The sequence below is a fragment of the Butyrivibrio sp. FCS014 genome, assembly GCF_000526935.1.
Classification (GTDB): domain Bacteria; phylum Bacillota; class Clostridia; order Lachnospirales; family Lachnospiraceae; genus Butyrivibrio.
This window is the reverse complement of sequence record NZ_JAHA01000006.1, coordinates 1-57,516: the sequence shown is the minus strand read 5'-3', so window position 1 is coordinate 57,516 and position 57,516 is coordinate 1. Positions and strand designations below refer to the sequence as shown.

At 47.0% G+C, this 57,516-nt stretch carries 60 protein-coding genes and 2 pseudogenes (1 of these 62 only partly in view); 11 read left to right on the top strand and 51 right to left on the bottom strand.

The window, feature by feature from the left end:
- The 4 genes from T456_RS0104065 to T456_RS0104050 form a co-directional block, all read right to left on the bottom strand.
- A protein-coding gene (locus T456_RS0104065; RefSeq protein WP_024865035.1) for a class I SAM-dependent DNA methyltransferase crosses the window boundary here: on the bottom strand, window positions 1-297 show its beginning. 561 nt of this gene lie to the left of the window's left edge; 297 of the gene's 858 nt are visible here — the first part of the coding sequence; it begins with the start codon at window positions 295-297; the stop codon falls past the left edge of the window.
- A gap of 27 nt (window positions 298-324) precedes the next feature.
- A complete protein-coding gene (locus T456_RS0104060; RefSeq protein ID WP_024865034.1) occupies window positions 325-843 on the bottom strand; it encodes a COG2426 family protein in 519 nt (172 codons plus the stop codon).
- An 89-nt stretch (window positions 844-932) separates the two neighbouring features.
- A complete protein-coding gene (gene hisC, locus T456_RS0104055; RefSeq protein WP_024865033.1) occupies window positions 933-1,991 on the bottom strand; it encodes a histidinol-phosphate transaminase in 1,059 nt (352 codons plus the stop codon).
- A gap of 14 nt (window positions 1,992-2,005) precedes the next feature.
- Window positions 2,006-3,652, bottom strand: a complete 1,647-nt coding sequence (locus tag T456_RS0104050; RefSeq protein WP_024865032.1) for a spermidine synthase — start codon at window positions 3,650-3,652, stop codon at window positions 2,006-2,008.
- A gap of 68 nt (window positions 3,653-3,720) precedes the next feature.
- Between T456_RS0104050 and T456_RS0104045 the strand changes: the two genes are divergently transcribed.
- Entirely contained in the window at window positions 3,721-3,969 is a 249-nt protein-coding gene (locus tag T456_RS0104045) for a hypothetical protein (RefSeq protein WP_024865031.1), read from the top strand.
- A gap of 147 nt (window positions 3,970-4,116) precedes the next feature.
- Here T456_RS0104045 and T456_RS19130 read toward each other — a convergent pair whose 3' ends face one another.
- The 20 genes from T456_RS19130 to T456_RS0103945 form a co-directional block, all read right to left on the bottom strand.
- Window positions 4,117-5,655 (bottom strand): carbohydrate-binding domain-containing protein, encoded by a 1,539-nt coding sequence (locus T456_RS19130; RefSeq protein ID WP_242835866.1) that lies wholly within the window; start codon window positions 5,653-5,655, stop codon window positions 4,117-4,119.
- Window positions 5,656-5,792: 137 nt separating this feature from the next.
- On the bottom strand, window positions 5,793-6,923 hold the full coding sequence (locus T456_RS0104035) for an FAD:protein FMN transferase (protein ID WP_242835865.1): 1,131 nt from the start codon (window positions 6,921-6,923) through the stop codon (window positions 5,793-5,795).
- A gap of 39 nt (window positions 6,924-6,962) precedes the next feature.
- Complete coding sequence (locus tag T456_RS0104030; RefSeq protein ID WP_024865028.1) at window positions 6,963-9,524, bottom strand: PEP/pyruvate-binding domain-containing protein; 2,562 nt, start codon at window positions 9,522-9,524, stop codon at window positions 6,963-6,965.
- Window positions 9,525-9,771: 247 nt separating this feature from the next.
- Window positions 9,772-10,434 carry a methionine ABC transporter permease gene (locus T456_RS0104025; RefSeq protein WP_330369683.1) on the bottom strand — a complete coding sequence of 221 codons (663 nt, stop codon included), beginning with the start codon at window positions 10,432-10,434 and terminating at the stop codon, window positions 9,772-9,774.
- Between the two features lie 70 nt (window positions 10,435-10,504).
- Window positions 10,505-11,479: a methionine ABC transporter ATP-binding protein gene (locus T456_RS0104020; RefSeq protein WP_024865026.1), complete on the bottom strand. Its 975-nt coding sequence runs from the start codon at window positions 11,477-11,479 to the stop codon at window positions 10,505-10,507.
- Between the two features lie 84 nt (window positions 11,480-11,563).
- The gene (locus T456_RS0104015; protein ID WP_024865025.1) at window positions 11,564-12,496 is read right to left on the bottom strand and encodes a MetQ/NlpA family ABC transporter substrate-binding protein; all 933 of its coding nucleotides are present in this window, start codon (window positions 12,494-12,496) and stop codon (window positions 11,564-11,566) included.
- Between the two features lie 141 nt (window positions 12,497-12,637).
- A complete protein-coding gene (locus tag T456_RS0104010; protein WP_024865024.1) occupies window positions 12,638-13,540 on the bottom strand; it encodes a LysR family transcriptional regulator in 903 nt (300 codons plus the stop codon).
- A gap of 70 nt (window positions 13,541-13,610) precedes the next feature.
- Entirely contained in the window at window positions 13,611-14,801 is a 1,191-nt protein-coding gene (locus tag T456_RS0104005; protein WP_330369682.1) for a PLP-dependent aspartate aminotransferase family protein, read from the bottom strand.
- A 4-nt stretch (window positions 14,802-14,805) separates the two neighbouring features.
- Window positions 14,806-15,978 (bottom strand): MalY/PatB family protein, encoded by a 1,173-nt coding sequence (locus tag T456_RS0104000; protein ID WP_024865022.1) that lies wholly within the window; start codon window positions 15,976-15,978, stop codon window positions 14,806-14,808.
- A 137-nt stretch (window positions 15,979-16,115) separates the two neighbouring features.
- On the bottom strand, window positions 16,116-17,057 hold the full coding sequence (gene cysK, locus T456_RS0103995; RefSeq protein ID WP_024865021.1) for a cysteine synthase A: 942 nt from the start codon (window positions 17,055-17,057) through the stop codon (window positions 16,116-16,118).
- 110 nt (window positions 17,058-17,167) lie between these two features.
- Window positions 17,168-17,749: a carboxymuconolactone decarboxylase family protein gene (locus T456_RS0103990; protein WP_024865020.1), complete on the bottom strand. Its 582-nt coding sequence runs from the start codon at window positions 17,747-17,749 to the stop codon at window positions 17,168-17,170.
- 15 nt (window positions 17,750-17,764) lie between these two features.
- Entirely contained in the window at window positions 17,765-18,472 is a 708-nt protein-coding gene (locus T456_RS0103985; protein ID WP_024865019.1) for an amino acid ABC transporter permease, read from the bottom strand.
- Window positions 18,469-19,179: an amino acid ABC transporter permease gene (locus tag T456_RS0103980; protein ID WP_024865018.1), complete on the bottom strand. Its 711-nt coding sequence runs from the start codon at window positions 19,177-19,179 to the stop codon at window positions 18,469-18,471. Before T456_RS0103980 ends, T456_RS0103985 begins: the two co-directional genes overlap by 4 nt.
- 14 nt (window positions 19,180-19,193) lie before the next feature.
- Entirely contained in the window at window positions 19,194-20,036 is an 843-nt protein-coding gene (locus tag T456_RS0103975; RefSeq protein ID WP_024865017.1) for a transporter substrate-binding domain-containing protein, read from the bottom strand.
- 14 nt (window positions 20,037-20,050) lie between these two features.
- On the bottom strand, window positions 20,051-20,806 hold the full coding sequence (locus T456_RS0103970; protein ID WP_024865016.1) for an amino acid ABC transporter ATP-binding protein: 756 nt from the start codon (window positions 20,804-20,806) through the stop codon (window positions 20,051-20,053).
- 5 nt (window positions 20,807-20,811) lie between these two features.
- Window positions 20,812-21,135: a thioredoxin family protein gene (locus T456_RS0103965; RefSeq protein ID WP_024865015.1), complete on the bottom strand. Its 324-nt coding sequence runs from the start codon at window positions 21,133-21,135 to the stop codon at window positions 20,812-20,814.
- A 114-nt stretch (window positions 21,136-21,249) separates the two neighbouring features.
- On the bottom strand, window positions 21,250-21,876 hold the full coding sequence (locus T456_RS0103960) for a GDSL-type esterase/lipase family protein (RefSeq protein WP_024865014.1): 627 nt from the start codon (window positions 21,874-21,876) through the stop codon (window positions 21,250-21,252).
- A gap of 228 nt (window positions 21,877-22,104) precedes the next feature.
- Complete coding sequence (locus tag T456_RS22320) at window positions 22,105-22,323, bottom strand: hypothetical protein (protein ID WP_155838017.1); 219 nt, start codon at window positions 22,321-22,323, stop codon at window positions 22,105-22,107.
- 310 nt (window positions 22,324-22,633) lie between these two features.
- On the bottom strand, window positions 22,634-23,986 hold the full coding sequence (locus tag T456_RS0103950) for an MATE family efflux transporter (RefSeq protein WP_024865013.1): 1,353 nt from the start codon (window positions 23,984-23,986) through the stop codon (window positions 22,634-22,636).
- A gap of 21 nt (window positions 23,987-24,007) precedes the next feature.
- Window positions 24,008-24,700, bottom strand: a complete 693-nt coding sequence (locus T456_RS0103945; protein WP_024865012.1) for a hypothetical protein — start codon at window positions 24,698-24,700, stop codon at window positions 24,008-24,010.
- Between the two features lie 153 nt (window positions 24,701-24,853).
- On the opposite strand from T456_RS0103945, the pseudogene T456_RS24035 reads away from it, so the two are divergent.
- From T456_RS24035 to nadE, 3 genes and pseudogenes are all read left to right on the top strand, one after another.
- Window positions 24,854-25,279, top strand: a pseudogene (locus tag T456_RS24035) (adenylyltransferase/cytidyltransferase family protein); the annotation flags it as partial.
- Between the two features lie 96 nt (window positions 25,280-25,375).
- Window positions 25,376-26,590 (top strand): nicotinate phosphoribosyltransferase, encoded by a 1,215-nt coding sequence (gene pncB, locus T456_RS0103940; protein ID WP_024865011.1) that lies wholly within the window; start codon window positions 25,376-25,378, stop codon window positions 26,588-26,590.
- A 283-nt stretch (window positions 26,591-26,873) separates the two neighbouring features.
- Window positions 26,874-27,623 carry an NAD(+) synthase gene (nadE, locus tag T456_RS0103935; RefSeq protein ID WP_024865010.1) on the top strand — a complete coding sequence of 250 codons (750 nt, stop codon included), beginning with the start codon at window positions 26,874-26,876 and terminating at the stop codon, window positions 27,621-27,623.
- Window positions 27,624-27,961: 338 nt separating this feature from the next.
- On the opposite strand, the gene T456_RS0103930 is transcribed toward nadE, so the two are convergent.
- On the bottom strand, window positions 27,962-29,239 hold the full coding sequence (locus T456_RS0103930; RefSeq protein WP_024865009.1) for an O-acetylhomoserine aminocarboxypropyltransferase/cysteine synthase family protein: 1,278 nt from the start codon (window positions 29,237-29,239) through the stop codon (window positions 27,962-27,964).
- A gap of 146 nt (window positions 29,240-29,385) precedes the next feature.
- Here T456_RS0103930 and T456_RS0103925 point away from each other — a divergent pair, with 146 nt between their 5' ends.
- Window positions 29,386-30,231, top strand: coding sequence for a mechanosensitive ion channel family protein (locus tag T456_RS0103925; protein WP_024865008.1), 846 nt, complete (start codon window positions 29,386-29,388; stop codon window positions 30,229-30,231).
- A 12-nt stretch (window positions 30,232-30,243) separates the two neighbouring features.
- Here the strand turns inward: T456_RS0103925 and T456_RS0103920 are convergent, their stop codons facing one another.
- The 7 genes and pseudogenes from T456_RS0103920 to T456_RS0103895 form a co-directional block, all read right to left on the bottom strand.
- Window positions 30,244-31,590 (bottom strand): hypothetical protein, encoded by a 1,347-nt coding sequence (locus tag T456_RS0103920; RefSeq protein ID WP_155838016.1) that lies wholly within the window; start codon window positions 31,588-31,590, stop codon window positions 30,244-30,246.
- Between the two features lie 20 nt (window positions 31,591-31,610).
- Complete coding sequence (locus T456_RS0103915; RefSeq protein WP_051464966.1) at window positions 31,611-32,849, bottom strand: hypothetical protein; 1,239 nt, start codon at window positions 32,847-32,849, stop codon at window positions 31,611-31,613.
- A gap of 249 nt (window positions 32,850-33,098) precedes the next feature.
- Window positions 33,099-33,164, bottom strand: a pseudogene (locus T456_RS24290) (zinc-ribbon domain-containing protein); the annotation flags it as partial.
- Window positions 33,165-33,182: 18 nt separating this feature from the next.
- The gene (locus tag T456_RS0103910) at window positions 33,183-35,459 is read right to left on the bottom strand and encodes a M4 family metallopeptidase (RefSeq protein WP_024865005.1); all 2,277 of its coding nucleotides are present in this window, start codon (window positions 35,457-35,459) and stop codon (window positions 33,183-33,185) included.
- Window positions 35,460-35,486: 27 nt separating this feature from the next.
- Window positions 35,487-36,020, bottom strand: coding sequence for a hypothetical protein (locus tag T456_RS0103905; RefSeq protein ID WP_024865004.1), 534 nt, complete (start codon window positions 36,018-36,020; stop codon window positions 35,487-35,489).
- Window positions 36,021-36,210: 190 nt separating this feature from the next.
- Window positions 36,211-37,692, bottom strand: coding sequence for a hypothetical protein (locus T456_RS0103900; RefSeq protein WP_024865003.1), 1,482 nt, complete (start codon window positions 37,690-37,692; stop codon window positions 36,211-36,213).
- 119 nt (window positions 37,693-37,811) lie between these two features.
- Window positions 37,812-38,798, bottom strand: a complete 987-nt coding sequence (locus tag T456_RS0103895) for a diaminopimelate dehydrogenase (RefSeq protein ID WP_024865002.1) — start codon at window positions 38,796-38,798, stop codon at window positions 37,812-37,814.
- A 188-nt stretch (window positions 38,799-38,986) separates the two neighbouring features.
- Between T456_RS0103895 and T456_RS21030 the strand changes: the two genes are divergently transcribed.
- A complete protein-coding gene (locus tag T456_RS21030; protein WP_024865001.1) occupies window positions 38,987-39,406 on the top strand; it encodes a LysM peptidoglycan-binding domain-containing protein in 420 nt (139 codons plus the stop codon).
- A 69-nt stretch (window positions 39,407-39,475) separates the two neighbouring features.
- Complete coding sequence (locus T456_RS0103885) at window positions 39,476-40,120, top strand: orotate phosphoribosyltransferase (RefSeq protein WP_024865000.1); 645 nt, start codon at window positions 39,476-39,478, stop codon at window positions 40,118-40,120.
- 94 nt (window positions 40,121-40,214) lie between these two features.
- Here the strand turns inward: T456_RS0103885 and T456_RS0103880 are convergent, their stop codons facing one another.
- The 3 genes from T456_RS0103880 to T456_RS0103870 form a co-directional block, all read right to left on the bottom strand.
- Window positions 40,215-40,472: a hypothetical protein gene (locus tag T456_RS0103880; RefSeq protein WP_024864999.1), complete on the bottom strand. Its 258-nt coding sequence runs from the start codon at window positions 40,470-40,472 to the stop codon at window positions 40,215-40,217.
- 66 nt (window positions 40,473-40,538) lie between these two features.
- Window positions 40,539-40,721, bottom strand: a complete 183-nt coding sequence (locus T456_RS0103875) for a hypothetical protein (RefSeq protein WP_024864998.1) — start codon at window positions 40,719-40,721, stop codon at window positions 40,539-40,541.
- The gene (locus T456_RS0103870; protein ID WP_024864997.1) at window positions 40,718-41,329 is read right to left on the bottom strand and encodes a hypothetical protein; all 612 of its coding nucleotides are present in this window, start codon (window positions 41,327-41,329) and stop codon (window positions 40,718-40,720) included. The genes T456_RS0103875 and T456_RS0103870 overlap by 4 nt, the downstream gene beginning before the upstream one ends.
- Window positions 41,330-41,456: 127 nt before the next feature.
- On the opposite strand from T456_RS0103870, the gene T456_RS0103865 reads away from it, so the two are divergent.
- Window positions 41,457-42,710, top strand: coding sequence for a sensor histidine kinase (locus tag T456_RS0103865; RefSeq protein WP_024864996.1), 1,254 nt, complete (start codon window positions 41,457-41,459; stop codon window positions 42,708-42,710).
- Here T456_RS0103865 and T456_RS0103860 read toward each other — a convergent pair.
- Together T456_RS0103860 and T456_RS0103855 are read right to left on the bottom strand one after the other, a co-directional pair.
- Window positions 42,707-43,378: a lysophospholipid acyltransferase family protein gene (locus T456_RS0103860; protein ID WP_242835863.1), complete on the bottom strand. Its 672-nt coding sequence runs from the start codon at window positions 43,376-43,378 to the stop codon at window positions 42,707-42,709. The two genes, T456_RS0103865 and T456_RS0103860, sit on opposite strands and share 4 nt — an antisense overlap.
- A 107-nt stretch (window positions 43,379-43,485) precedes the next feature.
- Window positions 43,486-44,619, bottom strand: a complete 1,134-nt coding sequence (locus tag T456_RS0103855) for an aldo/keto reductase (protein ID WP_024864994.1) — start codon at window positions 44,617-44,619, stop codon at window positions 43,486-43,488.
- Between the two features lie 202 nt (window positions 44,620-44,821).
- On the opposite strand from T456_RS0103855, the gene T456_RS0103850 reads away from it, so the two are divergent.
- Entirely contained in the window at window positions 44,822-45,859 is a 1,038-nt protein-coding gene (locus T456_RS0103850; protein ID WP_035801177.1) for a 5'-3' exonuclease, read from the top strand.
- 51 nt (window positions 45,860-45,910) lie between these two features.
- On the opposite strand, the gene T456_RS0103845 is transcribed toward T456_RS0103850, so the two are convergent.
- The 6 genes from T456_RS0103845 to T456_RS0103820 form a co-directional block, all read right to left on the bottom strand.
- Window positions 45,911-46,549, bottom strand: a complete 639-nt coding sequence (locus tag T456_RS0103845) for a cytidylate kinase-like family protein (protein WP_024864992.1) — start codon at window positions 46,547-46,549, stop codon at window positions 45,911-45,913.
- Window positions 46,550-46,581: 32 nt separating this feature from the next.
- A complete protein-coding gene (locus T456_RS0103840) occupies window positions 46,582-47,298 on the bottom strand; it encodes an ABC transporter ATP-binding protein (protein WP_024864991.1) in 717 nt (238 codons plus the stop codon).
- 58 nt (window positions 47,299-47,356) lie between these two features.
- On the bottom strand, window positions 47,357-48,115 hold the full coding sequence (locus T456_RS0103835; RefSeq protein WP_024864990.1) for an ABC transporter ATP-binding protein: 759 nt from the start codon (window positions 48,113-48,115) through the stop codon (window positions 47,357-47,359).
- Window positions 48,116-49,180 carry a branched-chain amino acid ABC transporter permease gene (locus tag T456_RS0103830; RefSeq protein WP_024864989.1) on the bottom strand — a complete coding sequence of 355 codons (1,065 nt, stop codon included), beginning with the start codon at window positions 49,178-49,180 and terminating at the stop codon, window positions 48,116-48,118.
- An 86-nt stretch (window positions 49,181-49,266) separates the two neighbouring features.
- Window positions 49,267-50,151 carry a branched-chain amino acid ABC transporter permease gene (locus T456_RS0103825; RefSeq protein ID WP_024864988.1) on the bottom strand — a complete coding sequence of 295 codons (885 nt, stop codon included), beginning with the start codon at window positions 50,149-50,151 and terminating at the stop codon, window positions 49,267-49,269.
- Between the two features lie 188 nt (window positions 50,152-50,339).
- On the bottom strand, window positions 50,340-51,500 hold the full coding sequence (locus T456_RS0103820) for an ABC transporter substrate-binding protein (protein WP_024864987.1): 1,161 nt from the start codon (window positions 51,498-51,500) through the stop codon (window positions 50,340-50,342).
- Between the two features lie 160 nt (window positions 51,501-51,660).
- On the opposite strand from T456_RS0103820, the gene T456_RS0103815 reads away from it, so the two are divergent.
- Window positions 51,661-52,185: a hypothetical protein gene (locus T456_RS0103815; protein ID WP_024864986.1), complete on the top strand. Its 525-nt coding sequence runs from the start codon at window positions 51,661-51,663 to the stop codon at window positions 52,183-52,185.
- Window positions 52,186-52,269: 84 nt separating this feature from the next.
- On the opposite strand, the gene T456_RS0103810 is transcribed toward T456_RS0103815, so the two are convergent.
- On the bottom strand, window positions 52,270-52,626 hold the full coding sequence (locus tag T456_RS0103810) for a hypothetical protein (RefSeq protein ID WP_024864985.1): 357 nt from the start codon (window positions 52,624-52,626) through the stop codon (window positions 52,270-52,272).
- Window positions 52,627-52,850: 224 nt separating this feature from the next.
- On the opposite strand from T456_RS0103810, the gene T456_RS0103805 reads away from it, so the two are divergent.
- A complete protein-coding gene (locus T456_RS0103805) occupies window positions 52,851-53,123 on the top strand; it encodes a hypothetical protein (protein WP_024864984.1) in 273 nt (90 codons plus the stop codon).
- A 65-nt stretch (window positions 53,124-53,188) separates the two neighbouring features.
- Here T456_RS0103805 and T456_RS0103800 read toward each other — a convergent pair whose 3' ends face one another.
- The 7 genes from T456_RS0103800 to T456_RS0103770 all read right to left on the bottom strand — a co-directional run bounded on the left by T456_RS0103800 (window position 53,189) and on the right by T456_RS0103770 (window position 57,421).
- Window positions 53,189-54,466: a chloride channel protein gene (locus T456_RS0103800; RefSeq protein WP_024864983.1), complete on the bottom strand. Its 1,278-nt coding sequence runs from the start codon at window positions 54,464-54,466 to the stop codon at window positions 53,189-53,191.
- Window positions 54,467-54,487: 21 nt separating this feature from the next.
- A complete protein-coding gene (locus tag T456_RS0103795) occupies window positions 54,488-54,820 on the bottom strand; it encodes an Hpt domain-containing protein (protein WP_024864982.1) in 333 nt (110 codons plus the stop codon).
- 11 nt (window positions 54,821-54,831) lie between these two features.
- Entirely contained in the window at window positions 54,832-55,404 is a 573-nt protein-coding gene (locus T456_RS0103790) for an EAL domain-containing protein (protein ID WP_081748980.1), read from the bottom strand.
- Window positions 55,329-55,718 (bottom strand): EAL domain-containing protein, encoded by a 390-nt coding sequence (locus T456_RS0103785; RefSeq protein ID WP_024864980.1) that lies wholly within the window; start codon window positions 55,716-55,718, stop codon window positions 55,329-55,331. Before T456_RS0103785 ends, T456_RS0103790 begins: the two co-directional genes overlap by 76 nt.
- Before the next feature lie 39 nt (window positions 55,719-55,757).
- Window positions 55,758-55,964 (bottom strand): hypothetical protein, encoded by a 207-nt coding sequence (locus T456_RS22315; protein ID WP_155838015.1) that lies wholly within the window; start codon window positions 55,962-55,964, stop codon window positions 55,758-55,760.
- Between the two features lie 795 nt (window positions 55,965-56,759).
- A complete protein-coding gene (locus T456_RS22310) occupies window positions 56,760-56,903 on the bottom strand; it encodes a hypothetical protein (RefSeq protein ID WP_155838014.1) in 144 nt (47 codons plus the stop codon).
- A gap of 2 nt (window positions 56,904-56,905) precedes the next feature.
- The gene (locus T456_RS0103770; protein ID WP_024864979.1) at window positions 56,906-57,421 is read right to left on the bottom strand and encodes a hypothetical protein; all 516 of its coding nucleotides are present in this window, start codon (window positions 57,419-57,421) and stop codon (window positions 56,906-56,908) included.
- Between the last annotated feature and the right edge of the window lie 95 nt (window positions 57,422-57,516).

Sequence of the window (57,516 nt, the reverse complement as noted above, 5' to 3'; positions counted from 1 at the left end):
ATCCGTTCCGATTATATCGTAGCCTCTCTTTGCCATCTCCAGGGTAAAACTTCCGGTGCCGCAGCCAAGCTCCACCACAAGATTCCTCTCCTGTTCAAGAGCTTCCTCGGAGTCCTCGGGAATTTCCGCATCCTGCCTTGCAGCGTCTTCGGCATCTGCCTTGTTTCCCTGCGCTATCGCGGGCTTGGATACCCCGTATTTTTCAATTATCCCTGCAACAAAATCACCCCATACGGCGTATGGGGTTTCATCCATGAATGTATCATATACAGCTGCAAAATCAGTATACTGTTCCATTCTCTATTCCTTTTCTTAATGTTTGCATCAGCCGGTGATTCCGAACCATGCTCCGAATCCCAGAGCGCATACAATGCTGACAATAACTGCTGCCAGAGCAATTCCGCAGATTACGGCAGTAACTGTCTTCTTGAAATCCATATCCAGGATGCTGGCTGCCAGTGTACCTGTCCATGCACCTGTTCCGGGAAGAGGGATTCCTACAAACAGCATCAGTGCAACAAACAATCCCTGTCCTGCCTTGGCCTGGAGCTTCTGTCCGCCCTTCTCGCCCTTCTCAAGACAGAAGGTAAAGAACTTGCCGATAACAGGCTTATCCTTGCCCCACTCAAGAACTTTTCTTGCGAAGAAGTAGATCAGCGGCACAGGGATCATATTTCCGATGGCGATAAGGATATATCCCAAAAGAAGATTAAATCCTGTTCCCGTGTGGTTGAAGGCGTAGGCAAAGGGAATTGCTCCCCTGAGCTCAATAAGCGGTACCATTGACACGATGAAAACTGTGATGTACTGGCCAATAAGCGACTCTTTAAAAAATGTAAGCATAAAACCCAAACTCCTAAACTAAAAAATTATACAAGATACAATCCTCTGTTCCGGCACAACCTGCGCCAATCACCGATCGCATCCATACCTTATCTGATCCCGGGCATTGCGGACAGCACCTCGATCATCCTGTCCATCTGCTCATCTGTTCCGATGGAAATTCGAAGATACTCGCTGATCCTGGGTGCATCCCATCGTCGCACTATTATACCATTTTCCCTCAGATAAGCAAAAATTTCTTTTCCCGGCACAGTCTTGTGCCTTGCGAACACAAAGTTGCTGCAGGAATCCCAGAATTCAAAGCCAAGGTCACGAAGCTGTCCCTTAACTCTCTCCCGGGTGGTGATGATTCTTTTGCATACATCCTTAAAGTACTCATCATCAGACAGTGACGCGGCGCCAAGCTCTATGGAAGGCCTGTTCATGGTGTATGAGTTAAAAGAGTACTTGGCATCCTGAAGGTACTTGATAAGCTTTTTGCTTCCGAAGGCATAGCCAATGCGCATTCCCGCCATAGCCCTGGACTTGGAAGTTGTCTGAACCACCAGAAGATTGTCATATTTATCAATAAGATCAAGGCAGCTTTCACCGCCGAAATCTATATAAGCCTCATCAATGATAACCACAACGTCCTGATTGTGCCTGATCACGTCCTCGATCATATCAAGGCTCTGAAGGATTCCTGTTGGAGCGTTGGGATTTGGGAAGATCACGCCGCCGTTCTCTTCGTAATAATCCTCTTTAACAATCTCAAAGTTATCATTCAGCGGAACCTGCTTGTAGGGGATTCCAAAGAGCTCCGCCCACACATCGTAGAACGAATAGGTAATATCCGGGAAAAGAACCGGCTTTTTTGAATTAAAGAATGTAAGAAAAGCCATGGCAAGGACATCGTCGGAGCCAACGCCAACGAAGATCTGATCCTCTGGAACCTTGTAATAGTCCGAGAAAGCCTTCACCAGCTTCGAGGCCGTAGGATCCGGATAGAGCCTGAAGTCGTCATAGTCAATGGCGGCAAGGCACTCCTTTACCGCAGGGGCCGGTGGATAGGGGCACTCGTTGGTGTTAAGTTTGATGATGTTTTTGATCTTGGGCTGCTCCCCGGGTGTATAGGGGACAACCTTTCTTACGTTATCTTCCCAGCTCATACTTTTCTCCTTCATCAAAGAAGATCCAGAAGTCCCTGGATTCCGTATTTGTTGTAGATATTCTTATAGTATGCCACTTCGTTCTTGATAATGGAATCAATCTGTCTCATTCCAAGAAGCTCAACCGGTGCCTTGTCATCCGTCATCACATGGCCGGTGGACTCGTAGGGCATGCAACCTGCGTTTACGCTTTCCATCATACCTCTTAAGGTGTCGTTTGTCTCCATCTGTGTATTATCGGAAAGTCTGTTCAGGAATTCGGAATTGTTTGTGGCAAAAAGCTCTCTGTTGGTGGTTCCCGGCACCTTTACGGTTACAACGTTGTCAAATACAGAACTGATGGTGTCTGCAAGATATGTATTGATGGTAGCTGCCTCTTTTCCCGAAGCATCATCTGTGCCCTCGCCCTGATTATACATGTTCATGTTTACCACCATGATTCCCTCAGGAGCAAGGTGGTCTCTGACCATGGTAAAAAACTCTGATGAAGACATCTGGAAGGGAATGGTTATATCCTGATAGGCATCAACCATGATGACATCGTAGGTTCCGTCAATTGCTGCAAGATAAGCTCTTCCGTCATAGGTTGCAACCTTTGTGTCAGCGGGAAGCTCGAAGTATTCATGAGCAAGGTCTGTGATCTTGTCGTCGATCTCAACCCCCTCCACCTCAATGTTGTCAAAGTAGTGGCTAAGCTGGGTTGCGTAGGTTCCGGAACCCATGCCGAGAATAAGTACGTTCAATTTTTCGCCGGCCTGCTCCTTCTCCTTGATTCCTGCCATGTAGGGAGCTGCCATAGCGTAGTCATAATACATGCCTGTAAGGGCGCCGTTCTTTACAAGAATGGACTGGACGCCGAAGAGCACGTTTGTGGACAGGTAGACTCTGTTGTCATCTTCTTTTACCTGAAGATAGTTATACACAGACTCGCCTTCATATGAGAGGTCTTTTTCCCAGAATGCAAAAGAGGTGCTGTGGCCGAAGATCATGCAAAGGATGAAGATAAACGCTCCGGCGATGACCTTTTTGGCGCCTCCCATGGGCGGGCTGACAAAATATACAATGGATAGGATAAGAAGAATTCCCGCAAAGATCAGGAATGTTACGGAAGTGCCCACCGCAGGAATTGAAATGAAGGTGGGAACGAAGGTTCCGATGATGCTTCCCACTGTGTTGAAAGCACCGAGAGTTCCGATGATGCGGCCGTTGTCCTCAAGGGAATCCGTGGTGTACTTGGCAAGGCTGGGGGTTACTGTTCCCAGAAGGAAAAGAGGGAATACGAAAACCACCATACATGCCGCAAAAGCCGCAATTATAAGGAAGTTGCTGTTGACTGCAAAAATCAGTACCGCTGAGATTCCGATGATGATGTATTTGCCAAGGACCGGTATTGCTGCGATCCAGAGGGCTGCGATGAGGATCCTGCCATAGAGCTTGCCCGGATCCGGGTCCTTGTCGGCTTTTCTTCCGCCGTAGATGTTGCCCAGAGCCATAGCAATCATGATGGTTCCGATGATGATGGTCCACACGATCTGGGATGAACTGAAGTAAGGAGCCAGGAGCCTGCTGGCTCCCAGCTCTACTGCCATTACCGACATACCTGCGAAGAACTCAGTCAGGTACAAAAACCATTTATTTTCCAATATCTTCTTGCGTTCCAAAATAACTATCCCCGACTTTCTTATATTGTGCCGTTTCCTTGTTTACACAGGGGTTTTAGAGATTCCCAGTGCAACAAAACAACTTGTACACAATCATATATCTTTTTGGGGAATTTCTCAAGGATGAACCGGGGGATTTTTTCGAGGATGAACTGCCGGATTTTCTTGATGATGAACTGCCGGATTTTCTTCGGAAAAGGGGGCTTACAGGTGGTTGTAATACTACTGGTCTCTATATGCAAGATTGGTATTACTTTTTAGCTGTTTCACGCTCTTTTCAAGCCTTTTCAGGTCCAAAAATAATACCAAGGGCTTGAAATAAAGCTCCTTGGTATTACTTTTGTAATACTATAAGGCCGGTTTTCGGCGTGTTGGTATTATTCTAGGTAATTTGACCGGGGGTACCGGGGTTACAGGATCAATTTTCTTTAAAAGATTATTAAAGGCTCCGCCATCGCGGCTCATCAGTTTCCACCGGTGGTCTGGCTGCCGGAAGTCTGGCCACCTTCAGTTGTTTGGCTTCCGGAAGTCTGGCCTTTAAAGCTGCCCCTTCCGCCGTGGCCGCCGCCAAAGCCGCCCTGAGGCATCTGACCACCCTCAGGCATCTGGCCACCCTCAGGCATCTGGCCACCCTCAGGCATCTGGCCACCCTCAGGCATCTGGCTGCCGTCAGGAGCCTGGCCATTCATGCCGCCGCGGCCACCGCCAAATCCGCCGCCTCCCATCATCATAGAGTTGGAAATCTCGGTCACTTCCTCACCGTTAACTGTCACTGTTCCGCCGTTAAGCTCTGCTCCCTTGTCAAAGTCGAATGCAAACTGCGCGGTGATGTCCACAGTTCCGCCATTGATATAGATATATCCGTTGGCATCAAGAGCATCCGTGTCACCGGATCCCATATTGATAGTTATATTGCCGCCGTTGATCTCGATCACTACGTCATAGGCTGTGCTCTTCTGGGTTGCATTTATTCCGTCATCGGAAGCCTCGATACTTATTGTTCCATCATTTATCTGCACATAGGTTGCTTCAAGGCCCTCGCCTGCCTTGATGTCAAAGGTTCCGCCGTCTATCATAAGGACTGTTGTTGCCTGGATTCCGTCGCTGTCTGATTCAATATTAAAAGTGCTGCCTGAGATGTAGATATATCCGAGAGTATTGTCATCTTCATTCTCCGCATGAATAGCATCCTTTGCGGTATCGATGTTAAAAGTTCCGTCGCTGATCCTTACAGAGTCGTTGGCCTCGATGGCATCTGATTCTGAAGTGATGTTGTAGGTTCCGCCTGTGATTTTCAGATCATCCTTACAGGAAATACCGTTGTCGGAAGAAGTGACATTAAGTGTTCCGACACCATTCAGAACCAGATCCTCTTTGGAATAGATGACCGCATCGGTGTTGGTCTCGCCGTCAGCTGTGAAGGTGCCCGTCACCTTAAGAGTATTCTCACTGTCTGTGGTCGTGACAAATACCTTGTCTGCACTCTTTACATAGATAGCAGGTGCATCCTCATTGGTAATTGATACTCCGTCCAGAACGATCTGGACTTTGTCTGTATCTGCTGCCTCGACAATGATTGAGCTGTCAGTGGCGGTTCCGCTTATGACATATACCCCCTCAGCGGTTATGCTGATGTTCTCACCGCTTGTAAGGGTAAGGCTCTTCGCATCAGTAAGATCTGCTTCCTGCTCAAGATCCCTGTCGCTGAAAAGATCCGAGGTATCAATCAGGGTTGATGAGGAAGCGGTAGCTGATGAAGATGAAAGATTCTTCTCGCTTTCGCTTGAAACGTTCTCCTTCGCCTCCTCGCTGCCGGTGCCTTCGCCTGTTTTCCCGGCCACATCGCCTCCTGCCTGTTCAGCTTCGTCTTCACTTGTCTGCTCTGTCTGCGAGCTCATAAGGCCGTCCACCGCATCAGTAAATTCACTTGCCGAGCATCCTGTAAGTAACAATGCAGCTATCAACATCGCTGCAGATTTTTTTATAAGATTCTTTTTCATCATGGTTGTGTCCCTCACTTTCTGATGCCATTATGGAACACCAACCTAAATCCAACTTAAAAGGAATCTAAAAAAAATAGAGCCGGCCAAAAATCCTGCCGACTCATCCTGCTATCACTATAAGCACTGCATTCCCGTACTCATCTCGTTATCACTGTTAGCTCAACATCGCCGTACTCCGCAGTAAGGCTAAAATCCTTCGCAAGTCCCTCTGTCACATAGACCTTTCTGTCCTTGGTAACAAACACCGCTTCAAAGTCATTGGACTCACGCCAGACTTCTGTAGCCTCATCCAGCCCCTTTACAAAAAGAGCCGTGGACATCCCGTCACATACAAGGCCATCCCTGCCTACCACGGTCACCGACTCAAGGCCGCTGTCAGCAGGCTTTCCGGTCTCCGGGTCCAGGATGTGCCAGTACTTTACGCCATTCTCCTCAAAGTATCTCTCATAGCCGCCGGAGGTTATTATGGCAACGTCATCTGCCTCAACAACTCCGAGCATTCCCGTGGTGCTGTCCTCAAAGGGGCTCTTCACCGCCACCTTCCACTTGTCGCCGTTTGGCTTTGTACCTATACACTGCACATTTCCGCCAAGATTTAACAGCGCGCTTGTAACTCCCATCTTCCTTAGCTCATCCGCCACATAGGTCCCGGTGTAGCCCTTGGCCACGCTTCCAAGATCCATCATGGCGCCCTCAGGGATTGTGACCTTTGCGCCGCCGGCCCCTACAGCATCTCCGTCGCCGGCCCCTACGTCATCTCCACCGACATCTTCCCCGGCAACTCCGCCGCCGGCCCCTTCCTTCTCCACAACGATCTTTCTGTAATCCACATTCGCAAGGAGCTTTTCAATCTCATCATCAGAAGGAACCCTGTATTCTCCCGTGGTAAATCCCCAGGCGCGAAGCACCGGATAGATCGAAATATCAAGCGCTCCCTCAGTCCTGTCGCAGACATCCAAAGCCCTTTCAATTATCTCCGAAACCTGCCCGGAAACCATCCCGGTTCCATTCTTATTAAGCTTCGCGATTTCGCTGCCCTCGTCTGTTACCGACAGCTCTTTTTCCAGAGCACGGATCATCTGCTCCGCCTGCAGAGTATAGTCCGAAGGGCCTGCTATCTCCAGCTCCATCACAGTGTCCATGGCGAACAATGTCGATGTATAAATACGAGAAGAAGGGCCCCCGCACCCTGCAAGCCCGAAGGCCAGCACCAGCGCAAAAAGCCCTGTGATCACTATGTTTCTTTTGGCGAGTATCCGTTTCTTCATAGTATCTACCATTATAGACCATTACGGCAGAATTACAATTTAGATCCTCGCGCACAACGTGGCCCCTTCATTCATGTCATGGTAGATGTAGATGCCGTCGGATGATACGTCATACATGCCCACGATGTCCTTAACTTCCGGGTCATCAAGCATATTGTCAAAAGAGCTAAGAATCCCCGTATCGTAACGAAGAGTCTTTTCGTTCTCAAAGATGGCGTTGTAGAGGATTCCCGATTCCACAAGGTCCTGGAAGAAATGGCTTCCATAGGAGAGCTCCGGGTTATAGCCCACCTTTGAATCCGCCACCTCGCAAACCGCGTCAAACTCACTTATATCCGAAAACGCCGTGGGAACCCCAAGTTCCGGGGAAGAGGTTCCTATCCTGCCCGGGACCATAAGAAGCATGTGCTTTCCTTTGCCACGCATCTGCCAGTTTATCCTGCCTATGGCGCCGGCCACCTTATTCTTGTCCTGATAGGGCATGCTGTAGTATTTTACCGGATCAACATATACGATGATATCCAGTTTTATAGCCCGTGATAATCCCATCGCGGAGCCCCTGCAATCGAAGAGAATCTCATCATGCTCGATATCGTCCGGAATCCTGACCTCCTCATTGTCCTGATATATCTGAAGGGGTCTGCACTGAAGGATGTTGATAACGTAATTGCCGCTCTCATCAAAATTGATGGTAAACTCTATATCCACGGGATGTTTGTACTCGTCCTGTATTGTGCTCATGATGTCCTTCATCTGGTTCATGAGCTCATCCTTTTTGACTATTCCAAGGCATGAGATGAACTGAATATCCCTGTCCTCGCCTCTGTCCCTGAACATCCTCTCGGTATCGGTGTCATGTTCCAATAGAAGGCGCTTTAAGTAAAAAGGCATCTCTTTTTCCACTTCTTCCAGCGACACCCTCTCAAGCTTTCTTGTGGAGCGGTTCATAAGCTCAAGTTTCCTCTGGGAGTACTGATGCCTCTCAATGGAATCTCTTGCGTTGGTGGCTGTGGGCTTATCAAGGCTCACAAGCCTGGGGTAGGATCCTTCGGTCCTGTCAACGGCCGAGGTTCCAAGGCCCATAACAAGCCGCAGCATACCGGCGGACTGATCGATGGATTCCATGAATTTATAGGGGCTGAAGGAATAACCAACTCCCGCAGCGCAGGGCATGTAGAACTCCCCGTAGTAGGACCCCGAAACCCTCTGTACCAGAAGGGCCATCTGCTCATCTCTGTCCTGAAGGCCGCGTCTTGAGCGATAATCCAGTGCCGAACGGCTCATGGTGCTGGCATATACCGTGCGGATCGCATTCTCAAGTTCTTCGACTCGCTGCTTCATCTCTCCCGAGTTGGAGCAGAACACCGACTCATACTTTCCCGCAAAAGCATTACCAAAGCCGTCCTCAAGAATTGAACTTGACCTAACGATAATGGGATCCTGGCCGTAATACTCAAGAAGTTTAACCAGCTGCTCCTCCATGCTTCTTGAAAATCTTCCCTGCAAAAGAAGCTCCGAAAACTGCTCAGCCACAGAGAAAAACTCCTCCCTGGTGCGCTGTCTGATCCGAAGATCCCAGAAATTGTTATCAACGATATAGGTATAGAAAACGTCCGAACCTATGTAAAAAGAATCATGGGGCTCAAGATATTCGTATATATCGGGGCGTCTTTTTTCAATTATCTTTCTGGCAAGGAGCATGCCGCAGGCCTTTCCGCCTATCATTCCGGTTCCTATCATTCTGTCCTTTACGGCAAAATAATCCTCCGGAGTAAACAGCTCTTTTACCATCTGACGCAGGCGCTCATCACGGGTCATCATTATATCGCACATGGTGGCACAATTTGCGCTGACGTCGCTCCCTGCCTGCCTCATCATCCTGGTAAGATCAAAGAACCGATCCCAGCTGTCCATGTTCTCGCTGTCGGAGGAGATGCCGCTTTTGCCAAGCACCTGATAGAACCGGCTTGCCATGACGCCATCCAGGATAGGCTTGAAATCCCCGGTATTGGGATCATAGAGCTGCGGAAGGAACATTGTCTCGGAGTATCTGTTCCAGACCTTATCCGGCCTTACATAGACATGCTTATCGTCGGAATAAACATCAAGAAACAGCTGTGTTGTGTCCCTTATTTTCGCGATGGCAAGGAAGGAATGCTTGCCTCTTATAAGAGGGAAAAAAGCCACCGTATCCAATATAAACAGATAAGGGCAGGTCACTCTGAAGAAATTCCCCATCATAAGGTCCGTGGCCCAGGCAGTCTGCAGCTCGGAAAGGCAGTCAAAAACATAGAAGGCATCCCGTCCTTCTTTTCTGATGATCTCATGAATCTGCACCGTGAAATTCTCAAACCTGTGGTTGAGTTCCACCTTGACTATCTTAAGCCCCTCCTGCTCTTCAAGAAGCGGCTCGTGGGTAGCAAATCTTATGTAGATGAGATTTCTTTTGTCCGCTATTGCCTGCTTGACATAGGGCTTTACAAAGAGCTTGAACTGCTCAAGGTTGTCCACCCTCCAGACCACATTATCCCCGAGACGGATGTTGTCAAAGACCTGATCCATCTGCGGTATTCCCGAACACACTCTGTCAAAAGCTGCCATAATCATCTCCCCTTTATTTCACGTCCAAACCATCCAATCGGGCAGGCTGATCGCCTGCCGGTCTTGTATCGCTTGACGGTCCTGTATCGCCTGCCGGTCCCGTGCAACAAAAAAGAGCAAAGAACGCCTAATATTCAAGCGCCTTTGCTCGTACTGTTATTATAACACTCTCCGCAGAATATGAACAAAAAACTTGCGAAGCCAACATTATTCCTGATTAGCCGGCTCTTTTCCCTGATATGCCGGATCAGCTCATCTTCTTGTACATGTGGTTGCCAAGCATCTGAATCAGCTGAACGAAGATGATCAGAATAATGGAGCAGACAATAAGGTAGTCCGTCTTGTACTGCTGATAGCCGTAACGGATGGCAATATCACCTACACCGCCGCCACCTACGGTTCCTGCCATTGCAGAGTATCCTACCAGCGAGATAACCAGAAGCACTATGCCGTTGAGCATCCTGGGAATGGACTCCTTAACGTAGACTCTCATAAGGATCTGGAAATTGGATGCGCCAAAGGACCTTGCCGCCTCAATGACACCGGGATTGGTCTCACGAAGACTGGTCTCAAACACCCTGGCAATATAGGGGATCGCAGACACGGTAAGAGGCACGATGGATGCCGTTGTTCCGATGGATTTTCCAACAACCATACGGGTAAATGGAATCAGGATAACCAGAAGGATAATGAAAGGGAAGCTCCTGAATACATTTACGATAAAGCTTAAGATCTCGTATACAATCTTGTTGGGCTTAAGGCCGTCAGGCGCTGTCAGCGTCAGAATGATAGCGGGGATAAAACCTATTATCACCGAAAAGAAGGTTGACCAGAACACCATATACAGGGTCTGGGTAAAAGCCTTCCATATAATTGCATGCATGCCGGTATTGGATAAAATTCCAGACATTTTAAAAACCTCCAGTAAAACTAATGTTCAAACTCTTGCAGTCACTGCAGATCCGCTTCGGGATAGCAGATCATCTCGGGATAACTTCCCAGGTAACATCCTTGGAATCAAGGAATGCACAGGCCCTCTCCAGGTCCTTCTCATCCATGTTAAGAACAAGGCTTCCGTATACGTCCTCCCTGAAGTCCTCGAGCTTGGCCCAGCAGATGTTGAAATCCGTGTGCAGCTCCTGTGACATCTGGGTAACGATGGGCCTCTGATTGCCCTCTCCAAAGAAAAAGAGCTTGAGATTGACGCCGGTGGACGGCAGCTTGTCGCTCTCCTCCCTGAGGAAGTCTCTGATTTCCCTCTCCTTGGGCCATACGAACAGCTGCTCAGGCTTGCCTACTGCAAGAACCTTGCCCTGGCTAAGGAAAGCCACTCTCTGGCAGATCTGCTTAACAACCTCCATCTGGTGAGTAACCACCACGATGGTGATGCCCATTTCCTTATTGATCTTCTGTAAAAGAGCCAGAATACCCTTTGTAATCTCCGGATCCAGGGCACTTGTCGCCTCATCGCAAAGAAGGATCTCGGGATTCAGCACCAGTGCTCTTGCTATGGCAACTCTCTGCTTCTGTCCACCTGAGAGCTCCCTTGGCTTTGCATGGACCTTTTCTTCCAGTCCAACGAGACTTATGAGTTTCAAAATCTTCTCTTTTGCCTCAGGGGTATTAGTGGGGATTCCCCAGAACTTCATGGGAAGCGCCACGTTCTGATATACATCAAGTCTCTCCAGAAGGTTGAATCCCTGGAAGATCATTCCCATCTTCTTCTGAATACGGCGAAGATTCTTCTTATCATCGATGTGAACAGGATTCTTGTTAACTGTGATCAGTCCGCCATCATAGGATTCAAGGCCGTTAATGCACCTAAGCAGGGTTGACTTACCTGCGCCCGACTGTCCGATGATACCAAAGATTTCGCCGTCCTCAATATCAATGGAGATATCCTTAAGTACCTCTGTTTTTCCAAATGTCTTTTTAACACTGTCAATTCTAATCATACAAATTCCACCGCTTACTATTGCTGTTAACATAAAATATGGCACGCCGCAACCGCAGCGTGCCATAACATTATACATTATTCATTACTGTGGGTCTACAAAAGATGTGATAACTGCTCCCTTGTAGGTTGCATCGATATAGTCCTGAACCTTCTGTGACTGAAGAGCCTTGATAAGAGCCTGTGTCTTCTCAGAGTTCTCATTGCCCTCTTTTACAACAAGGAAGTTTGTTCTCTTGATGGTGGTCTCCTCATCGAACTCCTCGATGTCAAGTGCAGGATACTGAGCGGGAAGGTCTGCCTCAAGAGCATAGTTTCCGTTGATGGTAGCTGCATCAAGATCGGGAAGTGAAAGAGGAAGGTTAGCTGCCTCAAGAGGTGTGATCACGTAGCCGTGAGGGTTAGCCTCTTTGTCGTTGGTAAGTGAATCCTCTGTATAGTTGTCATCTGTACCAAAGCCGCCGTTGGAAACAAGAAGTCCCTTCTGAACAAGAAGGTCTACACCTCTTGCGCCGTTATCAGGATCGTTGGGGATACCGATTGATGCTCCGTCGGGAAGCTCCTCAAGTGATGTGTACTTCTGTGAGTAGATACCCATGGGCTCGATGTGGATACCTGCAACAGCTGTCAGGTGAAGACCTGCATCAGCGTTCTGCTGGTTCATGTAACCAAGAGTCTGGAAATAGTTAGCATCGATCTCGCCCTGCTCAAGAGATGTGTTGGGAAGTACATAATCTGAGAAAACAACGGTGTTAAGTGTCCAGCCGTCCTCTGCAAGTACTTCTTTTACAATGTTATCAAGGATCTCTGCGTGGGGAACAGGTGTAGCACCAACTGTGATGGTCTTGTCACCGTCATCTGAAGCAGGTGCCTGGGCTGCTGTATCTGTGCTCTCTGTAGCCTCAGTTGTCTCTGCAGTCTCTGTTGTTGTAGCTGCTGCGCTGTCGCCGCAGCCTGTCAGTACGCCAAGTGCGAGAGTTCCTGCAAGCACAAGGCTTGTGATGATATTCTTTTTCATATTCTCCTCCTTTTACCGCTTCCGGAAATCCTGCCCTCCGCAAAACGGTATGTTTTTTATATTTAACTAATTTACACTTGCTTTTGCACCTTTGCAAGCAATAATCATCTATCGAGGGCTATAAGAAGTTCTTATTGCTGCTCAGGCTTCCTTGTGGGCTTCAAGTTTCTCCACAAAAGCCTGACCCATCTCACTTAATTTAGCGCCCTTTCTCTTGATATATCCGAAGGTCAGGGTCTCTTCCTCTTTAAGCTTGATGACCTTGATTCCCGATGAAGTCTCCCCTGCTCCCAGCATTGCAGCGCCAACGGCGTATCCGTCCAGTCCCAGCATCAGTTCAATGGAGGTCGCCCTCTCATTGGTGCTGATGATCTTCTTGTAGTCATAGGTTGCAAGAGCCTCTTCTCTATAATAGAAGGAAGTGTTGTCTCCCTGGTCAAATACCATGCAAGGATAATCGCTAAGATCCTCCAATGACAGCTCCTCCCTGTCAGCCAGAGGATGGTCGTGGCTTAAATACACGTAGGTATCACGGGAAAAGAGCTCGTGAAATTCCAGGGATGCATCAGCAAAAATCTTCTTGAAGGTGTTCTTGTTAAAATCCGACAGAGCGATGACACCAATCTCACTCTTCATGGTCTTAACATCCTCAATAACCTCACTTGTCTGGGTCTCTCGGATAAAGTACTGGTACTCCTCCACATCAAAGTCTCTTACTGTATCGATAAAGGCATCAACCGCAATGGTGTAATGCTGCATGGATACTGAGAATGTAGGGCGCTCGTTCCTGGCATTCAGGTACTTTTCCTCTACCTTCTCGAACTGCTCCACGGCATTTCTTGCATATGCAATAAAAGAGGCTCCTGCTGCCGTTGTCACAACACCGTTGTGAACCCTCTCAAAGATCTGGATGCCAAGCTCATTCTCCAGGTCTCTGACGGCACTTGAAAGGCCGGGCTGTGACACATAGAGTCTGTCAGCCGCCTTTCTCATGGAGCACTCTTCATCAATAGCTATAACGTATTTAAGTTGTAAGATGGTCATAGTTATTCCCCCGAACGTGTATGATTTATACAAAAATCATTTTGCATAAATATAACACAATATTCAAGGATTAACTATTCTCTTTTTCTGCAATGGCGAATACTCTGTTAAATTCACTGATAAGATCACCGATTCCCTCTATTCCGACAGACAGCCTCAAAGTCCTGGCATTTATTCCGTTGCGCTCAAGCACGTCCGCCGGAACATCAGCGTGGGTCTGGGTTATGGGATAGGTGATAAGAGTCTCTGTTCCCCCAAGGCTTTCCGCAAAATAGATCAGCTCCACATGATTGAGGATAGACCTGGCAAAACCCTCGCTGTCCACCTCAAAGGTCAGCATCGCACCAAAGCCTCTTGCCTGCTTCTTCATGATCTCGTACCCGGGATGTTCCTCAAGTCCGGGATAGATAACCTTTGTGACGTGCTTTTGGCGTTTTAAATACCTTGCCAGCTTAAGGGCATTCTCCTGAGCTCTCTCAAGACGCACAGCCAGAGTTCTTATTCCTCTTAAGATCAGGAAGCTGTCAAAAGGACTCAGCACCGCACCGGTGGTCTTATAGATAAAGCGAAGCTTCTCATCAAGAGCCTGATCCTTTACCACCAGGAATCCTCCCACGGTGTCGTGGTGGCCGCCAAGGAACTTGGTTCCCGAGTGTACCACGATGTCCGCTCCAAGATCCAGGGGATTCTGGAAATAGGGAGAAAGAAAAGTATTGTCCACCACCAGCAGTATCCCGTGATCTCTTGCAATCTTTGAAAGTTCACTGATATCCGTAACGTTCATCATGGGATTTGTCGGAGTCTCAAGATAGATCATCCTGGTATTCTCCTGAATGAGCGGCCTTACATCGTCTTTGCTTAAGTTGGCCGCTGTATATGTAAGTCCGTTCTTCCTGCTGATCTCGTTAAAGAGTCTTACGCTTCCGCCGTAGAGATCGCTGTCAATAATGAAGTGATCCCCGATCTGAAAAAGTTCCATCAGCGTCGCAATAGCTGCCATTCCGCTGGAAAAAGCTATTGCATCCTTGCCGTTCTCAAGATATCCCACGATTGACTCAAGCTGCTGCCTTGTGGGATTCTGAACTCTCGTATAGTCATAGCCGGTACTCTCCCCAAGTCCCGGGTGGGCAAAGGTCGCAGTCTGATAGATAGGGAAGCTCACCGCTCCGTACCTGTCCATCAGCTTTCTGTCCAACTGCTGACACTTTGTATCAATACTGCAGTTCATCTGAGTACATCTGTTGCAACCACTACAATCCATTTTTTCATCTCCCTGCTTCTTTTAATTGTTCCATAGCCTGCTCTAAGATCTTCCTCGGGCAGGCGATATTTATTCTCTCAAAAAGAGCTGACTCTTTTCCGAAGATTACTCCGGGATCAAGCCACAATTTTGCTTTATTTTCAATGAGTTCCTTAAGTTCCCTGCGATCATCCGTAACTTCCGAAAAATCAAGCCAGATAAGGTAAGTCCCCTCGGGCTCGATAAGCTTTACCTTGGGAAGGTTTTCCTTTAGGAACTGTCTCACATAATCAAGATTCCCCTTAAGATAGACAAGAAGTTCATCAAGCCACTGCTCCCCTTTGTCATACACCGACTTCGTTGCCAGAAGTCCCATGGCATTTGGCTGGCTGTAGCCTGAGCGCTCGTTCTCATCTCTGAAGGCCTTCCTTACATCCTCATTTGGAATGATGATGTTGGCCACCTGAAGTCCGGCAATATTGAAGGTCTTACTGGCAGAAGTGCCAAGCACCAGTCTTTCATGATACTTCTTATCAAGAGAGTAAAAAGATATATGCTCATGCCCGGGGTAAACGAAGTCGGAGTGTATCTCATCCGCAAAAATATACACGCCATGCCTGTCGCAGATATCAGCCACTTTCTCCAGCTCTTTTCCCGTCCAGACTCTTCCCACCGGATTATGAGGAGAACAGAGAAGATACAGCTTCACATCGTTTTCTACGATCTTCCTCTCGAAATCCTCAAAGTCCATCTCGTATCTGCCGTCTTTGCAGACCAGCGGGCTGTTTACAAGTTTTCTTTTGTTGGCGGTGATCATCTCGCTGAAGGGATAATACACCGGCTGCTGAATGAGGACAGCGTCCCCCTTCTTCGTAAGAGCCCTTATGGTCTGGGCTATCCCATAGACAACGCCGGGAACCACGATGATTTCCTCATTCCCAAACTCTATGCCGTGGCGCCTTCTGTACCAGTCCCTTACGGAAAAGAGATAGCTCTCATCCGGATCGGTATAACCGAAAACTCCATGCTGTGACCTTTTGACAATGTCTTCCACCACCTCATCGGGAAGCCTGAAATCCATATCCGCAACCCAGAGGGGAAGAAGATCGTCCCGTCCCTTGCGCTGCATGCCAAAGTCCCATTTGATAGAAGATGTGTTTTTCCTGTCGATGACCGAATCAAAATCGTACTGCCCCACGCCTATGACCTCCGCTTGAATATTTATTCATTATTCTACCCTAAATATGCTAATTGCTCCACAGCAAATGGGCCGTGGAGCAATTAATTGGATGTTATGAAAAAGGATTTACTTATGGCAAGTGCCTTATGGGCTAATTACTGCTCTGATGCAAAAAGAGGTGTTGACAGGTATCTGTCGCCTGAGTCGGGAAGAAGTGCAACGATTGTCTTTCCCTTGTTCTCTTCTCTTGATGCCAGAATTGATGCAGCTTTAAGGGCTGCTCCTGATGAGATACCTACCAGGATACCTTCTGATACGGCAAATCTCTTGCCCTCTGCAAAGGCATCTTCGTTCTCGATGGTGATGACCTCATCATAGATCTTGGTGTTGAGTGTATCAGGTACGAATCCTGCGCCGATTCCCTGGATCTTGTGAGGGCCCGCTGTTCCTGTTGAAAGAACAGGGCTGCTTGCGGGCTCAACTGCAACGATCTTGATATCGGGATTCTGTGACTTAAGGTACTCGCCTACACCTGTGATGGTTCCGCCTGTACCTACGCCTGCTACAAAGATATCAACCTTTCCGTCGGTCTGTTTCCAGATCTCGGGACCTGTGGTTGCTCTGTGTACTGCAGGGTTTGCAGGGTTTACAAACTGTCCAAGGATTACGGCTCCGTCAATCTCCTTCTCAAGTTCTTCGGCCTTGGCAATGGCGCCTTTCATTCCTTTGGCACCCTCGGTAAGTACAAGGTCGGCGCCATAGGCCTTAAGGAGATTTCTTCTCTCAACACTCATTGTATCAGGAAGGGTAAATATGGCTTTATATCCTTTAGCTGCGGCAACAGCTGCAAGACCGATTCCGGTATTTCCACTGGTGGGCTCTATGATTGTTGCGCCGGGTTTGATCTTTCCGCTCTTCTCGGCATCCTCGATCATTCCAAGGGCGATTCTGTCTTTAACTGATCCTGCAGGATTGAGGTACTCGAGCTTAGCCAGGATGGTTGCTCCTGTAACTCCTGCGTTTTTGCTGTAGCCGTTAAGCTTCAGTATAGGTGTTCCACCGATAAGTTCCAATGCGCTTTCTTTTATATCTGCCATGATATTTTTCCTCCGTATCAATTATTTTCTTTTGTTTTGATAAATGAATAATATCACGGTAAAAGTGCTTTGGAAATTAAGGAAAGCTTATCGGGAGAGTTAAGGTTTGCTTATGCCCCCTTAGCTGCTTTTTGAATATCAAGCTGCCTCTCCACATAGTGTCCCTCATGGAGATAATCATCAATGGCGGTTCCCACAATATTGTTCCAGTAGTTGTTGGCCAGGGTCAGAACTGCAGAGGTGATAAGAAGAACCAGTGTTTCCTCGTCATATCTCTTCTGAAGGGGCTCATATACGGAATCAGGAACATGATTGGGATCCTTTACAAGAGCTGCTGCAAAGTCAATGAGCTCAATCTCCTCATCGGTGAACTCAAAGTGATCAAAGTCTGTGATCCCCAGCTGATCCTCCAGTACCCACTTAAAATAATTACCGCAGATAGGGCACTCATTTCCGGAGGAGATAGCATATCCGAAAAGGATGTCAGCTCTTTTCCCAATCTTCTCTCTGAGCACCTTGCCTACAGCATAGGAGCCCTCTTCAAGTGAAGTAAAGGATACAACACTGTTAAGAAGTGTCTCCTTCATGTTTGTGATCCTGTAGCCCTGTGCCAGATGGTGATCGATGGCAGCCTGCTGCTCAGGTGTTGTGTTGTTTCTGTCGATTCTTGAAATAAGTTTCTTTCTTTCCATTTTTTCATTCTCCTCTCAAATTGTCTGTCCCATATGTCTTTTTGCATTTCTCTCTATTGCCAGAAATATCCGGGAAAAGAGTATGCTGAATACAATGTAGAAAAAACCAACCAGCACGTATGCTTCAACATATCTGTATCCGTACTCTGCCCGAAGCTTGGCTGCTGACATCATATCCACCACAGAGATGGTAAATACCACGGATGTCCCCTTTAAAAGAGCAAGTACAAAGTTAAAGTAGTTTGGAAGCGCAACGATTATCGCCTGGGGGATAATAATCCTTATGTAAGTCTGCCATCCGGTCATTCCCAGGGCTGTGGCGGCTTCCTTTTGTTTCATATCCACGCTGCTTAAGGCTCCTCTTACTATCTCCCCAAGGAAAGCCGCAGCGTAAAGTATAAGCGTAACTATTGCCACAGCATTGTTATTAAGATGTTTGATGCTTACTACCCTCATGCCATCGTGGAACATGTAGTTGATGGCTTTGGGTAGTCCGTAATAGACCAGGAAAAAAAGTACCACCAGCGGGATGCTTCTGAAAAATGAGTTATACACTGTGATGATCTGTGTGAGAACCGGAATCTTTCTGATCCTTGTCACTGCCAGCAAAAACCCAAGCATAAGTCCCACAGTAACGGGGATAAAGGTCAGGAGCATCGTCATTGGTATAGCCATGGCCACATATTTGATTGTGTCTAAAACAAATTCCCAACTGAAATTCATGCCGCCACTACCTTTCTTCCTCTTCCGAATCTTTTTTCCAGCTGACTGAAAATCACTGTAACCACACCTGCAAGTGCCCAATATATAAGAGCTGCTGCCAGATACATCTCAAAGGTCTTAACGTGTGCCTCGTTGGTATCGATCTGTCTGGCCTTCCCAAGAATGTCGTAGATTCCAAGGGTATAAACAAGAGCTGTGGCCTGGATTATGGACAGTACCGCACTGCTTAAGTTTGGAAGAATCACGAACAGTCCCTGGGGAACTATCACTTTAAGGAATCTCTGGATCTTTGTGTATCCGAGAGCCCATGCCGCTTCAATCTGCTCTTTTCTTATGGAATTGTAAGCGCTTCTGAACATCTCGCTTGAGGATATCCCCAGCTCCAGTGCCAGGGCTATCACTACAAAGGTCTGCTTGGACCATCCGTCAAGGCTTGCTCCCGTAAGACTCCCTACGATCTGGGGAAGTCCGAAATACACCACATACAGGAGTACTACCGTAGGTATTCCCCTCAGAATATCCGTAAGAAGCTTTAACACTTCCCGAAGCCATCTTGGCCCCGATACTTTACCAAAGGCGAAGATGAGCCCCAGCATCCATCCAAAGAACAGTGATATAAGCGTTATTGATATGGTAACCGGCAGTGCACCGATGATCTTCGGAAGATTATCCAGTATGAATTTAAGATCAAATGCATCTTTTATCATGTCTCTTTTCCCAATCAGTGTGCAATTGCAAATACGTCATAGCCAAAGGCTTCTTCGGAGAGCTTTGAAAGAGTTCCATTCTCCTTAAGAGTTGCCAATGCTTCATTTATTTTATCGCCGAGTTCTGCTTCTCCCTTATTTACAATGGGATAGGTGGGAACCACATCAATAGGATCTGTGATGTGCAGTCCTTCAACCGTCTCAGGTTTCTGAAGGTTGAATACAGGAATAAGGTCAACTGAGAAATCATATTCGCCGGACTGAATTGATGCAAAGAGATTAGCGTAACTGAACTCTGTGTTAAGCTCAAAGTCAAAGGCCTTGTCGGGATTTGCTTCATTCCAGTCGCCAAGTACGAATCTGATGCCGCCTGCAGCACTAGTGGGAGCTACTGAAAGTCCCTCATCGTAAGCCTGTGCAAGACTTGTTACGTTGGAATCTGTTCTCTGGATAATACCAACAGGTGTGTAGCCCATGTTGTTCTCAGGCATGTAATAGGTCTCGGTTCTTGCCTCTGTCTTGAACAGGGAGTTGATGCCTGCCTGGTAGGTTCCTGCCTGAACCCCGACATTCATGGTCTCTTTATCTGCAATCTCATAGGTGAATGTATAGTCCTCAAGGAGCTCATCCACTGCCTTGAACACTTCTACGTCATAGCCCTGGGCTACGCCGTCATCATCGGCATAGGTAATAGGGAAGAATCCGGGAGCTACAGCCACCTTGATCTGTCTGGGACCGGAAGCTGCATTGGCTGTCCCTGAGCTTCCGCATCCTGTAAGAGCCGAAACGGAAAGTGCTGCCACTGCCAATACTGCTGTTAATCTGCTTGCTGCTTTTTTGATGTTGTTCATTTTCATAATTTTCTCCTCCGTTAAATGTAGATCTGATAGTCCTGCGGAAAAAGAAATTGTATGAACTTCTTAGTCCGCTCTTCCTTCGGGTTACTGAAGATTTCCTTTGGCGTGCCCTGCTCAACTATGTGTCCCTCATCCATAAATACGATCCTGTTGCAAAGTTCTCTTGCAAACTCAATCTCATGAGTTACGATGAGCATCGTCATACCGTCTTTTGCGATGTTTCTGATGGTCTGCTGAACTTCCTTGGTAAGCTCCGGATCCAACGCCGATGTTGGCTCATCCAGAAGAAGTATTGACGGATCCATTGAAATGGCTCTTGCTATGGCGACTCTTTGCTGCTGTCCTCCGGACAACTGGCTCGGATAATGATCCTTCCAGTCCAGCATACCGACCTTTTTCAGTTCCTCTAAGGCCCTCTCCCGTGCCTCCTTTCTGCTTCTTTTCTTGACAATCACCTGAGCTTCCATAACATTCTCAAGTACTGTTTTATTATGAAAGAGGTTGTAGGATTGAAATACCATCCCACTTCTCAAACACAATCCGTGTATGTCCTTCTTTGAAGGGTTATCTGCATCAACCGTAAGGTCATCAATGGTAACTTTCCCTTTATCCGGGCGCTCCAGATAGTTTATGCATCTTAGGAGTGTGGTCTTTCCTGTTCCGCTGGGACCTATTATTGAAACAATCTCTCCGTTCTCGATTGTCAGGTCCACATTTTCCAGGACCTTGTTGTCGTTAAAGCTCTTACTTAATCCCTCGACTTTTATCATCCTTCTTACTCCTCATCTATGTTATCCAGGATCTCCAGGATACTTTTCAAAGATTTAAAACCGATGGTCTTTTTCTTTATCTGCCCGTTTCTGAAAAAGAAAAGTGTAGGTGCAGCCATGACTCCAAGTCTTCCTGCCAGTTCATTTTCTTTCTCAACGTTGGCTTTGTAGATCAAAACATCGCTTCGCTCCCGGCTTACTTTTTCAAGCTCTTCGGATAAAGCTATACAGGGGCCGCATCCATCGTTCCAGAAATCAAGTATTGTTATATGCGAACTGTTAATGATCTTCTCTTCGAATTCCTTCTCTGCAAGTTCCTGTGCCGGCATCTTTATTTCCTCCCTTGCGGCTCGTTTATGTTAGTTGCAATTATGCAAGCGGCAGTCTGATTTGTAAAAGACACTGATCTTATCGGTGGTTATAAGATATCTTTATATCCGGTATTAACTGATCACATTTTCCAGCTTTCTGTACACCACCTCTGCAAAGGCCCTGTGTCCCGCCTCATCCATGTGCTCATCGTCCACGCTGCTGGGCTTTACGTAGTCGGATGCTGCCAGGAATCTGGTGCCTCTTTTCCTTGCGATATCTCTGTAGACCTTCTTAAGTTCGCGGCTTGTCTCCACAGACCTTGCTCCAAACTCCGGGTCTTTTTCCGGCTTCCAGACATCGTCTCCAAGATGAATGGGCGAAACCAGAAGTATATTCTCAGGAGCCACATACTTTTCAAGAATGTCCAGGCACCGCTCTATGCCCTTGCCGATCACATAGGAGGAGGCATGGTAATAGGTCTTGCAGTCGTTGGTGCCAAGCATCAGTATCGCGCCGTCAATAGGATACTGGCTCTCAATAAGAGGCTCCAAAGAACCGCTTCCTTTTCTTCCGGGACGAAGCTCATCCTCAAAGACCGTGGTCCTGCCGCAAAGGCCCTCTTCCGCCACGCGGACATCCTCATATTTCTCTTGGAGAAGGCTGGTCCACCTTACTCCCCAGGGATATCTCTCCCGGGTCTTGGATCCGGGAACCAGGCCCCATGTATTCGAATCGCCGAATGCTAAGATCTGCTTCATATTGCTACCTCCGAAACTCACCGTGACGGTTCCATGACTTCGTTCCTTGGGTCCATTATCCATATACTTACCTGATTTGTATAAGACATGAACCTTATAGCTTGATATAAGTATTCCTTTTACCGGCCTTTTGGCGCATAAAAGAGCCCCGGGAGCGGAAGTCTTAGTACCAAAAAATGGTCCCAAAACTTTCGTCCCCGGGGCTCAAAACCCAAAGGTGCCAGTTCCTTATCTCTTTACATAGGTGAAGGTTGAGGCAACGCCTTTTCCTTCGTAGATGCCCTCAATGGCTTCAGGCAGGTCTTTCCTGGTGATAGCCATGTAGATGCCTTTTTTCTCAACGTTAAAGAATATCTTACCCTCGTAGGTGCCAACGGGGACGATTCTCGTTGGTGGTGCCGCTGGGTATGCTGCTGCGGACTTACAAGATTTCGATGATTTTGGCAAGGCGTTTCCGACGCATTTGTCTGTTATGGGGCTTTGCGTCGGTAGTATTTGTGAAATAACGTACAGAATTCAAGAAACGCAAACGCTATCCTGATAACCAGGTGTTCAAACATGCCATTTATCGATATAGCGTCAAGTTTTTGGGCTTTTTTACCGACTCAACCAGCTTATAGAATGCTTTGCGTCGGAGAGGACTCAATTCACATCAATTCACATTCCCCTCAGCTCACAATGCCCAATCACTTCCAATACAAGAAAAACCCCAATTCACGCTTGTAAAATAAAACCACTTTTGTAAATAGGGCGTTCGCTAAAACTTTCTGAGCTCGGTCCATGCCATGGGGACAGCCACAAACAGTGACAGTACATCTGCGCAGGCCTGTGCCATCTCAACTCCTGTGATACCCAGAAACTGCGGAAGGATCAGGATAAGCGGAATGAAACAATAGCCATTTCTGGCAGATGCCGTGATACTGGCTTTCACGCCCTTTCCTATGGACTGAAGCATCATATTGCTGATGACGATGGCTCCTGAAAGGGGCTGCGCCAGAGCCATGAATCTCAGGGCCTTGACTCCAACTTCCACCGCTGCGGGGTCTTTGGAGAAAAGAGCTATGATGGAAGGCGCAAATACGAAACAGATAATTCCAACGATTATCAGGAACACTGTGGATACCTTCACGCAGAAAGAGAAGCCCTCTTTTACCCTCTTTGTAAGGCCTGCTCCGTAGTTAAAGGAGCACATGGGCTGATAACCCTGACCGAATCCGATAAGGGCAGATCCCATCATAAGGAAAATTCTTCCTGCAACAGACATTCCTGCAATTGCGGCGTCGTAGCCAATAGCTCCCGCCGTCCTGTTAAGCAGAAGGGTTGAAATAGCAGCAAGTCCCTGCCTGAAAAGAGAGGGTGCACCGCCGTTTACCACCTCGAGAATGTAATGCCCGTTTATGTGAACGTTGGAGAGGCTCATCTTGATGTTCTCTCCCTTGCTTGTTCCTATAAGAAGAACAATGAAGCTGGTAAACTGTCCCATCACCGTTGCAATGGCCGCACCTCTGACCTCCATGTGAAATACCATGATAAGAAGCGGATCCAGTATCATGTTCATTACAGCGCCGCACATAAGGCCAACCATAGCGTAGACAGCGCTTCCCTGGAACCTGAGCTGGTTATTGATAACGAACTGGGCCATCATGAATGGCGCTCCAAAGAGGATGATCCTCATGTAGTCCTTGGTAAACTGCATGGTTGTAGGGGTTGCTCCAAGGAAATCCGCTATGGGCTCCACAAAGATATTTCCCACCACAGCAAACAGGATTCCCACAATAAGGGCCATGGCAAATCCCGTGGATGCCATCTCATTGGCCTCTTTGTGGTTACCTGCCCCAAGCATTCTTGAAAGGTAGTTGCCTGAGCCGTGGCCAAAGAAAAAGCCAAAGGCCTGGATTATTGCCATCACAGTAAACACCAGTCCTACCGAAGCAGTGGCTGCTGTATTTACCGCCGGATCACTTGAAACCCTTGCCACAAAAAAAGTGTCCGCTGTATTATAGATCGCCGTAACCATCATGCTGATGATCGTGGGCACCGAAAGCGAAAGTATCAGCTTCGGTACCGGCGTGGTTGTCATATATTCTCTTCTGTTTCCTGCCTGTGCCATTAATTAGTTTACTCTCTCTCTTTATTTATTCTCTGAATCTACCTCTTTGAAGGAAGGGAAGTTCATTATCATTTCCAGATATGCTCCGCATATCAGCTGCTCCTCTTCGGACTCCTCAGGATCATCGGGCTTTTGGTACTCCTTTAGTCCGTCTTCTCCCAGATACTTAGCTACTATATGCTCCTTAAAGGCATCCTTCTTAAAATCGAACATATCATAGTTATCCTTAAGCCACTTGGGGCTGCATCCAACGATCTTTTGACCTGATTTCAGGAACACCCCGCTCATTTCGTCTAAAACGTCCTGATTGCAGCTTATCATTATCTCATACCAGACAATATTAACAGGGTCATAAAACCAGTCTTCTAAATCCTCCGCCTCCCACAGGTCAAGACCCACCTCATATTCTTTATGATAATCTTTCCAGGACCCGAGCCAGCTTTGGCTATGCCTTGCTATATAGGTGAGCATTTTATGCAGATTATCTCTTATCGTCTTTTTACTGTCTTTGCCATAACAATAGAAATACGCAAGCAAAAGGCGGCGGAACGACTCAGATTCTTTTTCCGCAAATTCCTTCCAACCTGTCTTTTCTACGTCATTATTCTCAAACGCCTCACGAACAGCCCGGGAAAACTCCATAGTGGAATCAAATTCTCTGTCATCTGCAAATACAAGTTTTTCGTCATCTATAATGATCCTGGAATCGTTCATATACCTGCGCCTCCTATTATACTTAGCACACACAATTATAACATACAACCTTTAACGGTCCCTAGGGACGGATCATGGGACCATTTTATGAACCCCAGGGACCATTCAGTTGTGCTATAATGGGTAGAGTTTAGAAAGGAGTGACATTCTGCCATGGAGAATATCGGAATAGTTTTCGGGTGCTTCATACCTCTTCACAAAGGTCATGAATCCCTTATAAAAAGAGCTCTTGCGGAAAACGACCGTATGATCATCGCCGTGTGCGGTTATCAGGAAGATCGGGGCAAGGACTTCCTTCCCTTTACCGTAAGATACAAACTGGTAAAAGAGATGTTCCGTGACAACCAAAGGGTCACTGTAGGGATCATCGACGACAAGAAGATCGGTCTCGATGGCACCTTCACCCATGAGAACTGGGTGGCCTGGGGGAATGAGCTCTTTTCATCGGCAGGGATCGATCCTGATTCCGCCCATTTCAACTGGTATACCGGCGAGCCCTCCTATGTGGAGAAGCTCAGCGTCATCTATCCGGATCACGAATTCCACCTGGTGGACAGGCAGGTGATCAAGATGAGCGGCACTGAGATTCGCAGCGCTCCGGGAGTTCACGCCGACGATATTACCAGAGTATTTAAAGACTACCTGCGTAAGACAGGCAAACTTGAGGAGAATCCTATGAATCCAATTATTGACAGCTTACTTGAAACAGATCTCTACAAATTTTCCATGGGTCAGGCCATCTACCATAACTTCCCTGACTACACCACCACCTGGACCTTCAGATGCAGGAACAAGGACGTCAAGTTCACACCTGAGATGGTGGAAGAGATCAAGAGACAGATCTACCTTTACTGTGACCTCAACTTCACCGAAGATGAACTGAACTACCTTAAGTCCATCACCTGGTTTAAAAAATCCTACGTTGACTTCCTTCGTCTGTGGCATCCCCGCTATGAGGATTTCACCATAACAACAGACGCTGAGTGCGGCCTTGCCATCGAGACAAACGGAACCTGGCTCAACACCTCAATGTATGAGATCCCCACTCTGGCCATCGTCAACGAAGTTTACTTCAGAATGAATTATGATTATGACGAGCTGTTTGAATCCTTTGAACAGAAGCTGGATGAAAAGATAGCTCTTTTGACCGACGGAACATATAAACTTGGCGCCTTCAGTGAGTTCGGACTCCGCAGAAGACTCTCCGCAGAGGCTCAGGAGCTGGCTGTAATGAAGCTCAAGAATGCAAAACTTGACGGATCCGTATTTGTCGGCACTTCAAACGTTCTTTTGGCCAAAAAACTTGGCGTAAACCCTGTTGGCACCATGGCCCACGAGTGGATCATGTGCGTAGGCCAGGGCAACCACAAGCACAACCCCGCCTACTCCAACTGGTACGCTCTTGATTACTGGGTAAAAGAATTCGGAATCCTGAACGGAACCGCTCTTACGGACGCCATCACCACGGACTGCTTCCTGCGTGACTTCCAGCTGACATTCTCAACTCTTTTCTCAGGTGTAAGACACGACAGCGGAGATCCCATCGAGTGGGGCGAGAAGATGATCGAGCACTACAAGAGCCTCGGCATCGATCCTACCACCAAGACACTGCTGTTCTCTGACAGCCTTGATTTCAAGCGTGCCAACGACATCAACGCACACTTTGCCGGCAGAGCAAAGGTAGCCTTCGGAATCGGTACCTACATTGCCAACGACACCAAGGTTCCCGCACTTAACATCGTTATGAAGACCACTCGCTGCAACGGACAGGACGTAGCAAAGATCTCCGACGTTGAAGGCAAGGGAATGTGCAAGAACCCCAACTACGTAGATTACCTCCAGAGGTGCATCGACTGGAGAATGGAGAACGAGGAGCAGAGCACGAGGTGAGGTATTGACGAACCCGTGCGAGCCCTGGGTGAACACTTGGCGAGGTTTCATCGAGCCTAGTGAGAATCCCTGGAGCAGAGCACCAAGTGAGGTATTTTCGAACTCGGTGCGAGCCCTGGGTGAACACTTGGCGAGGTTTTTTCGAGCCTAGTGAGAATCCCTGGAGCAGAGCACGAGGTGAGGTATTGACGAACCCGTGCGAGCCCTGGGTGAACACTTGGCGAGGTTTCATCGAGCCTAGTGAGAATCCCTGGAGCAGAGCACGAGGTGAGAGGAGAATCTAATGATTGATCTAGAAAACTTTAACGCCAACGAACACATCGACAACATCACCGCCTGGATCCGCGAGTGGTTTGACAACAACGGTCCCAAGGCAAGCGCCGTAATCGGAATTTCCGGAGGCAAGGATTCCACCATCGTGGCAGCCCTCCTTGTACGGGCTCTGGGAAAAGAACGTGTGGTGGGAGTCATGATGCCCAACGGCGAGCAGAAAGACATCTCAGATTCCAGAAAAGTTGTGGAGTATCTGGGTATACAGAATTACACGGTAAATATCAAGGAAGCCTTTGACGGAGAGATGAATGCTCTTAAGGCCGCAGGCGTTGAGCCCGGCAATGATGCCATCATCAATACTCCTCCAAGGCTCAGGATGACTACACTTTATGCCATCGCCCAGTCCCTTCCAAACGGCGGCAGAGTTGCAAATACCTGCAACCGCTCCGAGGACTATGTGGGCTACTCCACCAAGTACGGCGATGCAGCCGGAGACTTCAGTCCCTGCTCGGATTTCCTTGTAAATGAGATGCTTCGCATCGGTGACGCCCTGGGACTTCCTTCAGAGCTCATCCACAAGACCCCTTCAGATGGTCTTTCAGGAATGTCCGATGAGGATAAGCTTGGATTTACCTATGACATGCTTGATAAGTATGTTCTTACCGGTGTTTGTGAGGATGAAGCCATCAAAGAGAAGATTGACAGACTTCACAGGCTTAACCTGCACAAACTGCAGACCATACCTATGTACCACAAGTAAATAAGGATCAAAATGGTCCCATGACTCCGTCCCCGGGTACCTCCGGAGAATCAGAGTTTTTTCACAACATAAATAAAGCTGTCGATGTGATTATCCCCAACGCCTTACTTCAGGGGTGACTCGCTTCGACAGCTTTTTCTATTGTCTAATCTGCAAATGTGCTTTCAAAAATGCCGGAAATAATACTATCGCCTGTCTATTTGGGCTTTGGTATTACAAAAGTAATACTATGGCGGGTATATAGGCGGACTGGTATTACCGACACCGCTAAAACTCGCCATATCCGCCGGAAAAGGGCTCAGAAATAATACCAAAGCCCATATATATGCTGCGTAGTATTATTTCAGCGCATTGGCGATATCCGCGATCAAGTCCTCCTTGTCCTCGAGGCCGCAGGACATACGTACAAGACCAGCAGGAATTCCGGCTGCAGCAAGCTGCTCATCGGTCATCTGGCGATGAGTTGAAGTTGCGGGATTCAGGCAGCAGGTTCTGGCATCGGCCACATGAGTCTCGATAGCAGCAAGGCGAAGCTTCTTCATGAAGCTCTCTGCAGCTGCTCTTCCGCCCTTAAGCTCGAAGGATACTACGCCGCATCCGCCGTTAGGCATGTACTTCTTTGCCAGCTCGTGATAAGGATCACTCTCAAGTCCGGGATAATTCACCTTTACAACTTCAGGCTGCTCCTGAAGGAACTTCGCAACAGCAAGTCCGTTCTCAACGTGCTTAGGCATGCGAACATGAAGGGACTCAAGTCCCAGGTTAAGAATAAAGGCATTCTGAGGAGACTGGATACATCCAAAGTCACGCATAAGCTGCGCTGTTGCCTTGGTGATAAATGCGCCCTCTTTGCCGAATTTCTCAGCATAAACAATGCCGTGATAGGACTCGTCGGGTGTTGTAAGACCCGGGAACTTATCGGCATGAGCCATCCAGTCAAACTTGCCGGAATCAACGATCGCCCCACCAACAGCGGCTCCGTGTCCGTCCATGTATTTGGTGGTTGAATGAGTAACGATATCAGCTCCCCACTCGATGGGTCTGCAATTTACAGGTGTAGGGAAGGTATTGTCTACGATAAGCGGCACGCCGTGTCTGTGTGCTGCTGCCGCAAATGCTTCTATATCAAGTACAGTCAGGGCAGGATTTGCAATGGTCTCGCCGAATACAGCCCTTGTGTTGTCCTTAAATGCCGCATCCAGTTCCTCCTGTGATGCATTGGGATCCACGAAAGTAACCTCGATCCCCATTTTTGCCATAGTCACTGCGATGAGGTTGAATGTTCCGCCGTAGATCGATGATGATGCCACAATGTGGCTTCCTGCCTCACATATATTGAACAGGGCAAAAAAGTTTGCGGCCTGTCCGGAAGATGTGAGCATACCGGCAGTTCCCCCTTCAAGAGCGGCAATCTTGGCAGCAACATGGTCGTTGGTGGGATTCTGAAGTCTGGTATAGAAATATCCGCTGGCCTCCAGATCAAAGAGCTTACCCATATCCTCACTGGTGTCATATTTAAAAGTAGTTGACTGGATTATGGGTATCTGCCTGGGCTCACCGTTGCCCGGGGTATATCCGGCCTGTACACATCTTGTTCCGATTCCCTGCTGATTCATTTTTTGTCCTCCATAAGCTAATTCTTTTCCATCAAAAGACCTGTGACTGGTCTTCACCACATTACTGTATTATACTAATATTAAGTATTAATAGCAAAAACATAGTTCTTTTCAGGAATACTCTTTTCAGAGCGAGGTTGATACATATGTCGGGAAGCAATGATTTCGTTTTCTCTCCATACGGTACAAATTCTTTGGAAACTGACTATTTAACCATTATAATAGCCGCTATTCTTATCCTAATAGCCTTTGCTTTCACCAAACTTGCATTCTGGCTTATCCGCAAGCGAAATGACAGCATTCACATTCAGTTCTCGGAAAAGTTATGCTACGTTCTTCTTACAATAATAGGTCTCATAGTGACCTTTGACTCCAGCGGTGCTACCAAAACTCTCCTTCAGGGAACTGCCATATTGACAGCGATAGTAGGTTTTGCCGCGCAGGATTCCATTAAGGACATTATTTCCGGATTTCTAATCTCCATGTACAGGCCCTTTAACACCGGGGACAGGATAGAGCTGGAATCCGGCATAAGCGGAGTTGTTGAGCAGCTCACCCTCGGACACGTTATCCTCAGAGACTACGGCGGAATGAGGATTCTGGTCCCCAACAGCCGGATCAACACCATGTATGTTAAGAACTACAGTGTAAACAACGGAGTCTGCTCAATACATCTCACCTTCCCAGTGAGCTACAATTCAGACGTTCAGAAGGTAAAAGAAGTAATACAGCAGGCCATAGTCTCAAGTTCCTATACTCTTCCCGCTGTTTCCAAAAACGGAGAGCATCGCTACAGCGACGTATTGTTTCTGGAAATGGCCGACAGTGCACTTCTTTTTAAGACCTGCATCTATTATCAGGCAAATGGTGCAACAGCCCTGGAAGTCAGAGATGATGTCACTTCCAAAGTCTGGGATGCACTTGCAGAGAACGGAATCGAAATTCCATACAACTACCTGAACGTGGTCATGAAAGAGGGAAAACAAGCATAAAGAAGCGAGGCGTCAATTGCCTCGCTTTTTTAGTTCCGTCCATCCCTGGGGATAATCCGTATCTCCCGCAGGTGCCACATAGAAGTCATCGCCGTTCTGGTATACCCCATCTGCCATTATGCTGGCAGAAAAGCTTCCTCCATCCTCCGTGGTGTAAGTATCAGTTTCTTTTATCACTTCAGTCCATTTTGAATTGGGATCAACCTGAGTCTGCTGCGCAACCTCCGATTTAAGATGCTGTTCCACCCAGTATGCTGTGATCTCCTCAAGCAGTTCCAGATTATTCTTCGTAACTATCTCATTGAGTTCCGCGCCCCAGGCAGCCTTCAGCTTTATAAAGTCTTCATGGAAATAGCTGTTGGCAAATACCGTCTCGAACACTTCTCTGTTCTCATCCAGGAGTTCCTGAGTAGGAGCTGCCATATAGCAGATGTAGCAGTTCTCCCAGGTGGTCTGATAGTAGTCGACGGTGGCATCATGTAGGACCACGTTGATACCGTCTCCGGCACTCAGAACATCAAGATAGATGGTCTCACCATTGATGTTTCCTTTGTATCTTGCATCCAGCATTGTAGCCGTCCACCCCTGAGGTTCCACAGTCATATTTGTAGCCACTGAATATAACTCTTCCGTAAGTTTCATTCCTTCGTTATAGGCGTTCTCCACATTGCCTGCAAAGGCGTTATATGTAGCCGGATCAATGTCTCTTTTCTCCAGAAGCTCCATAGAAAGTCCCCTTTTCCCAAGGTATATGGGGACAAATTCCTCTGCAGTCCTGTAGGCCATTGAGGTCTCCCTCTGTGATCTTATCACCTCATCATCTCCGTACTGCTGTACCTTCGTGCCGGCCGTGGCGCCCCAGGTCATTATCTGATAATTCCAGATAAAATTCTGACTGCTGAATCCCGCAATAACCAGATTCTGATCAGGGGATGCTATGGTGAATGCCGCCAGAATGGGATTTACCTTGCTCTGGTTGCTCCAGTCAACGGTAACAAAAGCCTGCCATCCGTTAGGTACCATTACATTGGCCACATTCAGGTTGTTGGCTTCATCCTTGAGGGTCTGGGTCCCGTAGAAGGTTCCGGAAAAATCACCGACCCTGACTGCAGACATGGGAATCGGCTCGCTGCTGCCCCCGGAAGGCTCAGATGCCGGAGGGGACACAGGTGTAGTGGTGGTAGTCTCCCTTGAGTCCCGGTCACCGGATTTTCCGCCTGCAAATGCAGATTCATCAGCATCCGTACTATAGCCTTCGTCCAGGGAGTAGCTGCCATATTCTGCTCTGCCGCAGGCACTGACCACTATCATGGCAAAAGAGATGAGAACTGTCACTACTTCTTTTCTATGCTTCATCATATTTCTTCCAACCTTGTTCATTATTGTGAAACCATAAAGGAATACATGATCTCGTATGCCAGAGTATTGTACAATTCGGCATTGCTTCCCTCATAGTCGTAATAGATGGTGTAGATATATCCGTTATTGTCTGCTGTTGCCCAAAGAGTGTCTCCCCAGGTTCCGTCGTGGAGAGTCTGGGTACCTTCGAACTTAAAGTATGCTCCGTCTATGCTGTAGAAGGAAGGATTTCCTCCATTGCTCTTTACTCCATCGGTATAGGCGGTGATGAAATCCTTGGCTGTGGTTATCCCCTGGTCATGGTAGTCATTCTTGGCTACAAATATTGCCACATTGGATTCGCTGCCCATTCCTTTGGGATAGACCTGGACACTGCCCTGCTCATAGGTCACATTCTCTATTAGGGTGGATTCTGCCATAAATCCAAAGCTATAATCAGGAGCAGTGATCTGCTGGAAGTCTCCGGTCCCCTGAAGGTCTTCGCCGGTCTCTTCATCGCCGAAATCTCCCATATCTATTTCGCTGCCCTCGTCTCCGGGATCTCCGGGCATGATGACGCCATCGTCCTCCCCGGTATCTTCTATATCTTCTGACTCTTCTCCATCAGCCACGTCGATCTGAGTTTCATCTCCTCCAAAGGTCCCTGTTCCGCTGCTTCCTGCAAGAGCCGCATAGGCGCCATCATCCGGCCGAAGACTCTCAACAATTGCTTTAAGGGCCAGATCTTCACTTCCCTCTGAATAACTCTTAACGGTGTAGATGATGGTTCTGTTCTTGTACTGCTCTATATATCTGTCTATCACCTGATCCGCCCCATCAACAAACACAGAGCTTCTCATCATGTACAGGGTCTTGTCTGTTATATCCACCTTGTTGATATTGGATACGTTAGCGTCACTGAAATCCTTCAAAAGAGTCTTCTTATAATCCTTAAAGTATGCATCAGTCTTAACGCTGCCTTTTTTGTTTTCAATCTGAATATACGGAATTCCCTGGTTTCCTGAGGTGTAGACATACACACCCTTTGCCCCGTTGTCCCTTATCTGGGCAGAAGAAGGATACAGGAAGGAAATATCCAGCTTATCGGAAGAAAATGCCTCGTACCCGGCGATGGCTGTCTGAGTGACAGGTGCTTTTTCCGGATCGTTATACTTAACGCCTCCTCTTGTAGCCACAACAACCGCAATAATGACAATTATAAGAACGGCGCCGGCGATTGCTCCGATAACAGGCTTACTAATGGGAAGCCCCGTCTTCACAGCAGGTGCTGCCGGTTGCGGCGCTGGCTGTGGTGCCGGTTGCGGCGCTGGCTGTGGTCCCGGTTGCGGCGTAGGCTGTGGAGCCGGTTGCGGTGTAGGCTGCGGTGTTGGCTGTGAAGTCGGCTGTGGCGCTGGCTCAGGCGCAGGCTGAGGTGTCGACTCAGGTGCCGTCTGTGGAGTCGGTTGTGGTGTCGGCTCAGGCGCTGGCTGAGGTGTCGGCTCAGATGCTGCCTGTACCCCCGCTACAGGGGTTCCGCAGTTGGTACAGAATTTAGCTCCTTCAGGTATCTCTTTTCCGCAATTAGCACAGAACATATTGTTATCCTCCTATCATCAGGCATCCGGAAGCGTAAGCAGCTTTCCATTGGTTATGGTGACCACCGCTGCATTCCTGCCGTTGTTATATTCCCAACCGCTGCTTCCGAATACATAATCTCCGGATTGATTGGACTGGGTATTTATGGCCTGTATATTGAACAGATAATTGCCTTCGGGAAGTGCAATGGAAATGATCCCGTTCTTATCAGGGAAGGAAAAGCCAAGGAATTTGCCTCCGGTATCGTAGACCAGCAGCCTGAACAGCACGTTTTCATAGCCATAGTTAACTACCTTGATCTCAGCTTTTCCGCAGCCCTGCGGGATCTCCTCCTCGAGCTGCTGCCTGGTCTTATCACTAAGAACCCCCACCTGGGTAAAGGCTTTTGTAATAATGTCCTCATATTGGTCATAGCCGTTTGCTCTTGCACTGTAGATCAGAGCCGCATATATGTCCTCGTAGCTGTTTGCCGGAGTAAGAACCTGCATAGAGGTGTAGTACAGGTCAAACATAGTATCAAGGCTCATACCGGCCTGATATATGAGAACGGCTGCCAGATTCGGAATTCCTGAGTTTATGTGAACTCCACCGGTGTCGTTAAAGTTCTGATTGGGAACTTCGACATTTCTTATGTAGTAGGCTCCTCCTATCCTGTCAGGCTGATGGTACTCAATGGGATTAGACATATTTCTGTTGGTCTCACCGCTCATCTCTGCTGACAGCCACTGTTTATCGGACGTCCTGTTATACATATATTCGATGATATTTCCCATTACATCTGAATACGATTCATTGATGGCTCCCGCATCATTCATATAGTTATTGCCAAGGATACAGGATTCTGTCACAGCGTGAGTGTACTCATGACCCACAACATCAAGGTCATAGCTGATATCCAGAACCTCACAATAGCAGAAGGTGAACCAGCCGAAGTACTTGGCCATGTAGCAGGCATTCTCTATTCCCTCCTGATTTTGATTGCAGTACTTCCTAAGAAGCAGGATCGGTGTAGAAAAACCGTCCGGTGATTTTATTCCTATAGCCTTATAGGCATCATAGGCACACTCGTAGTTGTACATCGCGGCTATATCTCTTTCGTCCCAGGTATTATCCTTGCTTTTAAGGAAAGTAAGAGTGGCTCCCTTATACAGGAAGTCGTAGCAGTCAGCCACAGCGATCTTTCTTTCAAGATCCATCATGTAGTACATTCCGTCGTTTGGGTTATAGGCCACATTAATGGTCACATCAAGGTTTCCGCCATTCAGGAAATTGACGCTCCCGCTCCAGGTGGTTGCCTGCATTCCCTTGAAGTAGTCGTCATTGTTGTAATACGAGGTGTCGGCTTCAACTCCCAGAGTGGCAGTCGGCAGATACCAGAACAGGTTCTTTCCGTCCTTACTGAAGTAAACAGCTATGTACCTCATGGCCTCAAAACTTTCATCTATTAGAGGATTATCCTTGAAGAAAACATAGCAGTTCTCGATAGTCTCAGTGGCGGCGACCCATATTTTGGCTTCTGCTGTAGCCTCGGGATAGTAATGGGCACCAGGCTCATCCATTTCAATGACCTTCGCCAGGACCTCTTCCTTGGAAAGAGGTGTGCCCTGTATGGATTCTCCCAGTGCTGTTGTAAACGATGAGGAAACTGCGCAGGGATACCCTTCAGGATCTATAACTATGTGGAGCGTTGCGTTAAAGATAGTGGACTGCCCGTCTCTTTGCTGATAGGCGATGTAGGTGTATTTGGCTCCGTCCTGGCCCATATCGGAACAGAAGAACTCTGTCCCCTCCTGCAGTCCCAAAAGATCAGCAATCCCGTTCAGTGATTCTATGGCATCTTCCGCAGTCACCATTTCTCCCGGAACGACCTTTATCTTTTTGTTGTAATATCTTCCTACCAGTGTGGACACATAGCCGTTGTTGGAGCGGACAATAATGGCCTTGTTGTTATTCATGGCCTGGATATCGGCTTCAGTCAGCTGTTTACCCTCGACAGGTCCGTCATTTACGACAAAAGAGCCATCATCTTCATCCGAGGTTCCGAAGATAGAGTCCTCTTCTTCATGGTCTGCGTATTCATCCTCCTCATCTGCAGAGGCAGTGCTGTCTCCAAATACGCTTCCGCTCCCGGAACTCTCAGAACCGGTAGTTGTTTCTGTACCAAATACAGAATCCGAAGCTTTGTTCTCGCCCAGGCTATAGCTGTCATATTCCTTTTCACCGCATCCGGCAAATATGGAGGAGAGCATAAGAACAGACAGGCAAACAGCTAAAACCGATTTTCTTTTTGACATAGTGCTCGATATCTCCTTTTCCAACATTTATTCTTCTGCTTTTTCATAGAAGCATGTATACACTGTGGACTCACCTTCTCCACTTATGACTGCCATTATCCCATCACCGGCCTTTGTAAAACGGCATATAAAATGATCGTATGTCTGATCTTCCAGCTCGTTGTCGGCATCAATTATGTAATACCATCCGTTATTATTGGTATCCTCATACATAGACTCCTCAACAAGTGTATATTCTCCTTCTTTTACAAAGTATTGAATGTACTCAAACGAAAACTGGAATTTAACTTTGTTTCCCCCTGAGAATTCAAAATAAGACAACCCCGGCATGGCCAGGTCCACCTCGGGGTCAGAGCTCATTTCCCCGTAGGTCATTCTCCACCTGCCGGAAAAAGCCACAGGTTCCTCAGTTTCGTTGACCCGGGGTATTTTTTCCGATATTTGAAGTGATATTTCATTCCCCGCATCTTGCGAAGCCTCATCGGACGCTTCCTGTCCGCATCCTGTAACAACAGAAACTATCAGCAGTAATGCCAAATTTACACAGAGTGTTTTTCTCACAGGTACACCTCTTTTTTGTAACAAAAAACCACAATACTATTTTACAAAAATGCGTATTGTAAAAAGAGGTCACACATGTGCCAAACACCCGTAAAGCTTAAACATTTAGAAAACAATAAATAAAAAAAGAATGAAGTCAGAAAATGACTTCATTCTTTCTTATCCGTAATATATATCACGAGATATTCTATCAGGCATTAAGTTGACTCATCATGGTATCGTGGTAGATCTGATACAGTCCAACGCGGCTCTTCGCCCCGGTTTTTCCGTACAAAGTTGCCACATGACGCTGATATACGCGCCTTGATATATACATTTCATCCGATATCTCCTGTCCTGAATCTTCGGTAAGGACAAGTTTTCTGAAAATCTCCTTTTCTCTGTCTGTAAAATCGTATTTCCCCGCAATGATCTCAAAGGCATCATCTTCAGTAACCTTGACTTCTGTCATATCTTCCTTTTCCAAAGAAAGCTCCGATTCCTCGGATTCTCTTGCCGGTTCTGTCTCCTTTGGCTTTGGTATAACTCCGCTCACAAGTAAGGCCACAGCCATCAAAGATACTGACAGGATACTGATGATCATTACAGCGCTCTCGGACATGCTCTCCCATGGAAGCAGCGCAGAAATGACTCCAAAACTTCCGTCTATCACTCTTCCCATGCTGGCATTTAAAGCCGGTCTTTTTGTGTATGGCGCTATACTCCAGAAAATAATGTACATATAGCAGATCACCATGCCTACAAAGGTGTAAAAGATGCACATATTCAGTGTGCTTCCGGGATTTTCCGCAAATAAAACAGGATTTATCAACATCCACAGGGACATTGCAAAGCATGTTACATTCGCAATCCTTATCCCGCCAAAGTCAAAGGCCATTCCAAGGATACAATAGCCCAGTATCACAAAGATCCTCGGCCAGGAATAGGGTGTGATGGACGCCCCCGGATTCTTTACTATCATAAGAAGCAATCTGCTGTCATAGGATTGAGCTAAAATGATAAGAAGCAAAAGCACGATTATTGAGTAATTAAATCTTTTATTAATATATCTGCAATTATCTGAATTTACCTGGCATTTGTCCTGTGATACCGCACTGGGAATCACCCGGTTTTCATTCCCGGTTTCCCATTTTAGGAAAGCATATACAATAACAGTAGTTATGGTTATCAGTGTAAGAACTAACACCCCGTTGTCCAGAAGAATCTGAAAGATATACTGGGCCAAAAAGGCAATGGCTGCACCCAGAGTGACGATCCGTCCTGTTTCTTTTCCTGGGGCCAGGCTATATGACAGGTAGTAATTTACCCCCGCACCTATGATACCCATTGCAAGAAACATCACCGGAGCCATTATCCCGTAGGATATCCATCCTCCATTGAGCATATATACAAAAAAACAGATAAGATAAGCAGCGCAGGCCAGCGATAGCACTATCCATCCGGCGGTGTTGTTGATCCTGTCCCACAAAAAACCGAATACCAACAGCCCCGCCACCAGTAGCAGTTGATCGGCATAGTAATAGACGACCCTCTGGGTTTCAGCCAGAATTCCCGCTGAATCCCTGTTGGCCCCGGAAGCGGTTGTGATATACATAAAAAGATATGCAGCAAATATAAGTGCCGCATAGATCCTTGGATCAATCCGATTTGCCCGGGTATTCATGTCCTTCAATGCCATTCCTCCCTGGTAAGAAAGAAAAAAATTGGTACACCACATATATGTTTATGGTGTACCAATTAATTTTATCACATTTTAATGCCACGGTTTAATTCATATTATCCGATTTCCGATTACAGAAGATGTGCTCTTAAGTCCTCTCCGCTCTTGTCTGAAAGATATGCCGGAGGGATATCAAGGATTGTCTTGCAGCCCTTCTGCCCTTCGTTTGACATACGGAATGCTGCTCTTGCAACAGCCACAAGAACGCTGGTGGTGAACTCAGGGTTTGAATCGAGCTTGAGGCTGTACTCAATGATGTGATTGTGCTCCTTGTCAGCTCCTGTCTTGCCGCTTCTGAATACGAAACCGCCGTGAGCCATTCCGCTGTGGTTCTTTAAAAGCTCCTCTTCGCTGATGAAATGAACTGTTGTGTCATAATCAGCAAAGTAGTTGGGCATTTCCTTGATCTCTTTCTCTACAGCTGCTGCATCTGCGCCTTCTTCAAGAACAACGAAGCACTCTCTTGTGTGTTTCTGTCTTGTTGTAAGCTCAGGGTTCTCGCCGTTTCTTACTGCCTCCAGTGCGCTCTCAACGGGGATAGTGTACTGCTTGGCATTCTTAACACCCTTTACGCGGCGGATCGCATCTGAGTGGCCCTGGGATACGCCCTTGCCCCAGAAAGTGTAATCCTTGCCGTCGGGAAGTATGGCATTTGCATAAACTCTTGCCAGTGAGAACATTCCGGGATCCCATCCGCAGGAGATAACGGCAACCTTGCCGGCTTCCTGTGCGTTCTTGTCAACATTTGCAAAGTGCTCGGGAATCCTTGCGTGGGTGTCAAAGCTGTCAACCACGTTGAAGAGCTTAGCATACTCAGGTGTCTGAGTGGGAAGATCTGTCGCACTGCCTCCGCAGAGGATCATAACATCGATCTTGTCCTTCCAGTCTGCAACATCATTAACTGATACAACAGGTACACCCTGTGTCTTTATGGTAAGTGTGGATGGATCTCTTCTTGTAAATACAGCAACCAGTTCCATGTCAGGAGCCGCATTGACAGCCAGTTCTACGCCACGTCCAAGGTTACCGTAACCAAGTATTCCAATTCTTGTACTCATTACTAATTCCTCCTAAATTACTATTTCCTGCTTTAACGTAATAAATCATGCATGAAAAAATAATAAGACTTCCCGCATAAAAATACAAGGGTAATTTATGACACACATTAGAGTGCATAATCAGAGCATAGAAAAAAGCAAGAGATCGAACAAATATTACGAAAAGTAAGACTTAGGAGGTATGAAAAATGAGTGAAGCCCTTATGAAAGCCGCAATGCTTTATAACGACCCCAGATTTGTATCAGACAGCGAGATCAGGATCATGAACAACAAGAGAAGACGCATGAGAATCGTACGCCGCCAGAGGATGGCACTGGCAGGTATCATCGCTGTTATCATAGCAACCACAGTATTCATCATTATGACTCTTACCTCCGGTGCTGCTTCAAATACATTCACTCCGGAGTACAAGTACTACAGACAGATCACTGTTCACAGCGGCGATACACTGTGGGACATTGCAAATGCCAATATACCTGAAGGTCACTACGCAGACGTAGATTCCTTTATGTCTGAGATTTCCTCCATCAACAACCTTAGGGAAGACGGAAGGATAAATGCCGGAGAGAACCTTATACTCCCTTATTATTCCACAGAATATAAATAAAAAATCGTCAATTCCTTTTTTATTCTGCGTGAAAAAATGATATACTAAAAGAAAAAGGGGGTTCGGTCAATGCTCAACGACTATACCAAAATTCCGGCCAAGCTTAATGCGAATGTTACACTGAAGATCATTCCCGGACATTTTGCAACCAACCATTCTCACATTACCAACTATATGGAAATGGGAACCATGAAGACCCGATGCAGCGAAGCCCATGGAGTTGCTTCCATTCTGGCTATGCACTACACCATTTCCACTCCTGTTGACACTATCCTTTGCTGCGACGGAACTGAGGTAATCGGTACATATCTTGCCGAGGAACTGACAAAGGCCGGTGTCCTTAATTACAATGCTCACAGGACAGTATATGTCCTTTCACCGGAATATTCCCCGGGTGGACAGCTTATCTTCAGAGACAACCTTCAGCTTGCCATCAGAGGCAAACATACTCTGATCCTTATGGGATCACTTACAACCGGTATCTCCCTTGAAGAGATGATGTCCGGTGTGCGCTACTACGGTGCCAATGTCTCAGGCGCCTGCGCTATCTTCAGTGCCGTTAAGGAAGTTTCCGGAATGCCTGTAATCTCGGTATTCTCACCGGATGATCTTCCCGAATACAACTACTACTCACCTGCCGATTGCCCTCTTTGCAAGAAGGGAATCAAGATCGATGCCCTGGTTAACAGCTTCGGCTACAGCGTACTGAAATAAACTTTGATCATCCGCACAACACAAGACGTGCCGCTTTACAACGTAAAGCGGCACGCCTTTTATGTTCACACATTTTCACTTGAGAAATTCACATTTATCTGGCAGCTGCCCAGGTCAGACCATAAAGCTGTTCCATAAGCTTTCTGAGCTCATCCTTCATAAACTTACAGGCTGAAGCCTCATCTACGAAATTCATAACCCCAATCCTGTCTTTCTTATCCTGGAAGAAAACAGCCCAGCCATTCTCGGTCTTATCCATACAGATTCTGTTTCTGTGCGCCCCACCGATCTTATAAAGCTTGGAAGGCACCAGATGCTGCTTAAGATACTTCCGAAGTTCCTTTGTATTCATTTGCACCTCCCGTTTTACATGTAGTTTTGATTACTACATATAATATAGCACAATACTACTTGTATATCAAGAGGCTATGGCAAACAAAACGCAAACAAGAGCAAGAATCACTGTCATTATGGACAGGATTCTCATCCAACGGTAGGTTTCGGGTTCATCACTTGTCCCGATCTTAAGCTGTGCAATTGTAAAGAAAATGACTCCTGCAATAAAAAGAACCGCAGCATATATAGCAAGAAGTTTATTCATAGCGAGAAATCTCCAAATACGCTGGTATTGATATCCGTGCCCTTATTTAGATAGGCGGCCAGAAGGGATCTGGCATTAAGCTCCGAAAGACTGCTGCCCGAACCCGAAGACAGAGAAGATGAAGAACCTTCGGTGGATTCGCTGAAAAGATTGCCCTGAATAAGGTTTCCCGAAAAGTATGCGGATTTAGCCAGTTCCTGAAGAGCCTCCGCACTAAGCTGTCCCTTGAAGGCATCAGCATTTGTATTAGAATCAAGGTTCGATGAAGTGATGGCCTTCACCAGCTCTTTTACCGAATCTGCAGAAGAAGCGCCTGCAGCAGTACCTGCGGTCTCACTGACAGCAGATGTTTCCGCAGCCTTCTCTGCCTGAAAGGTAGTATCCACCCTCATGCGATTCTCCATATTCTGCTGTATAACTGATGGAATATCAGGAAATTCAGGAATCTTGCCGGCAATTTCGGCCTTGATGGCTTCACCCAGGGTATCGCGAAATACTCTGCGGTTCTCCACAGCCTCATTGACCTCTTTAACAGCCTTCCCCGAATCAGAAATCGAATTGAGATATTTATTGACGACCTCAGTAAGACCCGAAATGCTTATAGCCATTTCTTTTCCCCCAAAAATGGAATACTACAACTAGTACCATTACCATTAATTATACACTAGAAAAGCGAAATTATGTATAATCTTATTATGAAGAAATCATATCGAAATCCTATTGGGAGACAGGGTTATGAAGATAAAATTCAGTATGGATAATCTGAGATACAGATTCAGGTATAGCATAAAAGATCTCATAAGATTTGAGTGGGCTGACGATGTCAGGGAACAGAAAACCAGGACCATGATGATCATCCTTATCGGCTTTCTTATCTATACGATCGTCACCTTTATTCCCTGCATACTTCATAAATACTACCATGGTGCCGTGACCAACATCAGCATCGGCATTATCTTCGTTGCCCTCATTATTTACCTGTGGAAATCCAAGAACCACGTGGTTACAACCATTGTTGGTATCTTTGCCTTGACTGCCGTTCTTTTCTTCCACTTTATCATGGAGACAAACTGGGAGATCGGAATGGACGCCTTCTGGCTGTTTATCCTTATCATGCCCTTTATCAATGACTTTATCGCAGGTGCTGTCTATGGCACCATTGCATCCTTCTGGGGTCTGCTTCTTAGTTTTTCTCTGCTGAACACTCCACTTTCAGGATATCTTCAGCCCTACGGCAAGAACATGATGGACTGGTTTACCATAATCTACGCGGTCGTAATGATGGCTGCAGTCATTGCTGAGTACGAGCTCACCGCCTCAGAGCTTGACAGGAAGGCCGCCGACGAAAAAGTAGCTTACTTCCTTCAGGAACGTACCAACAGGCTAAGAGAGCAGCTCTCCATCTATGAGAGCAATGAGCAGACCATAAGAAAGTACAAACACGATATCAGACATTACAACAGAGTTCTGGCCGGCTTTATTCACAACCAGGAATATGAGCAGGCTGCCGCTTACCTTAGTGAATTCGATTCGATGCTTGAAAAGGTCACCGCTGTCTCTTTTTGCGAAAATAACATCGTAAATGAGCTTCTTTCCATCTATGCCTCAAGATGCCAGAAAATGGGCTTTAAACTAAGGGTAAAGGCCATTGTCCCGAATCTTTTCCCGATGGAGGAAATGGACATTACAAGCCTTGTGGCCAATGCTCTTGAAAATGCCGTGGAGGCACAGACCCTTGTGGAGCCCGAAAAGCGCGCCCTTCAGGTGGAGATCATCTACGACGGCAGAAAGCTCAAGCTTATGACCAAGAACCCCTGCGCCATAAACACAAAATTCAATGAGAAAGGGCTGCCCGTAAGCACCCGTATGGTTCAGAGTGGTATCGGTACAGCCCAAATTAAATCTGTTGCTGAAAAGTACGGCGGAGTTGCAAGCTTCACTCAGGAGGGGGATACTTTCCTGGTAAAAGCTGTCATGACCTGCATTTAAGCCTGTGCAGCCATGTGCTCCTTTATCTTTTCTTTTATTCTGTTCTCTACAATTGATGCGATCTCTACAGTCTTAAGTCCCTTGTATTCCTCGTAATCTATCGGCTCAAGGAAATATACGTATGTGGTGGTGGGTCCCTTGTGATCACTGTTGTACACAAGATAGGAATCCACCAGGGCTACGGGAACAATGGGCGCCTTGGCCATCTGCGCCACCTTAAAGCTTCCTGCCTTAAAGGTCTCAACGATATTCCTGTTGTTCTCCTTGTAACCGCCTTCAGGGAAAAGAATGAACTTCCTTCCCTCTCCAACCTCTTTGGCCATCTCCTGGAATATCCTCATGGTCTGACGGAGGTTATCCATCATAAGGCGCTTGCCTTCCACCAGCTCAAGAAACTCGTTAACCAGGATTATATGGGACTTCTTCTCATCCATAACGAAAGTACAGGGCTTGTCATGGCTTGCCAGTATTCCGGGCACATCATATTTGCCTTGATGGTTGGGATACATGATATATCCGCCCTCTTTGGGTAAATTCTCAGTGCCGTAAGCTATGGTCTTATATCCCATGGATCTGTTCATCTTGGAGATCATCTCTCTGGCAGCAGCATACCTCTCTTCCTCACTGTGCCTGTCCCAATGAAGCTTCCACAGCCTGGTCCTTGTCACGTAATAGATTATCCTATGTAAATTGATCAGTATTGTACGATAATAATTATTCATGAGGAGTAGTATACCATAAGGATTCCATCTTCGCCAGATTGCAAAAAATATAGTCACACCTCATTAAAAGCTGCAGCAACCTTGGGAAGAAGCTCCCTGATATTAAGGTGCTGAGGGCATACTCTCTCGCACATACCGCACTTTACGCAATCCGAAGCCTTTCCGTGTCCATCTGACACGGCCTTCTTGTAGTGTTCCTCCGCATTCCAGTTGCTGAAGGCCTCATGGGCATTAAGCGCAGCAAAAAGATCCGGAATAAGGATATCCTTGGGACAGTGATTCTCTTCAATGCAGTATCTGCAGGAAGTACAGGGAATAAGGTTAAGTCCCTTGAAAACAGCAGTTACTCTGCCAACAGCTGCCATCTCAGTTTCTGATAAAGGCTCAAAATCCTTCATGGCACTGATATTGTCGTTCATCTGAGCCATATCGCTCATACCTGAAAGAACTACCGCGATGCTTGGGAAGCTTGCAGCAAAACGAACCGCATAGCTGGCATTACTGCCCCCGTTAAGATCACGAAGGATCTTGTCTGCTTCAGCCGGCAGATTTACCAGGTTTCCGCCCTTTACAGGCTCCATTACCAGCACGGGCTTGCCATGCTTCTCACATACCTCATATACCTTGCGGCTCTGCACTGAAGGATCCTCAAAATCCAGATAGTTAAACTGGATCTGCACCACCTCGATCTCAGGGTGTTCGGTGAGGATCATGTCAAGGACCTCAGCCCTGTCGTGGAAGGATATTCCAAGGTGCCTGATAAGTCCCTCCTGCTTAAACTGGTAAGCTGTCTCATAGGCCTTGCAGCGCTGGAACTTCTTATAATTATCTTTGTTCTGGGCGTGCATCAGATAGAAATCAAAATAGTCCACTCCGCACAGCTCAAGCTGCTTCTCAAGGAAAGGTCTTATATCCTCCTGAGAATTGAAATAAGGATCTGTCAGCTTATTTGTCAAAAGAAATTCCGACCTGTCGTGTCTTTTTGATAAACACTCCCTGATGGCGATCTCCGACTTTCCGTTGATATATCCGTGAGCGGTATCAAAATAGTTAAATCCGGCATCAATAAAGGCATCTGCCATCTTGCTGAACTCACCGTAGTCTACCTCTTCGCCGTTCATGGGCAATCTCATACATCCGAAAGCAAAATTGCCGTTCACTTCCGGAAAAAACTTATTCTGTTCCATTAGCCATAACCTCCTAACCTGTTTCGCCAACACATTATGTCGCGCGCAATATATTTACATGATACTATATCTTACCCCAACTTTACAGCCATCTTTTTTCACCTTTCTCCCCGGTTCCTGTGCTGTAAAAAACAGTGAATCGTAACGGGCTGCAGCTGTGGTATACTTACTAGTGATGTGATATTTTGCAAGGAGTAAAATAATGGCCAATACAGACAAATTCATTCTTATAGACGGCAGTTCCATGCTGGTTACCAATTATTACGGAAATCTCCCCAAAGCCCTGCTTTTTGAAAAAGACCCTGAGAAGAGAATAAAGCTCCAGAGCCAGATCATGCACAATGACAAGGGGCAGTTCACCAACGCCATGTACAGCATGATGAGGGCAATCTTAAAGATCATGGCAGAACAAAAGCCTACCCATATGATGTTCGCCTTTGATACCACAAGAGACACCTTCAGAAGGGAAAAATATCCCGAATACAAGGGAAACAGAGGTGATACTCCCGAGCCTTTGAAGGAGCAGTTCGCCAACATGGAGAACATGCTTGAGGAGATTGGTTTTAAAGTCATGTATGACGACAGATATGAGGCTGACGACATCGTAGGCAGCGTTGTATCAAAATATGAAAAAGAGATACCCTCCTACATCATCACCAAGGATCACGATTATCTTCAGCTTATAAGCGATTATACCAGGGTATGGCTTGTTCAGACCAAGCAGGAGACTGCTGATGAGCTTCAGAATAAATACGGAGCTGAGTTTGGCTGGAACAAGAAGCTTGTGAACATCCCCGACAAGGCCTTCGAGGTGACCCCCTCCACATGTCTTAAGGAATACGGTGTACGCCCGGAGCAGATTCCCGATCTTAAGGGCATCCAGGGCGACTCCAGCGACAACATTCCCGGTGTAAAAGGCGTAAGCAGCGCCGCCATCCCGCTTCTTGCACATTACGGCACCGTAGAGAAGATCTACGAAGCCATCGATGCCTGCGAGGACGAGAAGGCCCGCAAAGCCCTTGCAGCCACCTGGAAAGAAAATCTTGGAATTACCAGAAGCCCCTTAAAGGCAATGATGGAATACAGGGATATGGCCTTTTTGTCAAAAGACCTGGCTATGATCCGAAGGGACTATGAAATCCCTCAAGACCTCGAAGCATTCAAAATAAACTTCAATAAGGAAAAGGCCAAGGAACAGTTCGAAAAATACGGCTTTAAATCTCTCATGGAGAAGCTTTGAAAAAAACGGCATCAGATGCGCTTTGCACCTGATGCCTTTTCATTTGTCTTATCAATCAAATATATCCTCACCGAACCTGACCTTGCAGTGAGCTTTAATGGCCTCGACACACTTCTCAAAGCCGAGCTTGCTGCTGTCAAGGCAAAGGTCGTAGTTCATGGCGTCTGTCCACTTCTGACCTGTATGATGCTCATAGTATACAGCCCTGAACTTGTCCTCCTGAGCCATGAATTTCACCAGCTCATCATGGGGGAGGCTCTTGACCTTGGCTGCCTGCTCCTCAAGGAAATCCTGAGGTGCGTGAACAAAGACACTAAGGACATTGTCATAGTCCTTAAGGACAAAGTCAGCGCAGCGTCCTACAATAACGCAGCTGGTGGTCTCTGCCAGCTTCTTGATCACCTTGGCCTGGTAGTTGAAAAGGTTTACCTCCGAAGTAAACTCCTTGCTCTCAGGTCCTATCAGCTCTCCTCTGTATACGTTTATGGGAGTTCTGAAAAATCCGGTCTTTCTGACCTTCTCGTCGGCATCCAGAAACAGTCCCAGGCTAATCCCGCTCTCCTCAGAGGCAAGATGGATCAGTTCGTGATCGTAGTAGTGAATGCCAAGATCATTGGCCAGCATCTCTCCTACGGTTCGTCCGCCGCTTCCGTACTGACGTGCAATTGTAATAACGATGTTTCTTTTCATTACCTTAACCCTCCAATAAATTGAGAAGTAAGTTATTCTCCAAGATAAGCCTTTCTGATGGCTTCGTCATTTAACAGCTCTTTTGCATCGCCCTCTTTGGAAATGCTTCCGGTTTCAAGAACATAAGCTCTGTTGGCAATGGACAGAGCCTTCTTGGCATTCTGCTCTACCAGAAGTACTGTCACTCCGTCCTTGTTAACATCCTCAATAATGCTGAAGATCTCGTTTACAAAAATAGGTGAAAGACCCATTGAAGGCTCATCCATAAGGATCAGATCCGGATGAGACATAAGGGCTCTTCCCATAGCCAGCATCTGCTGCTCACCGCCGCTCAAGGTTCCGGCCAGCTGGTTCTTCCTCTCCTCAAGTCTTGGGAATCTCTTATAGATATTGGCCAGGGTGGCCTCCATCTCATTCTTGTCGGATCTGGTGTAGGCTCCCATTTTAAGATTCTGAAGCACAGACATCTGCGCAAATACACGTCTTCCCTCGGGAACCTGAGCCATTCCCAGTGAAACGATCTTGTGATTGGGAATCTTTGTAAGCTCCTGTCCCTTGTACTTGATCTCTCCGCTGTAGGCCTTTAAAAGCCCCGACAGAGTATGAAGGGTTGTGGTCTTGCCGGCTCCGTTGGCACCTATCAGCGCCACGATCTCTCCCTTGTCAACGTGAAAAGAGATACCTTTAAGCGCCTGGATAACGCCGTAGTATACACTTAAATCCTTTACTTCAAGGATTGATTCTGCCATAAGTAAATCTCCTATTCTTCGTGTAAAACCTCAGCAAGTGCTCTACTCGAGGGATACTCTACTCGCCAAGATAAGCTGTGATAACCTCCGGGTTAGACAGCACCTCTTTTGTCTCTCCCTGGCACAGTACGCGGCCGAAATTCAGTACCGTGAGCTTCTCACAGATACCTGAAACCAGCTTCATATCATGCTCGATAAGGAGGATAGTCATATCAAATTCCCTGCGGACCAGTGCGATGGTATCCATCAGCTCTTTGGTCTCATTGGGATTCATGCCCGCTGCCGGCTCATCCAGCAAAAGAAGCTTCGGCCCTGTAGCCATGGCTCTTGCAATCTCCAGCTTTCTCTGCTTGCCGTAGGGAAGATTTGCAGCCAGTACGTCCCTTGATCCGTCAAGATCAAAGACCTTTAAAAGACTCATGGCTTCATAATCCATCTCTTTTTCCACTTTCCTGTACTTGCCCACGTGGAGCATTCCCTCAAGGGCACTGTACTTGAACTTCTCCGCAAGTCCAACCTTTACGTTGTCTATAACCGACATATTCCTGAAAAGCCTGATGTTCTGGAAGGTCCTTGCGATTCCCGCATGATTTATCTCGATGGTACTCTTTCGGGTAATGTCATCACCGTCAAGCCTTATGATGCCTTCGTTGGGCTTGTAAACGCCTGTAAGCAGGTTGAACACCGTAGTCTTGCCGGCTCCGTTGGGACCGATAAGGCCGTAGAGCTCGCCCTTTTCAATGGTTATGTTAAAGTTATCAACGGCTCTCAAACCGCCGAAGGAAATGCTTAAGTTATTTACATCAAGAAGTGCCATTTATGCCACCCCCTTTTTCTTGCCTGTGAGAATGCTTATGAGGTTGAGACCTCCAAAAGTCTTCTTACGCCATGCGATAACCTTGGGTGACCAGTTCACGATCATCATGATGATCAGCACAATTGAATAGATCAGCATACGATAGGTATTCAGTCCTCGAAGCATCTCGGGAAGCATATACAGAATGCAGGCTGCAATAACGCTGCCCCTGATATTTCCGATGCCTCCAAGAACCACATAAACCAGGATCATGATGGAAGCATTATATCCGAAGTACTGGGAGGAAGCCGTCAGTGTGGTGATGTTGTGGGAGAAAAGAACTCCCGCTGCTCCGGCGATAGCTGCCGAAATAGTGAAAGCCATCATCTTATATCCGGTCACATTGATGCCGGTTGCTTCAGCTGCTATATAGTTGTCACGGATGGCCATGATGGCACGACCGTCTCTGGAATTCACCAGATTCTGCACGATGAAAAGAGATATCAGAAGAACCACGATACCTATGGTAAAGTTTGCGTTGTGAGGTGTTCCCGTAATACCCATGGCTCCGTTGATGATAATGTCGCCGTCCTTCTCCATGTTAAGGTCCATGGCGCTCTTCATGGTGAAGTGCAGGCCCTTACTGTCGATACCGATGTAGAAAGAGTTGATGACGTTCTTGATGATCTCGCCGAAAGCCAGAGTAACGATGGCAAGGTAATCACCCTTAAGACGAAGTACCGGGATACCGATGAGGAAACCAAACAGAGCCGCAACGGCTATTCCAATGATGAAAGCCATAAGGAATCTTGGCACTGTAGGGATGATCTGTTCCGTTGCCCGGGAAAAGAATGCGCTGGAGAAAGCTCCAAGGCACATAAAGCCGCAGTGTCCGATACTGAGCTCTCCCAGGATACCTACGCACAGGTTAAGTGCAACGGCTATTACCGCATAATAGGTCATGGGCACCAGTAGTCCCTTTAAGTGGCTTGAGAGGTTTCCGGTAAGCATCAGGACCTCAAGGATTATATAGGCGGCAATAACAATGCCGTATGTGATGAAATTGGATTTTTGTGTTTTAGACATAAAATATCTCCTTTATAAGGAAGTTACGCTCTCGCTTTGCTCGCCGTAACAAAGGTCTATGCTAGGCTCGACAGTACCTCGCCAAGCTAGACCTTTTCCTGCACCTTCTTTCCCAGGATTCCTGTTGGCTTAACCAAAAGAACGATTACCAGAATGCCGAAAACAATGGCATCCGAAAGCTGTGATGAAATATAGGTCTTTGACAGGATCTCTACTATTCCCAGAACAAGTCCGCCGATCATGGCGCCCGGAATTGAGCCGATACCTCCAAGTACCGCTGCCACGAAGGCTTTGATACCGGGCATTGCTCCCGTATAAGGTGAAAGGGAAGGATATGCGCTGCAAAGAAGAGCTCCCGCAACGGCTGCCAGGGCAGAACCGATAGCAAAGGTCAGTGCAATGGTCTTATTGACGTCGATTCCCATAAGAGCCGCTGCCGCCTTGTCTTCCGAGGCTGCAAGCATGGCCTGTCCCTGTTTGGTCTTGTTGATAAAGAGCTGAAGCACAATGAGGATAACAACACTCACCAAAATGGTCACGATGGTAACTCCCTGGATCTTGAGCTGTCCTCCCGCAAAGGATACGCCCTCCCAATTGATAACTGAAGTGAATGATTTGATATCTGCGCCGTAGATAAGAAGTGCTATATTCTCAAGAAGATAGCTGACGCCGATGGCTGTAATAAGCACCGCCAGAGGTGAAGCTGCACCTCTTAAAGGCCTGTATGCCACAAACTCCGTTGTGACACCAAGAAGTGTACAAAGAATAATGGCGACTATTATTCCAACCACTGAATTGCCGGAAAGTGCGGCACTGACGGAAAAGATAATATAGCAGCCCACCATGATAAAATCTCCGTGAGCAAAGTTAAGCATCTTAGCAATTCCGTAAACCATAGTGTATCCCAGCGCTATAATCGCGTAGATACTCCCCAGGCTTAGTCCATTAATGAGATAGGTCAAAAAACTCATCTCGCACCTCCACAATTTCTTTTCACCAAAATATTCTACCACAATATAGAGAACAAGGGATGCCTTTGACAGCATCCCTTGCTGATTTACTTTATAAATTTACTTAGTCCAAGGTAGTTCTGCTCTCGAACTTCGTTCGATCCAGAACGAGGTTCGAACCAGACTCGAAACTACCTCGTCAGGTTCTCTCACTCTGCTGATACGTAAACACCGTTCTGGATTACAACAGCCTTGGGCTCCTTGTTAGGCTCACCTGATGCTGACCAGGTCATCTTGGAAGATGTAAGTCCTGAAGCCTCGATCTGTACCATAGCGCCCTTAACTGCATCGCAGATCTCGGATACGCTGCTTGCAGGTGTAACGCCGGCCTTCTCGATAGCTGCCTTAATGATGTAAACAGCATCGTAAGCATCAGCTGCGAACTGGTTGGGTGTCTCGCCGTATTTCTCGTTGTACTTCTTAACGAAGTTAACAGTAAGCTCATCTGTAGCATCAGCTGCGAAAGGTGTAAGAAGCATAAGTCCCTCTGCAAGTGATGTATCAAAGTTCTCAACAGTAAGGATACCGTCCATACCGTCTACACCGAAGAATGTAGGTGCATAGCCCATTGTGTTGGCCTGTGTAAGGATCAGTGAAGCATCTGAGTAGTAGATAGGAAGGAATACCAGGTCAGCGCCTGCATCCTTAGCCTTCTGAAGCTGAACAGAGAAATCTGTGTTGTTATCCTGTGTGTAAGCCTCAGCTGAAACTACTTCGTAGTTCTTGCCCTCTGACTCCTCAACAAACTTCTGGTAGATACCTGAAGAATAAACGTCTGAGTTGTCATAGATGATACCAACCTTTGTAGCAAGGTTGTGATCGTTTATGTACTGAGCGGAAGCAATACCCTGGTTGGGATCTGAGAAACATACACGGAATACGTTGTCATACTTAACGCACTCCTCAGCAGATCCTGAAGGTGTAAGCTGGAACATATTGTCGTTCTTGGTGTTCTCTGAAACTGCGATTGAGCAGGCAGATGTGGTTGATCCTACAAGGAGCTGCATTCCCCAGTCCTTAAGTGTGTTGTAAGCGTTAACTGACTTCTCTGCATTGAGCTCGTCGTCTTCTGTCTTGTACTCAATCTTGTATCCATTGATACCGCCTGCCTCGTTGATCTCATCAACAGCAATCTGTGCGCCGTTAACAACTGCATTACCGTAAGCAGCAGCTCCGCCTGTAAGGGGACCAATAGCTCCGATCTTGAATGTATCTGAACCTCCCTGCTGTGATGCGCCGCAACCGGCAAGCATTGAAACAGCTAAAGCAGAAGCCATAACAACGCTGAAGATTTTGCCCGTCTTCTTCATAATTATTTCCCTCCTCACAAAATGTATATTTGTATACAATTTTTATTTATTATCTTACGTTAAAGTATTACATTGAAAAAGTCAAGAGAGAGTACGTATTTTTATTTGATTGCATTAATGTTTTATGCTTGTTAAAATTGTTCTATAGGGGGAAATGCATATGCTTCATTTATCATATGTGGGGATAGCCTTTTCGCTGGTATTTTACATCGTGTTCGGTGTAGCAGTGAGGTTCATGGAACTGCCTCCAAAGGCCAGGAACAAGGCGAGGCTGATCATCCTGATTACTTCCGTGATGACATTTTCGATATCTACCCTGTGCGCCGGAATTTTCAATCTTCATTCCGGGGCTTACATGTATGGCGCAATTTTCCTTGTTTTATCCCTGATCGCACTGATCTTTGTGCTTGCAATCCTCTTTGAACTCCACCAGATCAACACCAGAGTCAAGATGAGAAGGTTCATGGTGCTGTTTGATATTGTGGACCGCTATATAAACGAGGGCAAGTCCAGAGAAGAGATCATGTCCTACCTTACAGGTATCCAGAAGCTGACCCACAAGGAAGCCGCAGATTTCCTTGAATTCATTTCGGATCCCACCAATCACCAGTTTTTGGTCGACGTCAATGAGAAGATTCAGGAAGCCAAGGTTATGCAGAAGGCTTCTACGGATTACTTCAGATAAATAAATATGTACAAGCAAAGCGGGAGCTCATCGGACACCGATGAACTCCCGCTTTTTATCTGCCACCTACCTATTCGATTGTTATCACCCAAACAGATCTATGGTATTTCCTGCCATAGCATAGGACATTGCCTGAGTGTCCTGACTGTAGCCTGTGGTCATTCCCTGGAACTTGGCTGCCACGTCGTTATACATACGATTGGCTTCCTGGGACTTTCTTACCACATTGGCTGAAAGCTTTAACGGATCGCTCTCTTCATCTGAGGGTGTCAGTGCCTGTGCGTTGGGGTACCTCACGGGAGGTACGTTCATCACCGCACCGCTCATGCCGGTCTCGATGAAGGAATCCGACACATCCGACTCATTTTTTAAGTTGTAGTTGAGCGGCTGTATAAAGCTCATGCCGTAGGGACTGCCTACAGCGCCGATTGATAAACTCATATTTTTTCCTCTTATCGCAAGAAAGGTTAACATAGTTTCCCTGCACAGATAATCATACCTTCCACCGTCCTCAGGTTCAATTATGCGCTTGGGAATAATATCTAAAAAGATTATGTAATATCATAAAATTTTGTTAAATTTTATGATATTATATTTAAGAGGGGTTATTACTTAAGCCTTCGGAAATTCAGTAACTTTTGTAGCAGAGAAAGGAGCACCTGATTATGTCTAACCAGCTGCAATATTCTCCCTTCAAACCAAACTTGAAGACAGCCGAAGTATTTGCGTGGGGAGATCCGGAGTATAATCTTTTTGACCAGCTTAACGATAAGTACGAGGAGAAGCACCCTGAGTTCAGGGAGCTCTCAAGCTATGAGAAAATGGTCATTAAACAGCAGATCCATCATGAGGCCATCGGGCTGACACCGCTCAACCTGATAACCGACCTTGTTTCCGATCCGCAGTTTGATGAATTCCGGGCCATAGAAAACCTGTAATAACAACAAATAAAGTCGTCTTTCCTTCGCGGGAAAGGCGACTTTTATTTTTTGCTTTTTTCTTTTTATCTGGTCTCTCTGTTTACGTATTTGTTATGGAACTTGGAATACATGATCTTCTGGCTGCTGTAGAGCCCCGTATATCCCGAGAAGGTGTAACTTAAGGCGATTGCCAGAAGGTAATAGGGCATTCCCTTAAATCCAAAGAGCTCAAAGCATATGAACAGCGATGATATCGGGCAGTTGGTAACTCCGCAGAAAAGAGCTCCCATTCCGATTGCGGCACAAAGAGCCGGATCGAAGCCTCCGATCTGAGAATAGAGGCACCCGAAAGTGGCACCGATATACAGAGCCGGAACGATCTCACCGCCCTTATATCCCGCGCCAAGGGTCAGCGCAGTAAAGACTATCTTAAGAAGGAAGGCGTAATAAGGCGCCTCCCCCCTTATGGCCATCTCGATAACGTTCATGCCGGCACCGTTGTAATATCTTGTCCCCGACAAAAACGTCAGTCCCGCAACGATGCATCCGCCCACAAATATACGAAGGTACGGATTGGCAAAGAACTTTCTGTAGGCCTTTCCTGTCACTTTTAAGACGCTGCAGAATATAACGCTTAAGATTGCGCATAGGATTCCCAAAAGCCCCGTAAAAAACGCCTGATAAAGGGTAAATTCAGGGACAACGTTCACTGCGAAGGTCTCTCCCGCAGCTCCGAAGAAAGAACTTACTCCCTGGGCTATAAGAGCCGATATAACACAGGGCACAAGGGCTGAATAGTACATTACTCCCACATTCTCAATTTCCATAGCCATAAATGCGGCTGTCATGGGAGTTCCGAAAAGTGCCGAGAAAGCGGCGCTCATGCCGCACATGGTGATGATCTTTACATTTCCTTCCTTCAGCTTAAAGAGCTTGCCTAAATTATATCCGATACTGCCGCCCATCTGTAGTGCCGCGCTCTCACGTCCCGTGGATCCGCCGAAAAGATGGGTCAGAGTGGTAGAGATAAAAATAAGGGGAGCCTTAAACCAGGGAAGATTATCCCCTTCCTGGATAGACTTAATGACAAGATTCGTGCCCTTGTCCTCGTAGTCCTTGCACAGCCTGTACAGGAATACTATCAAAAGACCTGCCAAGGGAAGCCCAAGTATTATGTAATCATGTTCGGTTCTGAATCTGGTCGCCCAGCCTATGGAAAGAGAAAAGGCAGCTCCGATTGCTCCCACCACCATTCCGGTGATGGATCCCAATATGAGCCACCTGACCAGTACTCTTATCCTGCCTTTGATATCCATATCAGACAGCTGTTCCTTAAGATGTTCAAAGATGTTTTCTTCCATGTTGAGTCTCTTTTGCCTCGATCAAAGATTTATTATCTGCTGCCGCTGCTCCATGAGCTTTGCGTAAGCCTGTGTATAGTCCATGGCATCCTTCTTGCGAAGATGCTCTGTCACCTCACATAGTGTATCATAAAGAGGCGTGAGTGCAAGATTTCCGATGACTCCCTTCAGGGCATGGGCCATTTCGAAGGCTTCGTCCATGTTATTGTCCTTAAGGACCTGGCCCAGGTTCTCAAAGCGATCGTCGGCCAGCCCAAGCTCTATCATCTCCAGATAAAAATCCTCCATACCCATGCATCTTTGCAATCCGTCATCAACGTCCGCGCCGTATGATCTAAGAGAGTCTAAAGTCATGCTGTCTCCTTTCACCTAGCTGCCATTCTGCTCTTCTCTATAAGATGTCCGAACTCCGTAGCAGAAACCGGCTTGGAAAAATAATAGCCCTGAATGATATCGCACCCTGCCTTTTTAAGGAGAAGATACTGACTGGCTGACTCAACTCCTTCGGCAATAACCGGAACCCCCAGGAATCTGGCAATTTCCAGAACAAACTCCACCATGCTCATTTCCTTGTTGTTCTCGGCAATATCAGTGATAAAAGCCATGTCAAGCTTCAGCGCATCAATGGGCAGGGAGGTGAGCATATTCAGTGAGGAGTACCCTTTTCCGAAATCGTCCATCTCCACCATAAAGCCTTCGTTTCTAAGCCCCTCAACAACGCCCTTTATCTGGGTCACGCTGTCGGTATAAGCCGTCTCTGTTATCTCAAGATGCAGTTCACTTGCGCTGATGTTGTTTTCGGCAATGATCTGTTTAAGATAATCCACAAGGTCCGGGTCATAGATATCCACCCTTGAGACATTTACCGAAATGGGCACTGCCGTACCGTACAGATCCTTCCAGCGCTTAAGCTGTTTTTGCCGCCTCGCGCCACACATATCTGTCCAGCTTCCTTTATACGTCCGTTCTCCTCAAACAGCGGCATGAAAGAATCCGGTCTTACAAATCCGAACTCGGGATGCTTCCACCTGATAAGAACCTCTGCGCTGCAGAGCCTTGGTGTGTCTGTGGTTATATCGTACTTTGGCTGGAAGACCACCATGAACTGGTGCTCCTCAAGCGCCTTGTCCATATCTCCGAGAAGCCTGGCCTCATACAGCTCTTTTTCATGCATCTGATTGTCATAAACTGCGATATGAGGTGAATGGATATTCTTGGAAATGGTATTGCTCGCAGCCAGTAGCCCTGTCAAAAGCGCTGCTCAAGATTTGCCGAGCGGTAAAGATCCGGATTACACACCGATCCTTATCCTGGCATCCAGGGGCGATAAAATATCCGATATTCTCTGTACAAGCATGTCTTTAAGGAGGCTGTAATCCTCCTGATGCTCAATATACATGTAAAAACAGTCAGCATTGTATCGACAGGCAACGCCTCCGCAGGATCTGGCAACTTCCCTTGCGGTCATGGCAATCACCCTAATGAGGTTATCACCCATTGTCCGTCCGTAGAGCTCGGTTTACAAGATGAAACTTGCAGAAATTAAGGACAACTGCGTCCACCTGCTGATCGGGATGGAACTTGTCGTACTCTCTTGCATACTGGAAAAAAGAACTCCTTGGTCATAAGCCCCGTTAAGGAGTCAACACCGGGTCTCCACGATAATATTTCTGTCTATGGAAAGTTCGATGGCTCTTTTTTACCCTGGGCTTTTATGACCTCGGGGAGAATCGTAGGGTTTCCCAAAGAAATCCACTGCGCCTCTTCGAAGGCTCTCTACCTCCTCGGTCTTCGCAGCGGTGATCACGATGACGGGGGATATTCTTAAGGGAGTTCGTCATCCCTCATGCCGTCCGAGAACGAAAATACCCGTTTCCGTCATGCATATAAAGATCCAGGGCACCAAAGAACAGGAAATCCTTTCTGCCTCCTTTATTATGGTCAATGCCCTCCGCTCCGCCCTGAGCGAAAAACTATATCATATTCTTCCTTTGAGGATATTGCCAAGGATACGCAGATTAACGGGCTCATCATCTACAATGAGGGACCGTCCGCCTGAAGTCCTTCTCGTATTTCGCGCCAATATCAAGTCTTGTATTGCCATCAAAAGTCATCGCATCATCCTTAATTAAATCATTCTGCGGTTCCAGCAATCTGTCCATTAATTATAACGCACCCTAGCGAAAAATGGCTTTTTTATGGCTTAATTTTCGTAAATATTTAGATTTACCGGCAAAACAAAAGGCGCCCAAGACGGGCGCCTTAAAGGCCTAAAGGCTATATTGTCAATTTGTTAATTTGTCACTGTAGCAAGAGCAGGTACTCTGATAAATGCTACAGGTCCGTGTCCTGTCATGTTAACCACTACGTGGTCCTTACGGATCTCAGCTACCGGAAGCTGTACCCAGCCCTTCTTCTGCTGCTGATAAAACCGCAATGTTATCTCCGGCTACAACGCCGCTGCAATAGAAGTTGCACTTTGCTGATGTGAATGCAACACCGGGAGAACTTGTCTGCACACAGTTGATAAGCACACCGCCAAGGCTTTCCTGCCAGCTGGTTTGCCGATGAAATTATACCGCTGTTGGGTACGGTAAGAACAAAGGTCACATTGCTCTTGTTTCCGTTGATCTCAACGTGTCCGCCCTGGGCAACTGTATTTCCGTAGTATGCTACAGCATTATTTCTCTTAAGTATGGCGCTTCTGGGCTCTGAAGGAGAAGGCGTTCCCGTTCCGCGTCCGCCGCCACCGCCGCCTTTGTTCATGGCTGCCTGAACAGCCTTGGTGAGGTTCTTGATCTCTCCGGTGAGCTGATCGATCTCATTCTGGAGCTTCTCGATGTCCTCGGCAGTAACACTGCGTGAGCCCTCCAGTTCCTGTTCAGCGGCATATGCGCTTATAGATGTTGAAACCATGATTACAGATGCAAGTACCAGAGCTAGAATCTTTTTCATTTTTTGCGCCTCCATACTCTTTATTATTTGTAATTATTCGTCTTCCGGGTCTGAATAATCAATGTACCTGTCAATCTCCCCGCGAACATCTCCCA

Bases quoted from the DNA above. Each gene is read 5' to 3' on its own strand.
- T456_RS0104060 (WP_024865034.1), bottom strand. From the start codon at position 843: ATGCTTACATTTTTTAAAGAGTCGCTTATTGGCCAGTACATCACAGTT.
- hisC (WP_024865033.1), bottom strand. From the start codon at position 1,991: ATGAGCTGGGAAGATAACGTAAGAAAGGTTGTCCCCTATACACCCGGG.
- T456_RS19130 (WP_242835866.1), bottom strand. From the start codon at position 5,655: ATGATGAAAAAGAATCTTATAAAAAAATCTGCAGCGATGTTGATAGCT.
- T456_RS0104035 (WP_242835865.1), bottom strand. From the start codon at position 6,923: ATGAAGAAACGGATACTCGCCAAAAGAAACATAGTGATCACAGGGCTT.
- T456_RS0104030 (WP_024865028.1), bottom strand. From the start codon at position 9,524: ATGGCAGCTTTTGACAGAGTGTGTTCGGGAATACCGCAGATGGATCAG.
- T456_RS0104025 (WP_330369683.1), bottom strand. From the start codon at position 10,434: ATGTCTGGAATTTTATCCAATACCGGCATGCATGCAATTATATGGAAG.
- T456_RS0104020 (WP_024865026.1), bottom strand. From the start codon at position 11,479: ATGATTAGAATTGACAGTGTTAAAAAGACATTTGGAAAAACAGAGGTA.
- T456_RS0104015 (WP_024865025.1), bottom strand. From the start codon at position 12,496: ATGAAAAAGAATATCATCACAAGCCTTGTGCTTGCAGGAACTCTCGCA.
- T456_RS0104010 (WP_024865024.1), bottom strand. From the start codon at position 13,540: ATGACCATCTTACAACTTAAATACGTTATAGCTATTGATGAAGAGTGC.
- T456_RS0104005 (WP_330369682.1), bottom strand. From the start codon at position 14,801: ATGGATTGTAGTGGTTGCAACAGATGTACTCAGATGAACTGCAGTATT.
- cysK (WP_024865021.1), bottom strand. From the start codon at position 17,057: ATGGCAGATATAAAAGAAAGCGCATTGGAACTTATCGGTGGAACACCT.
- T456_RS0103990 (WP_024865020.1), bottom strand. From the start codon at position 17,749: ATGGAAAGAAAGAAACTTATTTCAAGAATCGACAGAAACAACACAACA.
- T456_RS0103985 (WP_024865019.1), bottom strand. From the start codon at position 18,472: ATGAATTTCAGTTGGGAATTTGTTTTAGACACAATCAAATATGTGGCC.
- T456_RS0103980 (WP_024865018.1), bottom strand. From the start codon at position 19,179: ATGATAAAAGATGCATTTGATCTTAAATTCATACTGGATAATCTTCCG.
- T456_RS0103975 (WP_024865017.1), bottom strand. From the start codon at position 20,036: ATGAAAATGAACAACATCAAAAAAGCAGCAAGCAGATTAACAGCAGTA.
- T456_RS0103970 (WP_024865016.1), bottom strand. From the start codon at position 20,806: ATGATAAAAGTCGAGGGATTAAGTAAGAGCTTTAACGACAACAAGGTC.
- T456_RS0103965 (WP_024865015.1), bottom strand. From the start codon at position 21,135: ATGCCGGCACAGGAACTTGCAGAGAAGGAATTCGAAGAGAAGATCATT.
- T456_RS0103960 (WP_024865014.1), bottom strand. From the start codon at position 21,876: ATGAAGCAGATCTTAGCATTCGGCGATTCGAATACATGGGGCCTGGTT.
- T456_RS0103950 (WP_024865013.1), bottom strand. From the start codon at position 23,986: ATGGCACAGGCAGGAAACAGAAGAGAATATATGACAACCACGCCGGTA.
- T456_RS0103945 (WP_024865012.1), bottom strand. From the start codon at position 24,700: ATGAACGATTCCAGGATCATTATAGATGACGAAAAACTTGTATTTGCA.
- pncB (WP_024865011.1), top strand. From the start codon at position 25,376: ATGAATCCAATTATTGACAGCTTACTTGAAACAGATCTCTACAAATTT.
- nadE (WP_024865010.1), top strand. From the start codon at position 26,874: ATGATTGATCTAGAAAACTTTAACGCCAACGAACACATCGACAACATC.
- T456_RS0103930 (WP_024865009.1), bottom strand. From the start codon at position 29,239: ATGAATCAGCAGGGAATCGGAACAAGATGTGTACAGGCCGGATATACC.
- T456_RS0103925 (WP_024865008.1), top strand. From the start codon at position 29,386: ATGTCGGGAAGCAATGATTTCGTTTTCTCTCCATACGGTACAAATTCT.
- T456_RS0103920 (WP_155838016.1), bottom strand. From the start codon at position 31,590: ATGATGAAGCATAGAAAAGAAGTAGTGACAGTTCTCATCTCTTTTGCC.
- T456_RS0103910 (WP_024865005.1), bottom strand. From the start codon at position 35,459: ATGTCAAAAAGAAAATCGGTTTTAGCTGTTTGCCTGTCTGTTCTTATG.
- T456_RS0103895 (WP_024865002.1), bottom strand. From the start codon at position 38,798: ATGAGTACAAGAATTGGAATACTTGGTTACGGTAACCTTGGACGTGGC.
- T456_RS21030 (WP_024865001.1), top strand. From the start codon at position 38,987: ATGAGTGAAGCCCTTATGAAAGCCGCAATGCTTTATAACGACCCCAGA.
- T456_RS0103885 (WP_024865000.1), top strand. From the start codon at position 39,476: ATGCTCAACGACTATACCAAAATTCCGGCCAAGCTTAATGCGAATGTT.
- T456_RS0103880 (WP_024864999.1), bottom strand. From the start codon at position 40,472: ATGAATACAAAGGAACTTCGGAAGTATCTTAAGCAGCATCTGGTGCCT.
- T456_RS0103875 (WP_024864998.1), bottom strand. From the start codon at position 40,721: ATGAATAAACTTCTTGCTATATATGCTGCGGTTCTTTTTATTGCAGGA.
- T456_RS0103870 (WP_024864997.1), bottom strand. From the start codon at position 41,329: ATGGCTATAAGCATTTCGGGTCTTACTGAGGTCGTCAATAAATATCTC.
- T456_RS0103865 (WP_024864996.1), top strand. From the start codon at position 41,457: ATGAAGATAAAATTCAGTATGGATAATCTGAGATACAGATTCAGGTAT.
- T456_RS0103855 (WP_024864994.1), bottom strand. From the start codon at position 44,619: ATGGAACAGAATAAGTTTTTTCCGGAAGTGAACGGCAATTTTGCTTTC.
- T456_RS0103850 (WP_035801177.1), top strand. From the start codon at position 44,822: ATGGCCAATACAGACAAATTCATTCTTATAGACGGCAGTTCCATGCTG.
- T456_RS0103845 (WP_024864992.1), bottom strand. From the start codon at position 46,549: ATGAAAAGAAACATCGTTATTACAATTGCACGTCAGTACGGAAGCGGC.
- T456_RS0103840 (WP_024864991.1), bottom strand. From the start codon at position 47,298: ATGGCAGAATCAATCCTTGAAGTAAAGGATTTAAGTGTATACTACGGC.
- T456_RS0103835 (WP_024864990.1), bottom strand. From the start codon at position 48,115: ATGGCACTTCTTGATGTAAATAACTTAAGCATTTCCTTCGGCGGTTTG.
- T456_RS0103830 (WP_024864989.1), bottom strand. From the start codon at position 49,180: ATGTCTAAAACACAAAAATCCAATTTCATCACATACGGCATTGTTATT.
- T456_RS0103825 (WP_024864988.1), bottom strand. From the start codon at position 50,151: ATGAGTTTTTTGACCTATCTCATTAATGGACTAAGCCTGGGGAGTATC.
- T456_RS0103820 (WP_024864987.1), bottom strand. From the start codon at position 51,500: ATGAAGAAGACGGGCAAAATCTTCAGCGTTGTTATGGCTTCTGCTTTA.
- T456_RS0103815 (WP_024864986.1), top strand. From the start codon at position 51,661: ATGCTTCATTTATCATATGTGGGGATAGCCTTTTCGCTGGTATTTTAC.
- T456_RS0103810 (WP_024864985.1), bottom strand. From the start codon at position 52,626: ATGAGTTTATCAATCGGCGCTGTAGGCAGTCCCTACGGCATGAGCTTT.
- T456_RS0103805 (WP_024864984.1), top strand. From the start codon at position 52,851: ATGTCTAACCAGCTGCAATATTCTCCCTTCAAACCAAACTTGAAGACA.
- T456_RS0103800 (WP_024864983.1), bottom strand. From the start codon at position 54,466: ATGGAAGAAAACATCTTTGAACATCTTAAGGAACAGCTGTCTGATATG.
- T456_RS0103795 (WP_024864982.1), bottom strand. From the start codon at position 54,820: ATGACTTTAGACTCTCTTAGATCATACGGCGCGGACGTTGATGACGGA.
- T456_RS0103790 (WP_081748980.1), bottom strand. From the start codon at position 55,404: ATGTGTGGCGCGAGGCGGCAAAAACAGCTTAAGCGCTGGAAGGATCTG.
- T456_RS22315 (WP_155838015.1), bottom strand. From the start codon at position 55,964: ATGGGTGATAACCTCATTAGGGTGATTGCCATGACCGCAAGGGAAGTT.
- T456_RS0103770 (WP_024864979.1), bottom strand. From the start codon at position 57,421: ATGAAAAAGATTCTAGCTCTGGTACTTGCATCTGTAATCATGGTTTCA.